We start from the raw sequence: 57,671 nt of genomic DNA, 5'->3' as shown, positions 1-57,671 counted from the left end.
CGCCCAGAGCGAGCTCTACATCATCTTTCTGAACCTTGCGACAATGATGGAATGCGGCATCACTATAAGCGATTCCCTCACAATCCTTGTGGAAATGACGCCCCACCCGATTTTCCGCGAGATGATCATTGAGACCATAGAGAGCCTCAATTCAGGGGAGACCTTCTCTGACGCCATCAAATCCCATCCCCTTGTTCCCCACTATGTGACTGACCTCTGCGGCGTGGGCGAATCAACGGGTGATCTCCCGTCCATGATTAGAAGGTCGGCGACCATGATGGAAGAGCATGTGAACGGCAGGCTCGAAACGTTCCTGAACCTCCTGGAGCCTGTAATCATCAGCATGCTGGCCTTCGCAGTGGCCTTCATCATGATTGCCATCTTCCTGCCACTCTACAACATCATCAATTCCTTTTCCTGAAGCCTCAGCTTCAGTAAAGAATGACGTTCCCGTCGCTGTCAACGGACACGCAGGCCGTTTCCTGGCCGCACTCGACAATGATGGTCAATGCCCTGTTTGCCACGGCGAATTTCCAGCTCCCGGTATCATCGGTGCGGGAGGGGGTGAATCTCAGATCGCTCGAGGGTGAAGGCGGATTGAAATAAAAACGGATCTCTTTGGAAAAGAGCCTGGATAAGTCAACTCTCTTGATCACGGTCTCCTCAAGATCGTCAGATTCCCAGAGAGTATAGACGGGGGGGGATGAGCCCGAGGGATCCGGAGGAGAAATGTCAATGCCGGTATCAAAAGAGATAGCCTGGGCACGCTGCCTCATGGCGAGCACATCCTGGTAAAGGATGAGGGCGGCATTGCGGCACGTCGCGGAAGCCGTGTAATTGTTGAAATTAGGGATTATAATGGCAATAATGACGCCAAGAATTCCAAGCGACACCATAAGCTCGACAATTGAGAAGCCTCTATGGCGGCGGTACCGTGCAATGCTCATGAATCAATTATAGCACAAAAATGGGGGCCCTAAAACCGGACGCCGTGAGTCTCCAGGTATTTTACTGCAAAGCCTTCCTTGGGCAGGGAGCGGTGGAAGTGCACAATCACCCACTTTCCCTCACGCTTTTCCAGCACTCCTGATATCCGGAGAGAAAGCTCATAGCTCTCATCCATGACTTCCACATGGGCATCCAGAGTTTCTGAAAACCATGCGGTATCGGCAGAGGCATTTAATTTCACCACTGAATCGTGACGGGCGGTCTGGTACTCTGTAATGACCTCGAACTGCCTTCGGTGGATCTTCTCTAATTCGCTCCACCCTGTCCACCGCTCGTCGGTGTCGGTGCCGAAGCTCACCATATCTTCATCTTGAGCCATTACCTCGCTCAGCAGCCCGATATTCCTTTCGCTGAGAGCCCTGTAATAGCGGTCCAGTGTCTCTTTTACCTTTCCCAGTTCTTCCGCAGTGTCGCTCATATGTACCTCCTTGATTCTGCAGTGCCTGATTAGATTTTATATTCACGAGGAGTGGAGTGTGCTCCTGCTTCGATGAAAATGAGGAGGGGCCACGGCGGCGAGCCCCGCCACGAGGAAAAAGAGGAAGCCCACGGGGGGATACCAGAGAGTGTAGTCAAAAAGGCTGTGGAAAAAATAAGCGGCGAGGCCCAGGAACAGGAACGGCGACCTTCTGCAGGAGCGCCTGAGGACCGCGAAAGCCCACCATGCAAAAGTGAGAACACCGAGGACGCCCGTCTCGACGAGGAGCTGAAGCGCCAGGCTGTGGGCATGAGGAAGGAAAAGATAGTAGGAGCCGGGGCCCTCAAGGGCATGGCGGGGATACTCAAACTGGAAATTCCCGGGGCCGATCCCGCAGAGTGGAGAGCCAAGCCACATGGAGAGAGAGCTCTTCCATGCGTCAAAACGCATGAGGGCATAGAGATCCCACCGGTAAGTGATTATATTGAGAAACCTCTCCTGGACCTCACTGGAGGGCAGGAGCAGAATGCCGCAGAAAAGGACAAGCAGCACAGAGAGAGCCAGCAGCACCTTTTCACTGTTCCTCCGCATCACTGCGTAATAAAAAAGCACTGCTGCCGTGATGCCCGCCAGGGAGCTCCGCGACATGGTGAGCACAAGGCCCGCACTCATGAGCGCCACCGGGACCCCGCCCGGGAAAGGCTTCCTTATGCCGGAAGCCGCGAGGGGGATGAGGAGCACTATCGCCGCACCCAGAAGGTTGGGGCTTGGAAACCACGCCATGGCCCTCACGGGTGATCCGTGCCCGGTAAATATATCAAAGCCATACCTGGCGACTGCCCCGAGAGAAAGGGCAGAAGCAGCCCAGACAAGGCCCTTCACCGCTCTCTCCTTGCACCAATCCTTGCTGCCGAGGACAAGGGCGCAGTAAAACGCCATGGTATAGAGGGCAAAAAGGGCCACCTCACGGAGAGCGGCAAGCATGTGAAGGGAGCTCACCGCCGAAACCGTTGACACCGCAAGAAAAAGAGCCAGGGGGGCAAGGACCGGGGCCGTATCCCTGCAGGGCAGATTCCTCATCATCAGCAGGTATCCCAGGACAATCACGACAAGGAGGGCGTAGAGAAGGAAGCCCGGGAAGGCGCCTTCGCCGGGAAAAGCGCAGGGCCAGAGCAGGGAAAGCATCAAAAGAAGAAGGGCAGGCGCGCGGATATTCATGGACCGAATCTTATCGTGGAATTGTCGAGAGCCCTTGTTCCCGAAGCTGCAGTGAGGGCAAAGGTCTTTGTCCGGGGATCATTGAGGTCCGTCGCCACTTCAATGCGGACCGCATCATTGCGGTAAGGCGTAAAGGAGGTGGTGGCATAGAAGGTAAGGTCCTTCACATTGTCGGCAATCACCTTGGTCTCCCAGTCATCGGTCCTGGTCACGGTGTGATCGCTCTCAAGACGGTATTCCACGCGGGTGTCGCCGCCGTGCGAAGGGGCCGCCGTGCTCCTTTTTAAATTGGTGATATGGATATTTATGGAATGATTGTCTGGAGTAGTCTCATAACGGCTCGCCTTGGAAAGGTCCGTGACGATAATGTCAAGGACTGCCATGGCCTTCTGGCGGAGCCGCGCCATCTCGATGCCCTGGCGGTGGACCCGGGAGCTCTGGAGGTAAATCGTCGCGGAAAGGGCCATCAGAATGGCGAACAATGCCAGAGTGACCATTGTCTCGACAATCGTCAAGCCTTTTTCACTTTTCAAGGCCATCTTTGACTCTCTCTTCATGGAGCTCCCGTATTTGGTGTCGGCGGCATCGCAATATGGATCATGGGCGTGGGCGGCGCCGGGTGAAGCTCTGCAGGCATTGCCGGGGCTATGGCTGTTTCACCCATATATTTATCGGCCGCCACAAGCGAGGCTGATGAAACCTTGCTGTAACCGTACTTGGCGGAGCCGTCGGGGTTCACCGGCCCCTCTATCGCCACCTGCACTGCCACAATATATTTTCTCCTGGCGGGGCACTCGCCCGTCCCGTCAGGTTGTGGAAAAGTCATGACCTGGTAGGTGTAATAATTGATCCTGTAACGGTACACCTCGTCGCTGCCGGAAAAGAACTGCCAGTCCGTATCGGGAAGAGGAGGGGGTAGGGAGTCGTCAAAGGTGAGAGCCACGAGCCTTGCCTGCTCCATCACTTTCTGCATGAGGGCCGCGAGTTTCGAGGAAGACCTGCTCCTCATCTGGTAGGTAGTGCCGGAGGTGAGTATCTGAAACACTGAAAAGAGGAGGAGAGCCATAATCAATATGGACACCACAAGCTCCAGCAGCGAGAGCCCCCTCATGAGGGCATTGAAAGGTGTTCTTGCCAAAGCGCTCCTTCGGCCTCCTTTACTTGTATTCATCGTAAAACCGCCACAGTATGGCGGGGTTGCCCGTTCCCACGGGGGTATAGTGCTTGTCGGGCTGGCCATCATGGCCTGGATTATAATCATTGGCGCACTGGATATAGGCTTTCACGCACCTTGAAGCGATAAGGCGCGGCGGGCTGTAGCTCACATCCACGACGACCCCCGTGGAGCGAACGTAGTAATTATTGTTTTTTGCAGGATCGGCGGGGATATACCCCAGGAACTGGCTCTGCACCATAAAGCCGCACTTGTAGGTCCCCTCCTGGTAGACCCACTCGGTGACGGGACCATTGTCAACAGCGGCATCGAAGCGATTCTGGCCCTGCCAGTTTATATCCCTGCATATCTTTCCCATGGCGAGCTGGATACCGGAGTCGGCCATGTAGAAAGCCTTCTGTGAGTTCACGTCATCCTGCGAGAGGCGCCTGTCGCTCACCTGGAAATTCACAAAGGCAGTGGCCATGCATGTAACAAGCAGCAGGATCATAAGGACGACTATCAGAATTGCCCCTCTCTCCCTTTTCATACTTATGATTATACCATAAAAACCGGTGCCATTGAACCCAAAAGTGCCCGGGAGAATATGCCCTCAGGGACGGCGGCAGTCCCTTGTTTTATGGCCTTTTCTCTGGTATACTACAGGAATGAGACAGGAGAGCCCGGGCTTTGAATGCAGCATAAAGGAAGAAGGCCGGCTTGCAAGGCTTGAGCCAAGGGGGCGTATTGACGGGCTCACCTCAAGAGACCTCGAGAAGTGCCTCGCTGAGGCCGTGGAAGGCGGCGAGAGAAATGTCGCCGTGAGCCTCGAGCACGTCACCTACCTGTCGAGCGCGGGAATGCGGGTCTTCATGGTCTTTCACAAGAAGCTGAGGCATGCCGGGGGGGAGATTGTCTTCTCCCAAGTGCCCGGGTTCCTGATGGAGCTTCTCAGGACGGGCGGCTTTGACAGGATTTTCCGCATCGTGGAGCATGAGGAGGGCATCGCCGCCGAAGAGGGAAGCGTTCAGAAAGCTCCCGGCGCTGCCCCGCAGAGCTTCCGGGAAATCACCTTCTCCCTGGTGAGGAGCACCGCAGGAAAAGGCACCTTTTGCACTCTGGGCTCACCGGGCAAACTGGGGGAAAGCGGCTATGAAGCCGGCGACATAGTCACCGTGAAGCAGGAATCGGTGCAGTTCGGCGCAGGGCTTGCCACACCGGGCGAACGCTTTGATGAGTTCTGTGACTATTTCGGCGAAGCCTGCATAGTGAGCCATAACTTCTTTGTGTACCCTGCCAGGGAGCACACTGCCGTGGACTTCGAGATGTACTCCAGGGGTGAGAGGGCCTGCCTCAATTTTCTCTACGGCTTTTCTTTCAAGGGCCCCTTCGCGCTGACCCTCTCATTTGAAGGCGAAGAAGGCCCCATAGAGCTCTCCAGGCTCATTGAGGGATTTTTGTCCCTCACCGATGCTCCCCTCATAGGGATGGTCTTCCTGGCGGAAAGCAAGGGGATCAGGGGGCTCACCCTGAGGAGAATCCCTCTTCTTTCCCGCAGGCCTGCCAACGGGAAGGATATCTTCCACCAGGAGAACTTTCCCGAGTGGTTTGACTTCTCCCTTGAGCCCGAAGCCCCTAACAGGCTCCTGCTCGCCGTGGGCATTGCCGCAAGGGAAAAGGAAAAAATCCCGGAAAAAACCAGGGAGCTCTTCCCTGAAAGAAGCTCTTTCCATCTCCATGGGTGCGAGTACCCTCCCGAGCTTCTCAGACGGGAGCCCGGGCACTTCGAACAGGAGATTGAGAGAATCATGGGGCGGTATGCTCCTTTGAAGCTCCGCCACCTGCTGGGGAAAAGCCTTTTCAGCTACGGGCTGGCGGGAATAGTGGAACTGGAAGGGTAATGCTTTGGAACTCTGGCTGGGAGCACTTAACCTCGGATTTCTCTACGCCTTCATGGCATGCGGCGTCTTTCTCACTTTCAGGGTCCTCAAAATCGCCGATATCACCGTGGATGGGAGCTTTACCACCGGGGCGGCCGTCTCTGCCGTCATACTCATGGCCGGTCATCCGCCCTTTATGGCCCTGCTTGCAGGCTTTGCCGCAGGCGCCCTTGCCGGCGCCCTCACCGGCATCATTTATACCCGCTACAGGATTCATAGCCTCCTTGCAGGGATCCTTGTGATGATAGGCCTTTACTCGGTGAACCTCCATATCATGGAAAAATCAAACATCCCCTTGAACACGGGCGAGAGCTTCATCACCTTCCTGCTGGCCCTGAATGCCGGCCTTCCAGGTGACCTGTGGATTCCGCTGTGCCTTTTTCTCTGCACGGTGATGCTCTGGTGCCTCTCCTCCCTCGGCCTCAAGACCGACATCGGCATCACCCTGAGGGCCGCGGGCGACAATCCCCGGATGGCGGCGGCGCAGGGCGTGAACGTGGACATGATGAGCATCGGGGGCCTGGCGCTTGCCAACGGCCTCGTGGGCATCTCGGGGGGCCTCGTGGCCCAGTACCAGGGCTTCGCCGACATCAGCATGGGAATTGGCACCATTATGACAGGACTGGCGTCAATCATCCTGGGAGAGCACCTCGTCAAGAGCCGCTCAATCGCCTGGGGAGTGGCAAGCGCCCTCATCGGATCACTGCTCTACCGCCTCATGGTTGCCCTTGTGCTTTACATGGGCCTCAATCCTATAGACCTCAAGCTCTTCACCTCAGTGCTGGTGCTTATCATATTGTCTCTTTCGGGCCTTTTCGGGGAAACCGAAGGGAAAAAGCCTGCCAAGACCTCGCCGGTGATGAAATATGCCCTCGCAGGGGGAGTCATTGCGCTGCTGCTTGTCATGGCATTGATGGAAAAGCAGCATTCGATGAAAGCCCACCGCGAAAATTACCGGATCGGAGTAGTGCAGCTCACGGAAAACGGCATGCTCGACACCACCCGCGAGAGCTTTCTGAGGGAAATGACGCGGCTCGGCTATGCCGGGGGAAAAAACTGCGAGTTCTTGATTCAGAATGCCCAGGGCGACATGGCCACCCTTAACACTATTCTTGATAAACTCGTGATGAGCCAGTGCGACGTCATCGTCACCATATCGAGCGCCGCCACGCAGGCCGCCACCTCGAGAGTGAAAAGGATCCCCGTGGTCTTTGCGACGGTGGCCGATCCCTTCGTCATCAAGGTCGGCTCCTCAGAGAAAGATCACCTCGCAAATATCACCGGTGTTTACGGCTCCGTGCCCATGGACGAAACGGTGAGAATCGTGGAGACTCTGTTCCCCCGGGGGGCGAAAATCGGCACGCTGTGGGACCCGGGCCAATTCAACTCGGTCTTCAACGTGGAAGCCCTCAGGAAAGCTCTTGAAGGCCACAGCAAGCTTGCCTTCCGCGGGGCCACCGTCACCAATACCTCCGAGGTTTATCAGGCAGCGCTCTCTCTCTCAAGGGAGGATATTGATGTCTATGTGCTGCCGCCCGACAACCTGATTTACTCGGCCTTCGACGCCGTCGTGAAGGCTTCCGGCTCCCGGAAGATTCCCATCATCATCAATGACATCACCAGGGTCCAGGAGGGCGCCCTCATCTGCTTCGGCTATGACTACGCGGTGAGCGGCGAGCAGGCAGCTCATCTGGTGAAGAGGATCCTGAAAGGCGAGAGCCCCGGGGACATCCCCTTTGAAAGATACCGTACAATTGAGCTCGCGGTGAACCTCAAAGTCGCCGACGGGCTGAAAATAAAGCTGCCCCTCGCGCTCCTGGACAGGGCGACGGTGATAATAGACGAGAGAGGCGTGGTAAGGAGAATTCATCCAGGTGATTGAGCTGAAGAATGTGAGCAAGACCTTTCAGGAAGGGACGGCCAACGAGGTGCGGGCCCTCGTGAATATAAGCCTCACGGTCCATCAGGGCGATTTCGTGACCGTCATAGGCACCAACGGGTCGGGAAAATCAACGCTGCTGGGGGCCATCGCGGGGGGCTTCAGGCCCGATGAGGGGTCTATCGTTATTGCAGGGAGCGATGTCACGGACCTGGCTGATTACCGGAGGGCCTCCTTCATTTCGCGCTGCTTTCAGGATCCCTTCACCGGCACGGCTGCCTCGATGACCGTGGCGGAGAACCTCCACATGGCCTTCATGAGAGGCGCTCCCAGGGGATTCAGTATCGGGCTCAGCGCAAAAAGGCTCCGCTACTATCGCGAGGCCCTCGGTGAGCTTGAGATGCAGCTTGAGGAGAGACTTCACACTGTGGTGGGGACCCTTTCGGGGGGGCAGAGGCAGGCCCTCACCCTCCTTATGGCAGTCATTGTCAGGCCCAAGGTCCTGCTCCTTGACGAGCATACCGCGGCACTTGACCCTAAATCGGCCTTTCAGGTGCTGAGACTTACGCAGCGCTTTGTGGAAAGAGACTCATTGACGGCCCTCATGGTGACCCATCATATGGATCAGGCCATCGAGCTGGGCAACAGAACCATCATGATGCACGACGGGAGAATAATAGAGGATTTTGCCGGGAAAGAAAGGGCGCACCTCACCTCAGGGGACCTCCATGAGCGGTTTGCCGGACTCAGAAAGAGAGAAAAGCTCACTCCCGAGATGAGAGAATACTTCCATGGAGAATACCGCTAGCGAGAAAGGGGGAACGATGGCTCCCACCGCGAAAAAGGCAACGGTGATTGTCCCGCACTGGAACGGGAGGGAGGTCCTCGCCGAGTGCCTCCATTCCCTCTCGAGGCAGCATTTCAGGGATTTCCAGACTATTGTCGTCGATAACGGGTCAACAGACGGCTCCTGTGATTTTATCGCGGAAAGATTCCCCCATGTGGAGGTCGTGGCCCTTCCTGAAAACAGGGGCTTCGGAGGTGCTGTCAATGAAGGGATCAGGCGCTCCCGAACCTCCTATGTGGCGCTCCTCAACAATGACTGCCTTGCCGCCCCCGGGTGGCTCGGGTCCCTGGTGGACGCCCTCGAGAGCGGGAGCGAGTGGAGCTTCTGCTCGTGCAAGATTCTGAATTATTTCAACAGGACATCCATAGCCGAGCTTGGCCATGCTTACTGCCGGGACGGCTCAGTGGTGCAGATCGGGGCCGGCATGAAAGACACCGGCACTCTTGACATGCTGGTGAACGAGGTCTTCGGCCCCTCTGGCGCCGCGGCACTTTACCGCAAGAGCCTTTTTGATGATACAGGCCTCTTTGACGACGATCTTTTCCTCTATTTTGAAGATGTGGATCTGAGCATCAGGGCAAGGCTCTCAGGGCACCGATGCCGTTATGTGCCGTCAGGCGTGGTATATCACCGCGGCGGCTATTCCACGGGCCGGATCGCAGGTATCCAGAAATATTTCGTCGCCAACAAGGTGCGGGTTTTCATCAAAAACATGCCCCGGGAACTTCTTTCCCCTTATCTTCCGAGGCTCATTGAAAGCCTGGGCGAGGATTTCAGGTGGTTGGAGAGCCGGGGGGCAGCAGGACTCTATCGCGAGGGAATTGCCCTGGCTCTCAGCGATTTGGAGCACTTCATAAAAAAAGCGAGCTTACAGGAAATAAAGGTACCGGCCGGTGAATTTGAGAATATGCTGGGAGAGAGAGAGGACTATAGCCATCTCACCCTCCAGCAGAGAATTCCCTTTTTACCCTCTCAATCAAGTGACGGCGTGACATTCCATGGCACAGGAAAAGCATAGGACCAAAGACATGAATCACCAGCCCTCGGCCATTGACATGGCAGAATCGGCGCCAGCTCCCCGGGCGCCCGGGCCCGTGATTCCCCGCGAGCTGGTCTTTTCCCTGCTGGTGCTCCTCTTCTTCGGGGGCCTCATAACGGCCATAGTCTGCTTTTATTACAGCTCAATGGCTTCATCGCTCGTCAGGAAAGGGAGCAGGCTGAGGAGCGAGGGGAAAAGCGACGAAGCGTTGGCAGCATACCGGCAGTCTCTTTATTTCAATGGAAAAAATTCCATGGCCTTCACCCTCCTCGGCGAAGAGTATCTCAGGAGGGGCGACATGGCAAGGGCCTTCTTCTACCTTCAGAAAGGGGCTGCCTGCAGGCCCGTGAGCGGGATGGGACTTTATTACCTGGGAGCCTTCGAGGCCTCCAGGGGGAACTACAGGGCTCTCGACAGGATCCTTGGAGAAGTGCCCGATCTTTCTCCGCAGGACAGGGCATACGGCGACCTCCTGAGGCTCTATTGCGCCGTCATGGTGCCGGGAGAGTCTTCCTGCGTCATGGCACCGGAAGAATGGAAAAGCCTTTTAAATAAGCTCATTGCCGGCGCTGACTCCCCGTTCATGAGAACCCATCTCGGCCTTATTGCCATTTACGGGGGAAGCCCTGAAAAGGCCGAGAGGATTTTCAAGAGCCTTGTGGCGGAGAACCCTGACAGACCCTGTTTCCAGACCTACCTCGCCATGGCCTTCATGGCCTCGGGAAAGACACCTCAGGCCCTCACCATGCTCAACGGGGCCCTCCAGCAGGATAAGGAGAACTACCTGGCCCTCTGTTACCTGGGCTCCCTGTACTGCGGGGAAAAGCTCTACGATGAGGCCTATTCCTCTCTTTCCAGGGCCATCGCCATTGGAAAAGATCGGGCGCCCGGCTACTTTTTCATGGGTGAGCTCTTCTACCGGAGAGGAGAAACGGCAAAAGCAAGAACATACCTGGAGAAAAGCGTGCTGTACCAGCCCAACCTCGGCCCCGCCTACAGCCGGCTCCACGAGACATACAAAAAGCTCAAAATCAGCGATAGAGCCGACGCCTCCTATAAAAACGCCGCGATTTACCGGGGGCCTCTCACTATCCCCGCGCCCTCTTACTAGCAGCAGGTGAACCCGGCAGAGGACCCCAGTTTTTCCCTGAAGCGCTCAAGGAAGAGGTCACGGGAGAAACGGAGGGCATTGTCCCTGAGAGCATCGGTTTGAAAATGCAGCTCCTCCATCTCGGCAAGGCCCCTCCCCAGAGCTTCAGGGGTCTGTTCATGGAAGAAATGGCCCGTGATCCCGGGAATGACTGTTTCCAGGGCCCCTCCCTTCCCGTAGGCCAGCACCGGCATGCCGCAGGCCTGGGCTTCAAGCGCTGCAAGGCCGAAGTCCTCCACCTGGGGCATGACCAATGCCTTCCCGCGGCGGTAAAGCTCCAGGAGCTCACTGTCACTCACCGATCCGGCAAATTCCACATTTGGCGGCGCATTGCGCCTGAGCATGGGCGACTCGGGGCCTTCGCCAACGATCACAAGGCGCCTCTCCGACAGGCGGAAGGCATTTACTGCACAATCTACACGCTTGTAAGGGACAAGCCTTGAGACCAGCAGGGAGAAGGGCTCACGGCGGCACCCCGGCAGGGGGGTGAAAAAACCCGTGTCCACGGGGGGATATACCACTTCGGAAGCACTGCCGTAATGGCGCGCGATTCTCTTCTTTACCTCCTCCGATATGGCCAGATAACGGGTCTGCGGGCTCCCTCGCCTTTTCTCCCAGGAAGTGAGCCTCCTTACCATCACCCGGAAGGCAAGCTTTGTCACGGCCGGCTTTCCTGCCATGTACTCGTCAAAAAATCCTGCGGCAAAGCGCATAGGAGTATAACAGTAACAGATATGGAGGGCCCCCGCAGGCACGGTGATGTTCCGCGACCATGCCCATGAACTGCTGATGATGAGGTCAAAGCCCGAAAAATCAAGGGAGCTTACGGCCGCCGGATAGAGGGGGAGATAGTGGTAGTGGTTCCTGGTGATAAAGGGGAGCCTGTCCAGGAATGACGTCCTCACGTCCCCGCCGCGGTATTCGGGAAGGCGCGCCCGGTCCCAGAAGAGGGTGAAGAGAGGGGCGCCGGGAAAAAGCTCCCGCAGGGCTTCCAGGCAGCGTTCGGCGCCGCCTCTCCAGTAAAGAAAGTCATGGACCAGCGCTACTTTTGCCTTCTTCATGGAATGAGCCGCCTCACTGCATGGGGAATCTCACGGAGATCCCCGCCTGGAGAAAAGGCCACGGAGCGCGTTTCCCTCACAAGCTCCGCCATGAGCGAAAAGGACTCCCTTGCGGCGCTCCTGTTCAGGCCCACGATACCTGACTGGGCGATTATCCCCTCAAAGGCTTCCCGGGAAGAAATGGCAACAGCACTTGAAGAGCCCGTGCGGGGCGGCGTAAGAAAGAGAAGGAGCGAGGGCCTTACCTGCCTCAGGGGAGCCTTGCCGAAAAACTCCTCGACAGGGAAAAAATGCTTGTCGGCGCCCCTTTCAAAGGGCCGGGAGCAGAGGGGCCTGAGCTCTTTGAAAAATGAGAGGGTGGCGGGAAGAGCCTTGACTTTTTCACAGAAAGGCACAATCTCGGGAGCCCCTCCCCTGGCGCGGAGAAAGACCGTGTCATCAGAAAGGAACTCAAAGCCTCCCTTTACCAGGGAGAGGGTCGTCGTGGTCTTTCCCGCACCGGAGGGGGCAATGATCAGGACCCCCTTCCCCTCAGAAGCGGCACATGCAGCGTGAAGCGGCGTGAAGCCTGCATGCTTCATCAGCTCCTGGAGGATGACAAGGAAGAGCTGCCTGAATCCCCACCCGCGGGCCTCAACCCCAGGAGCGATGACTGCCCGGGCGCTCAGCGAGGAGGGAGTTATCTCGGCCCAGAGAGCCGGCTCATTGATGCCCCTCATGAAAAAGAGCCTTTCATCGCTGCGGTAAAGCTGGAAAAAGGCCTCTTCATCAACTGCCTGTGAGGGCGGGGCAAAAAAGCCCGCCAGGGGAGTCATTCCCGGGACGAAAGAGACCACCTGCTCCCTTATTTTTCCGGGGGGCTCCCTCTCCAGGGAGACTTTAAAGTGAAAAGCCCCCGGGAGCAGGGCGGTCTCCCGGTAATATGAGAGGTACGACGAGAGAACCTCCCTGAGATCGGGGCAGGATACCCTGAAATGAAAGGCCGCCTGCTCTATGGCAAAGAGCTGCTCGCAGGGATGAGATTCCACTATGCCTCTATCACCATTTTGAACTTCGCGGGGAGCCTGTTGTTGATGGCGAGGGCTTTCCCGCAGCGGCTGCAGAAGTTATCCTTCAAGGTATATTTCTTGCCGCAGCAGAGGTCTCTCATCAGGACCTCAGGCACCTTTTTCACTGCAAGCGCCTGGAAGTGGAGCTTCTTTATGAATCTCCCCTCGGGATCGGTGCCGATAAGGAAAGCGGCAATCTTGGCCGGCGTTCCCTCGTAACAGCCAAGCACAGAGCCCGATTCGTAGCTTACCTGCCAGATGGCCTTCCTGTTCGCTGCCTCCTCAGGAGGGGCCTGCTCTTCCTGCTTTTCCTTTTCCATGGCGCTGTCCTCTCATTTCCGAGATATGCTCTCAGCTATTTCCACCCTCAAGGGAGAAAGCGGTCCTGACGAGCCGGCGGAGCTCTTCATCATCGACAAGCTCAAGGGCCTCATCAAGGGAGACCCACTTTTTCTGCCGCTCATTCTCTTCGGGCCAATGATCCCTCTCTGCCGTGACATGCATCAGGTACACCTCTACATTCCACTCATTACCCTTTCTTTGGTAGAGGAAGGTCCCCAGGGGCCCTCCGGTTGCTTCGCCCTCAAGGCCTGCCTCTTCCCAGGCCTCCTTCAGTGCCGATTCCTGCGGTGAAAGCTCGTGCTCAATGAAGCCCTTGGGGATGATCCAGCGCCCCGTGCGCCTGGAGGTGATAAGAAGAACTTCCAGGCAACCATCTTTCCGCCTCAGCGGGATCACTGCCGAATGGGTCGCTTTCATAGGATATCCTCGGAGGGAACTGAGTCCGGTTCTTCAGTGAAAATATTCAATGCCCCGCAGTCCCCTTCCTTTTCATCTCCAGCAAATCGTTGAAACCAGAGCACTCTGCAGGGAATCTCCCCGCCATTGCAGGCATCCCCTGGGAAAAAGCGAAATACTTAGCCAGGAATTCACAAACAAGAATAGAGCCGAGGACATGTGATGACCCTGCTGGGCGGAACTTACCTTTTTCTCATCTCCCTCTCAATAATAATCTCGGGGGTCCTCTCATACATTGCCTGGAAAAGGCAGAAACAGCCCGGCGCTTTTGCCCTCTTCATACTGGCGGCCCTTGTCGTGATCTGGTCGGCTTCGAGCGCCCTGGAGGCATTGGCCCCCGATCTCGAATTGAAGGAGTTCTGGGTGAATGTCCAGTATTTCGGCTACGCCCTTCTCCCCGCCATATCATTTGTCATGATCCTTGATTTCGTCGGCCTCGGGTACTGGCTCACCAGGCAGAGAATCGGGGCCCTGCTGATGATCCCCATACTCACCATCGCCGCCGTATGGACCAATGATTTCCATCACCTCATGAGAAGCGGCATCCACTTTGAATATATCGACGGCCTCACGTTCATGGGGAAAACCTACGGGTCATGGAACTGGGTGAACATCGCCTATTCATATCTCGCTCTGATGGCAAGCCTCGCAGTCCTTCTGCGCACCATGCTCCATTCAAAAGGATTCTTCAGGATCCAGGCAGCCATGCTCTCTGGCGCCCTTGCCCTCCCGCTCATCTGGACCACCATGTTTGTATTCACCAGCCACGACTCGCACGGAATGGATTATTCCCCTGCCGTTTCATGCTTCGGCCTCATTTTCATGGCAATTGCCATCCTCAGGTTCCGCCTCCTTGACGTGGCGCCCCTCGCAAGGGATATTGTCGTTGAGCGCCTCGACCAGGGAATGCTGGTAATAGACAGAATGGAGCGTATCGTTGACATGAACGCCTATGCGGAAAGGATAATACCCGCCAGGGCCCCTGATGTGCTTGGAAGGCCTGCTGCTGAAGCCCTCGGCGAATGGCCCGCCATCGTGGAGAAGATAAAGGATGCCGAGTGCTCCTCGGTGCTTGAGATAATGAAGGAAGCGGGAGAAGTCCGCCGTTACTGGGAAGTACGCCTCTCCCCCATCTCGGTCCCCAATAAACCGCCCCTTGGAACCCTTATCATGTTCCGCGACATCACCGAGCGGAAAAATATCGAGGAAAAGCTCAGGCAAGCCAACAGGGCCCTGGAGGATTCGAACAGGCAGCTCAATGAGGCCATTGAGAAAACAAGGGAGCTTGCCCGGGAGGCCCAGGCGGCAAATGTCTCAAAAAGCCAGTTCGTCGCGAACATAAGCCACGAGATAAGAACCCCTCTCAACGGTGTCATAGGGATGACCGAGCTGCTGCTGGAATCACCGCTCTCCCGGGAGCAGCGCGAATGGGCTGAGATGATTCACACCAGCGGGAAAAGCCTCCTCTCGGTGATAAATGAGGTCCTGGACTTCTCAAAGATCGAGGCCGGGAAGCTGGAGATCGAGGAATCGGCCTTTGACATAAGGTCTGTGATGGAGGAGATCTCCGACATCCTTGCGCTTAAGGCGCAGGAGAAAGGCCTGAGATTTCTCTGGATTGCCGGAAAAGAGGTACCCCCGGTGCTCTCAGGAGACAGGGGCCTCTTGAAGCAGGTGCTCCTTAACCTCGCGGGCAACGCCATGAAATTCACCGATCATGGGGAAGTCTGCATAAGGACTGCCGTTGAGAGCGACGACGGTGACAGGCTGACTCTCCGCTTTTCTGTCAGCGACACGGGAATCGGCATCCCCCGGGGGAAACTGCCTCATCTCTTCACCCCCTTCACGCAGATTGACACCACAGCCTCCCGGCGCTACAGCGGCACAGGCCTGGGGCTGGCCATCTCCAGGGAGATTGTCGAGCAGCTGGGGGGAGCCATCAGAGTGGAGAGCGAGGAAGGGAAAGGCTCGACTTTCTTCTTCACTGTTGCCCTCAGGAAAAGTCCCGAAGGATCTCCCGACACCCCTGAAGGGATACCCCCCGGCATCCCTGTCCTTGTTGCCGACGGGAACAGTGCTGCCAGGGAAATGGCCCTCTCCCTCCTTGACCTCTGGAAATGCCAGCCAGGGGAGGCAGCCACCGCGGAGGAAATGATTGAGCGAATCAATGCTTCCGCCAGGCAGGGCCAGCCATTCAGGCTTGCCCTCATCGCGGAAACACTGCCCGGACTCGAGGCACCGGCTGTTCAGAAAGCCTTGCAGGAGCACACAGAGCTCCATGGAATGCAGCAGGTCGTCATCTCAACGATATTTCGGTTTCACAATGAAGGCCCGCGCCTGCTCGTCACTCTTCCGAGGCCCCTGAAAAGGGCCAGCCTCAGGAAATGCCTCATGGCGCTCCTTACTGCCGGGGAACAGGGAAAAGAGGAAAAGGCAGAGAAACAGAAAGAGCCTGCGGCTTTCCACCGGGATCCGCCATACCGCATCCTTCTCGTCGAGGATAATGTCGTGAACAGGAAAGTGGCCGAAGCAGTCCTTCTCAAGCTGGACCTCGACGTCACCACTGCCCAGGATGGCAGGGAGGCCATACAGGCGCTTGAAAAGGATCTCTTTGACGCAGTGCTGATGGACTGCCAGATGCCGGAGATGGACGGTTACGAAGCCACAGCGATAATACGCAACAGATCTTCGGCAGTGAGAAACCATGACGTGCCGGTAATAGCCCTTACCGCCCATGCCATGAAAGGCGACAGGGAAGGATTCATTGCCGCAGGGATGGATGACTATATAGCCAAGCCCCTGGACAGGGCCGTGCTGCGGGAGGTTCTCACCAGATGGCTCACAGGGGAAAAAGCGCGGCAAGGCACTGCCGGCATGTAAAAAAGGCATTGGGAAGCCTTCAGCATATCACTTTGAAAGGAGACCGATCATGAAAAGACTTCAGGGGAAAGTATGCATAATCACGGGATCTTCCGGAGGAATCGGCAAGGGAATCGCAGAGCTGCTCGCCGGCGAGGGGGCGAAAGTCATCATTGCTGATATTCTTGAGGAAAAGGGCCACGAGGCCGTGAAAGAGATCACTGCACAAGGCGGGACGGCATCTTTCCGGAAGCTGGACGTGAGTGACGGGGAATCGTGGCAGGGCGCCGTTGACCACGCCATCGCCGCGTACGGGAGGCTTGACATCCTCGTCAACAACGCGGGGATCGCGTTTTCAAAGCCCATCATTGACATGAGCCTCCAGGAATGGCGCAGGGTGATGGCGGTCAATCTCGACGGCGTATTCCTGGGCATAAAGCATTCCGTGCCTGCCATGAAGAGAAACGGGGCCCAGGGAGGCGCTATCGTCAACATCTCGTCAAACTACGTCTTCGTACCCGGCAAGGGACAGGCTGCCTACTGCGCAAGCAAGAGCGGCGTGAACGCCGTCACCAAGGTTGCCGCCATAGAATACGCACATGATCATATCAGGGTGAACACCATCTATCCCGGTTTCGTGGACACTCCCATGTTTGACCAGGTCTGCTCCCAGTTTGGGAAAAGCAAGGAAGAGATGCTGAGCATCATGGCACGAACTGTGCTTCTGAACCGCGTGGGGAAGCCGATCGATATCGCGAGAGCGGTGCTTTTCCTCGCCTCGGAAGACTCGGATTTTGTCACAGGGGCGGAGCTCACCGTGGACGGTGGCGAGGTCATCAAAAGAACCTTTTACGACGACATGGAAAAGCTCGCGAAAGAGGCGGCAGGCGCCCACTGAGCACTCCAGCCTGGTTTCGGCTGCAGGGACAAAGGGAGCCCCGGGGGCTCCCTTTTACTTCTCCTCAAGCTTTATGATGATCTCCATCTTTCCCCACCACTGCGACGTTCTTTTCGCATCGGTATAAAAGACGGAGGGTGTGAAAAACGACGGAACCACGAAGAGGATTCTCCCCTGCACGGTCCCTCCGGGAGTGGTGATGGCGTCTTCAGGGAAGCCTCCCTCAATGAAGGGAGGGAGTTTTTTCCCTTCATTGACTGCATCAACAATGCTGTGATTCCCGATTGTGGAGAAAATATTGGAGGAGCCCTGCACGGTGCCTTCGTCGCCGCGGAGGAAGAAATTGCAGTAACCCCGGGCGTTCCATCCGATATTCACGTCCCTGGCGCCTGCATTTTTCACCTGGGCTGTCACAAGGACCACCTTGGCCTTCCCCTCCTGCAGAGACCTCTGAAGACGATTGAACTGGCCTTCCCGGGCGCTCGATATGCGCTTGTTCAGGGGGATCTTCTCCCAGGTATCGGCCTCTTCCACTTTCACCACCTTTATTTTGAGCACGTCATTTTCAGCCCACTTGCCGAGAGGGGCTTTGTTCTTGTCCGTGAGGGGGACTTTTTTTCTGGCGGGCGCGGCAGAGCCCGGAACGGCAGCAGGGGCCGGACAGGCGCAGCAGAATGCCGCCAGGAGCAGCAGAACCGTAAGGAGCATTTGAAGACTCTTTTTCATCACGCCACCACCTTTTCCTGATAATCTTAGCTGAATTCAGCACCCCGGGCCACCATGCCGCTCTTCTGCAAAGCCTGCCCGTCGAAGTCTCCATCAGGCGCTCCTATCTCTTCATCAGCGCCTTCGCCACCATGACCGCCACCTCGCAGGGACATCCGTCATGGGAATCGCATTTCACGCCATTGCCGCATGGGGAGAACCCCGTGCCGGCAGTGGCATCTTTCAAAGAAGAGGCCGGCCGGCCGGCCCCGGCGGGAACAGGGAAAGCCTTGCCTTCAAAGACAGTGCCCCATATGGGGATCCTGTTCAGCTTCATAGGCTCGACGGCAAGGGGATTCTGCTCAAGAACCGTGAAGTTGGCGATTTTGCCGGGAGCAATGCTCCCCAGCTCATTCTCTTTCTGCCATGAATAGGCCGACTCAATAGTGACGGCCCTGAGGGCATCCTCGACGCCGATACGCTGCTCCGGGGCAGCCACCCTGCCTGACGGCGTCTCACGGTTGACGGCGCACCATACGAAGTTGAGGGGGGCGCTGGGTCCCATCGGGAGGTCTGAGTGGAATGAGAGCGGTATGCGGTGCTTTGTCACCGAGGCGGAGCGCACCATGGAATCGGCGCGCTTCGGGCCAAGACCATACCTGCTGTACATATCTGCAAAGCCCACGGTGTAATATGGATTTGCGCTCACTATGGCGCCGAGCCTGGCAATGCGGGCCACCTGGTCTTCCGTTGAGCAGGCGAAGTGGACAATGACTGTGCGGTGGTTTGCCCGGGGGTTCTCGCGCATCCTCCCCTCGAGGATATCGAGGACCGTCTCAAGGCCCAGGTCCCCGTTCACATGGATGTGAAGCTGGTAGCCGGCATCCCAGTAAAGCCGCGCGCGCTCCTCCAGGTGCTCAGGCGTCATCATCCATTCCCCATGGTGGCCGTCAAGGTAGCCCTCCTTCATCTGCATGAGCTGGGAGATAATGGCGCCGTCGGCGAAGAGCTTGATCTGCATCGGGAAAAACGACACCTTGCCCTGGGGGGCCCAGGCCACTTCCTTCTCGGTGGCAGCGAGCGATTCCGCAAGCCCCAGGCCTGAATCCACCTGGCTTCTGCCGTCAACAACAAAATAGCTGTAAAATGGGGTGTCATCGGCGCCGAGGATTGACTGGTAGAGCCTCATGAGATCCGGCGAGATGAGGGCGCCGGGCTCCATGTAGGCCGTGACGCCGTTCTGATGGAGATAGGTGACCATCTGTTTAAGGCCGAATGTCATGCGCTGCGGTGTTGCAAAGACTCTGATGAGGGGATCCATTATGAGGTTCAGCCCTGTCTCCCACCAGTGGCCTTCCGCCCAGTTGTACATCCTGCTCGCATCGCCCCTGCCCTTCATCGCTTCATCGGTGAGGCCCAGGGCTTTGATGGCTGCAGTGTTGAGGTAGAACTCATGGCACGAGCGCTGCCATATTACAATGGGCCTCGCGGCGCTTATGGAGTCGAGGATCGAGCGGTCAATTTTTCCATGCCACAGTGCGTGGTAGCCCCATGAAAAGAGCCACTCACTCTTATCTTTCATTGTCCCGTCGGCAGCCTTGAGGCGAGAGAGGTAATCCCTGGAGCCGGAGGCCGCCTTGAACGTGCGACCCGGCAGTTCCCAGTCCTCGGTGGCAATCACCTCCGTGGAAAGGGTGAGGGCGCCAAGGAGGGGATGGAGATGCTGGTCGATGAGGCCGGGAAGGAGCACCTTCGATTGAAAGGTAGTGTCAACCGTGGAGGGCATATCGCCGAGAGCCGCCTTCACTTCCTCAAGGGTTCCCACGGCCAGGATGCGCTTCCCCCGCACTGCCACCGCCGTGGCCTGGGGATTGCAGCGCTCCATGGTGAGGATGTGCTTTGCAGGATAAATAATCACCTTATCGGGAGGGCGCGGAGGAGAAATGATCCTGGTGGCATCGCACTGGGCTGCCACAGGCCCGGCACCTGCAACAATCAATAGAATGGCCATGAGATACAGGGCCTCTGCGGTAAAGATGGCTTTATGTTTCATAAAATGAGCTCCTTTATCATTGCTGCCCGCTCAGATTCACTCTCCCTCTTCTGTCATTTATTCCTTCAATGACATTCGTGTCAAAGCCATTTTATTCCTGTGCTCAAGAAATGCGAAGAGCTCACTTTCGCTCAACAATATGCTCATAACGGGCACTGAGAGCTTAATATTTCCAATAGTAAATATTTCCAAAATGGAAGGTTTTCTTCTCCCTCTCTTGAATAAGCCGTATGGAGAGGATTTCTTATTTCCAGAGAGATAGTCCTTGGGCTCCGGATTTTTCAGCAGTCAAGGCAACGGAGCTCTTTCCATAGTATCCTGAACAGGAGGGCCACTGGATGAGAAGCGGGCGAGAGGTCCTTTTTCCTGCATTATTGATTCCTTTCCTCATCTTCTCCCTGGCGGGCTGCCCCGGCAGGGAAAAAGCGGAACAACCCGCTCCCCCGGTGAAACCGGTGAAAGTCATCGCTGTCAGGGAAGGGATCCTGGAGAAGGTTCTTTCTTTCACGGGAACGATAGAGCCTGTGGAGAAGGCAGAGATATATTCCAAGATTCCCGGAAAAGTGGAGCAGGTCTCCTGCCGTGAAGGCGACCGGGTTGAAGCCGGCGAGATCCTTATCCGGCTGGAAGATGCCGATCTCAGAGCAACAGTTGCCCAGGCGGAAGCGGGCCTCAGAATGGCACAGGCACGACTCTCGCAGGCGCGGGCAGGAATCAGCCTCCAGGCCACAAAGACGCGCACCGATATCAACAATGCAAACCATGCCCTGAACCAGGCCGAGGCGAATTATGATCTCGCAAAGACAGACCTGGGACGCACAAATGACCTCTATAATGATTCTGCCATAGCTCACCAGCAGCTCGACGTGGCGGAAAACAGGGAAAAAGTTTCAAGGAAGGCTCTTGAGTCGGCCAGGGAGAATGTGAAGCTCGCAGAAGCCTCCGTTGCCCGGGACAGGATTCATGAAGAGGATGTCCGCGTAGCCCTCGCAGGCGTCTCTCAGGCTGAAGCTGCGCTCCGCATCGCCCGGACGCAGCTCAGCTATGCACGCATTACCTCGCCCATCACCGGTATTGTCACCTCCCGGGGCGTGGAGCCCGGTGAGCTTGTCACGGGATCCACAATGAGCCGCATGGCACCGCTCCTGAAAATTATAGATAACCGCGAGGTCCTTGTTGATACAAAGATTCCCCAGAAGGATATCTCGATCTTCCAGACCGGCAGAATGGTCGGGGTCGCCGTTGATGGAATAAAGGGGCGCGAGTACCGGGGAAAGGTCACTGCCATCCTGCCTGCCGCTGACCAGCTGGACCGGTCCTTCAGGATAAAAATCTCGATTCCCAACCCCGGCACCATGCTCAAGTCAGGCATGTTCGCCCGCGTGCATGTGACCACCTACAGGAAAGCCCATGCTCTGCTGGTGCCGCGCGAATCCCTGCAGGAGCGCGGGCAGAAAAAGGTCCTCTTTATCGTGAGCCAGGACAAGGCAGAGATGAGGGAAGTAAAGCCGGGAGCGAATGACGAGGCGCGCCTGGAAATACTCTCGGGTCTTCGGGAGGGAGAGAAAGTAGTCACGGCAGGGCAGACCATTCTCAATGACGGCGACATGGTGCGTGTTGAGAAGGGAGAAGGCTCTTGAACATCTCGGAGTTCTCAGTCAGGCGCCCCGTAGCCATCACCATGTTCTTTCTCATAGTCATGCTCCTGGGAGTGATGGCCTTTACGAAGCTCAAGATCGATTATTTCCCCGACATGACCTTCCCCCTCATTGCCGTCTTCACCGCATACCCCGGCGCAGGCCCCGTGGAAGTGGAAAACGAGATCACCAGGAAAATCGAGGAGGGCGTGAGCACTGTCCGGCATCTCAAGCATGTGCGCTCCACCTCCAAGGAGAATCTTTCTGTCGTCATGGTGGAATTCGAGTGGGGAGTCAACATGGATTACGCGGCCCAGGAGGTGAGAGACAAGATCGATCCCGTCATAGAGGATCTGCCCGATGACGCGAAACGCCCCACGCTTCTGAAATTTGATCCCAACGTTGTGCTCCCTTTCCTCATGATCACCGTCGAGGGGCCCCAGAATATGAGGGATCTGAAATACCTCACCGATACCATCGTCAAGAAACAGCTTGAAAAGATAAATGGTGTCGGGGCCGTGAGCTCCATGGGAGGGCTCACGAGAGAGATCCTTGTGGAAGTCGATGAGAATAAGCTGCGATCCTATCACATTCCTGTCCAGGAGGTCTCGCGGGCCCTCAAGGCGGAGAACATCCGCCTCACCGGAGGGCGCCTTGACGAGGGGGAATCGGAGCTCCAGATCCGCACCCAGGGAGAATTCCGGAATCCCGAAGAGATAGAGAATATTGCCGTAGCCATCAGGAACGGCCAGGCCATCCGCATGCGCGACGTGGCCCGCGTGCTGGACACGACAAAAGACGCAAGGAACCGCATACGCATGGATGGGAAGGAAATAGTTGCCTGCCAGATGACCAAGCAGTCAGTGGCAAATACGGTGGAAGTTGCGGAGCGCGTCAGGAAAGCAATCCCGGAAATTGAGAAGATGCTCCCGGCAGGGACAAAGCTCGAGATTGCCTTTGACCAGTCCCGCTTCATCCGCTACGCCATAGACAATACTCAGGCTGTCGCCGTTGAAGGAGGGCTCCTCGCAGTCCTGATAATATTTCTTTTCCTTTCAAGCGGACGCTCGACGATCATCATCGCCATCTCCATACCTATCTCAATCATAGCCACCTTCGTGCTGATGCACTTCAAGGGAATGACGATCAATGTCATCACCCTCGGGGGACTCACGCTGGGCATAGGGAGAATTGTTGACGATTCCATAGTCGTCCTTGAGAATATCCACCGCCATATTGAGCGCGGCCTTCCCCCCATGAAGGCCGCCATCGAGGGAGCCCGGGAAGTGGGGCTCGCCGTGATGGCCTCAACATTCACCACCATTGCGGTCTTTGTGCCCATCCTCTATGCGGGAGGGCTCGCGCAGCAGCTGTTTTCCCCCATGGCCATGAGCATCTCCTTCGCCCTCTTTGCCTCTCTTGCCGTGGCGCTTACTCTGATTCCCATGATGTCCTCACGCCTGATGAAACATGGCCTGATAGAGACGAATCTCACCATGATGCCCTCATTGAGCGAGCTAGAGAATGCGGAAGCGAAGCAGCAGGAGACAACAAAGGGCTTTACACGAATCATTGACCTGTGGCAGGGGCTCTTCAGGCGCATTGAAGCCCTGTACCGCCGGATGCTTTACTGGTGCCTCTCTCACCGCCCTGCCGTGCTTGCGCTTGCCGCGATAAGCCTCATAGCGGGATTTATCCTGCAGTCAATGGTGGGAATCGAGTTCGTCAAGAATGAAGATCAGTCTCAGGTCATCATCATGACGGAATGCCCGCCCGGTACGGCGCTCCATGTAATGGACCGCAAAATGAAGCGTATTTATGATGAAGCGCGCACCTATCCTGAGGCCCGGAGGGTCATGGGACTCTCGGGGGAAGATGAGGTTGCCCTGGGAAAAATGATGAGCAAGGGCTCCCGTACTGGAACGCTCTTTATGATCCTGAAGCCTCCCGGGGAAAGAAAGAAAAGCCAGGCCGAGCTCGAGGATCAGATGAGGAAGCTGCTTGCCACCATTCCAGGCCTCAAAGCCAAGGTGATGCAGATCTCCACGGCCCAGCAGGGAGGCGGCGCCGACCTGGAGCTCAAGATCTTCGGCAATGACCTGGAAACACTGAGCAGGCTCGCCGAGGAGCTCAAGGCAAAGTTCGGGAAGGTCCCGGGAGTCACCCAGGCAGACCTTTCATGGGAGGCGGGAAACCCGGAGTACCAGATCATGCTGGACCGCGAAAAAGCCGGGGCCTACGGCATCCCCGTCGCCCAGGTGGCATCGACGGTGCGCACCCTCGTCAAGGGTGAAGATGTCACGAAATACCGCGAGAAGGGGGAGGAGTTTGACATCACCGTGCGGGCCCGCAAATCTGATCGCAGATGGGTTGAGAGCGTGGAAGAGACTGAGCTTTTGAGCCCCACGGGCGCTATCGTCCCTTTGAAGGAAATTGCCTCGGTGGTGAAATCCCGGGGGCCCTCGGAGCTCACCAGGGAGGATCGCCAGCGGAACATCTCTGTCACCGCCGGAAAAACCAGCCGCCCCCTCGGTGATATCACCAGGGATTTGAAAAAGATTCTCTCTGGGACCATCTTCCCTCCCGGCTATACCTGGAAGTTCGGCGGCCAGGAAGAGCAGCTGCAGGAAGCCTTTCTCTCGCTCGCCATGGCGCTCATCGCCGGCATCCTCCTTATCTATTTCATCCTCGCGGCGCAATTTGAGTCACTTGTTCACCCTTTCACCATCATGCTTGCCATTCCCCTCGAGGTAGTGGGAGTATTCCTGGCACTCTTCATCACCAGGGAGCCTTTCAGCGTGTCAGCCTTCCTTGGAGTGCTCATGCTGACGGGGATTGTGGTCTCCAACTCCATCCTCCTTGTAAACTATATCAATATCCTTAGGGAGCGGGGCATTGCGAGGCGCCAGGCGATTCTCGAGGCAGGCCCCGTGAGGCTCAGGCCCATCCTGATGACTGCCATCGCGACGGTCTTCGCCATGATCCCCATGGCCATGGCGATCCGGGAAGGATCGGAGACCTTCCGCCCCCTGGCCATCGCAGTCATCGGCGGTCTTCTCGCGTCCACCTTCCTCACCCTGCTGGTGGTGCCTGTGGCCTACAGCCTCGTTGATGACATTGGCATAAAGCTTGGACTGATAAAGAAAGGTGCGGACGGCAATGCACAATGAGAGCGGCCATGGAAGGGGACAGAACCTTAAGGGAGGGACTGCTTTGAAAAAGAAGAGAGAATCGTCTCAGGCAGAAGAGCCCGAACAGCTCGATGCATTTATCCGGGAGTTGCTCTTTTTCGACAGGCAGTTGAGTTCTCTCAAGCATCACTCTGTCACTGACGAATTGACAGAGGAGCTTCACGAGTACCGGAATCACCTGGATACCATATGTCGAACAGGAGGCTCAGCAAGGCGGATTGAGAATATCAATATTTTCTTTGATATCTGCCATATTCTCTCAAGCCGTCAGGATCCGCTCACCATGGGAGAGATAAGCCACCTCATGAATGTGCCCCTCAGCACAGCGACCCGCCTCATTGACTGGATCGTGGAGAACGGTTTTGCGAAGAGGCTCTCTGATCCCGATGACCGCAGGGTGGTGAGGGTTTCACTGACAAAAGAGGGCATTGAGCTCTACCATGCCCTCTTTCACTTCATGAGACAGTGGGCAGTTCGAATCCTGGTGCACTTCACGGAAGAGGAAAAGTCCCTCCTGATAACCCTTATGAATAAATTTTCAGGGATACTGGCCAGGGAGAATATCGGGAGCAGGAAGCAGGCGCAGCGGTCAGCCCCATGATTCTCCGGTATGGTGCAGGAATTTTCCTGCCTCGCTGGAAAATGGAGTCCCATGAGGCTTCAAGGGCGAGTGAAGAAATGCCTGAGACTTAACGGAGAGAGGAATGCTTGAATCAAAGCCCGGCAGAATATCCTTTGAAGGCCCTCCCTGCCTTGATTACCGCACCATCTCGTGCCGGCTTATATTTCTCACCGGCATTACAGTTGTGGCTTTTACTCTTTCCATAGATCGCCTTATCCCCCAGAAGCTTTGCATGGCTGCCCTCTTTCTCTATCTTTCCGCCATCCTGGCGGCATTTCTGCTCCTCTACATGGCGCGGTCAAAATATGTCATCGATGCCCATTCAGGCACTATTACCCAGTACCTCTTCAAGATCCTCCCGAAGGCAGTGGCACGGACCGCCGAAGTGAAGCGGGTGCTTCTTGAGACCCTGCAGGGCGGGATGGGAGATATGAAGGTGATGCTTCAGCCTGCCCTCGACGAGGCCCGGGCCGCAAAGGAAAAGGACGCGGCAGTGGCGGAAGAAAGCGGCATTCCCGGGGAAGAAGAGGGAGCACCCGGCGGGGAGGGACCGAAAAAGCCTGCCGACATTGTTGAAGTGCACCGAATCGTCTCTCTTGAGCTTGCCGGCGGGAGGCTTCTGAAGGTCTGCGACACTGCCTCGCTCTCCGGCGCGAACTCAGTGGCAGAGTCTATCTGCCGGCTCCTCAAGGTGGGGCTCTTTGATGCCTCAGCCAGGCTGATGGACCTCCAGGATGGCGGCGAGGAAGGTGCTCCCCGGGAAGGACGGGAGTTTCACCATTCGGAAGTCCAGGTGCCCTTTTACCGGAGGCCTCTGTTCAATCAGCCATACGGCGAGACACTGTCCAGGGCAGGCAGGATTCCCTATGAGATCTCACGGGAGGAGATCGAGCTTACGACAGTGTTCAAGGTCCGGCCTGTATACAAAAATAACGCGGAAGCGGCGCTCTACGGGGTGGTGATAAAAATGCTGAGGGGATGGCCCGGGGAGGTCCTGGGCCGGCTTGAAGAAATCGTGCCGTTACTGGTAGGCTTCAGCTTCGCGCTCATGGCAGGTGTCCTGATGGTGGGAGGCAGCCTCGGACTCGTGGGCAAAAAGGATTTCTGGCCTTTTTTCATTATCCTCATCCCTATCGTCTGCCTGTTTTCAGTCGCATGGCTCAGCCAGGTCATCAAGACCCGCCCCTTTTCCCTCAGTGTCTCCCGTGATGCCATCACCATCAAGGCCGAGGGAAAAGAACCGGTGACCTTTGCCCTTGACGAGGTCCTCGATCTCGAGGTGACGCCCTCGTGGGAGACCTCCCGCCTCACCGTGAGGACTGCCACCGGGGAATACAGCCTGGAGACGGCCCTGCCTTATACAAAGCTCACCTCGATGTGTGATGAGATATGGCGCATCGCTGTCTCCTGGAAAGTTGATGAAGAGCAGTGCCGGGAAAGCCAGTGAGGGCGGCGGCTCATCAGGCGATTCTGCGCGGAATCAGCGGGGGAAGGAGATTGCCTTAAATTAGAGAAAGAGTTATGAGAGAACTGATCGGGGGGTGGGGTCCGTGACAGTAAAAAGATTGTATTTCTCATGTTTCATTCTGTTTCTCCTCCTTTATCCTCTCTGCCCGGCACCTGCAGGAGCAGCAGAAAAAGCGAGGATTCTCTTTCTTCCCTTCAACGGCAATGCAAATGATACCTGCGGCGGCAAACACCACGGGAAGGTAAACGGCGCCACTCTCACCACCGGACACGATGGAAAGCCCGACAGCGCTTACTACTTTGACGGGAAATCCTCCATTGACGTGGGAGCGCTTGGCCCTCTCTCCTCATTCACCGTGATATTCTGGGTATACCCCGAGGCTTATGAGAATCACCGCAACGTCTTCACCCTGGGAGGCCTCTCTGAAAAGAACGAAAGGTTCAGGGCGGAGCTCCACAATAACTGGCAGGGCCAGAAATTCACCGCATTTTTCGGCACAGGCCACGGAGAAAAGCAGTATAAGACCATCGGGGTCAATGACACGTGGCATCTGCCTCTCAACAAGTGGAGCCTCGTGGCCATGGTCCATGACAGCAGCACAAAAGAGAACAGCCTCTATATCAACAACCAGCTCATCGGGACTGTCACCGGGGAGGTCAAGCTGCCGTCTCCATGGCTTTCCCTGGGAGTGGGCTACCAGAAGACGCCTGAGCGTTACTTCAAGGGCAGGATTGATGACTTTTCCGTGTTCAGCGGTGTCCTCAGCGCCTCGCAGATAGAGAGTGTCGCGGGAGCGGCCGTCGCCTACGACAATCCACAGGGAACATCTGCAGGGACTTCTGCCGGTACCTCCACAGGAACAACCACAGGAACAACCACAGGTACTTCCGCAGGATCGGGAACAGGGCAGCCGCCCCAAAATGCTACGCCTCTTGTTGACAGCGATAACGACAAAGTATATGACAACTACGAGACGGTCTTCCGGACCGATAAGAACAATCCAGACACCGACGGCGACGGCATCATCGACGGCGAGGACCTTTCCCCCACCGTCAATCCCCAGGAGCCCACCGACTGGAAGGACCTCCAGGAAATCGGCATGATGAGACTCACCTTTCCCATCAAGGCCTACGGCCTCGACGGCTGGGTGGAGGAGTACCTGCAGTCCCGCTCGACAGGATTCGCGCTGACCTTCATAGGGAAATACACCAACACCGGCGTGAAAAAAAGCACCATGTCAAAAGACAAGGTCAAGAAGGCGGTGAACAGGGTATTCGGCGCTTCCGATTTCACCTGTTATGACCTGAAGAATATCTCGCCCGATGACATAAACGTGCTGGACACCAAGAAAACCGCCGAGCATGTTCCGAATAAATCTGAGTACTCCCACACCTATCCTGCCAACCCCGTCTGGGGGAAGATCAAGGAATACCGTTTCTATTACGACTACGTGACGGATTACTGGATGGCCTCATTCAAGAACAAGAAAAAAATGAAGTTTCCCGGGGAGGATTCCCCCTATCGCTACCTGCTGTACTCCGTGAAGCTCAAGAAGAACTGCGAGAATTCCATCGCCATGCAGTTCAAATCTTCCACGCTTGCTGATGCGGTGAGCACCGGTGCCGTGACCCCGGTGTTCACCTATTCATTGTACGGCAGCAGCAATTATGATACGCCCCCCCTTTATGAAGGCACTGCGGCAGTGCTCAATGAAAAAGGAACCGTCTATTCTGTCAACCTGCGGCTCCCCCGTGAGAGCTGCACCGCCTCGCCGGCATACCTGAAAATCACCCCTCTCTCTGTCACAAAAGGAACAGGGCAGGCGGTCTGTGCCCCCCTGCCGCTCTCATGGGATCTCACCGGCATCACCAGGACTGTGGTCCATTCCAGTGACGGCAAAGGGAACAGCACTGTCCAGAGTGAGGACATGGGCTCTTTTTCCGGCCTCACCATCGACGTGGTTGACAAGTCGAAATTCAAGAACCAGCCGCCCTCAGAGGATGTCAGGACCGAGGCCTCCTGGATCGGCATGCTTGTCAAGGACCCCAGCCTCCCCGGGGAAACGACCGTTACCGATGAGATGATCACTATCTCCTCCCGGGGGTTCGAGAGCTCCGGGAATACTCAAGCGGGCGTCACCCTCATTATCGAGAGCTCAGTGCTCAAGACAAATAAAGTCAGTGAAATCACGGAGCTTCCAGCGAATCACTGGGCCCGCGACCCTTATTATACCCCTGTGATGACCTGGGTCAACGCATGGCAGGGCGCAGCTTCAGTGGTGACAAACGGGCTGTATGCATGGAAGTCCTATAAGGAGGGAGATACCATAAAAACAGTCTATTACGGCACAAGGGCAGGCACAGCAGGTGTGCAGACCACGGCCGAGCTCGTCGAGCTGATCGAGAGAACCGATGGATTCAGCGGCTCCACGGGGAAATTGAAGTGCCTTGCCTCAAAGAAAGCCTGCATGTATATCGCAATCGCTGCAGGTGTCGTAGAGGTGGGCAGTAACATAGTCCTTTACAAAACGACAAGTGATCCCCTCTCGAAGGATCTTTACGCGGAGAACATAATGAGCAGCATAGCCGATACAGAGCTCTCGGTGGCGGCAGTATATTCTCCCCACGCGCTGGCCTTCCAGGCGACCTGGACGATAGAGGTGGAGATCTATGCTGCCATTTTCGGCGAGAATTTCGCCTACAAGTGCGCAAAAACGCCGGGCACCGCCCTGGTATTCCTGGCAAAATATTTCTGTTACGGCTCTGTCCCCACGCAGATGGCAGAGGCGGAATATAAGGCGGTCCGCACAAAGCTTGTGGACATGCTGAAGAACATGTATGTCCTGGAACAGAGCAAAAAGCTTCCCTACTCATGCATCTTCGTGGACCCCGACCTGTAAGGGAGTGCTTTGCCTGACTTTGCTATGCTCCGAGCGCCTTCCCCACAAGCCAGAAGACCAGGATGGCCGTGATGCCGTGAAAGGCCACGGCTCCCCAGAAATCCCCGGCCTTAGGCCCCCGGGGCCCTGTCTTCCCGGTTTTCATTTCCGCAATCGTGCTTATGATGCAGGCAGCAGACATAATCCAGACTAAAACCGCACCGAGCCACCAGTACCACATACTATTCCCCCCCCGCTTTCTCTGCACCGGGGCCGGCAAGCAGAAAAGAAGCAATAATCATGCATACCCCGTGGAATGCTGACGCGCCGAGCACATCAGAGGACCAGACACCCTGTGCGCCCTTTGTCCTGATGAACTGAAAAAGAGTGTCGCCCACGCATATGAGCGCACACAGGACAAGAATGCAGGCGATTATTTTTTTTATCACCAGTCTTCACCCCCCCTTTATAAGGCTCTGTCTCAGAGAAAGCTTCCCCGCTTTTCATGCATGGCTTTTCTTCAGGTCCAGGAAGCACTCAAGGGGCTGGCCCTTCAAAAGGAGCTCCGTGGTGCACTTGTTGCATGAGATGCAGGTGGCGCGGTGCGTATCGCCGCTCTTCCAGCGGTCTACCAGGCCGGGCTCCCGCAGCAAAGCCCTGCACATGCTCACCATATCTGCATCGCCTGAGCCGATGACACTCTCCACCGTCTCAATGCTGAATATCCCCCCCGTTACTATCACCGGCTTCTTCACTTCGGCTTTCACAGCCCTGCTCCAGCTCCTGAAGTAGGCCTCCTGCTCAGGCTTCCTGATATCGGGGCGAAGGGGCGTTCCTTCAAAGCCGAGACTGCTGTTCATAAGCCCCTGGCTCACCTCTATGGCATCGAATCCCGCTTCCGAGAGAATCCGCGCCGCCTCCCTGCCCTCTTCAAGCCTGAATCCCCCGGGAATGGCGTCCTCCACTCCCAGCTTGAGCATGACGGGGAACTCCGCGCCCACCCTGGCGCGGACAGCCGAGAGCAGCTCCCTGTGAAACCTGAGCCTGTTTTCAAGGGGCCCGCCCCAGCGGTCGTCACGCCTGTTGGTGAGAGGGGAAAGAAAGCACATGGGGATGGCATGATGGGCGCCATGGATTTCCACGCCATCGGCCCCGAGAGACTTTGCGATTTCCGCCCGGGCGGCATACTGGCTGATGAACCCGAGAATCTCTTCCTCCGTGTAAGGACGGTGCTCGCGGTAGGGATAGAGGGCGGGACCGAAAAAAGGGCACTCAGGGGGCACTACCGAGGGGAGAGCGTCCTTTATCTTGTCGGGGATGATCTGCGGTGCAATTTTTCCCCCGTTTTTATGCACTGCTTCAATGGCGCCGCGCCATCCCTCAATGTCGGCGAAATCAGTCGCCCCTGAGATGACAAGCCCCACGCCGCCGGAGGCGAGACTGCCGAACCTCCCGGCACGGCGGCCGGGATCGCTGTCCAGGTGATCCTGCGCCGCCGCGAAGACGAACCTGTTCTTCACGGCCATTGAGCCTATGGTGATTTCCCTGAACATGATCCCGCTGTTTTCCATTTCATGCTCCTTTTCTGCCGGCTTTTCCCTATTCTTCAGTTCTCCCGCTCCCGCAGGCCCTCTTTCCCCTGTTCAATGCCAGCGCCTGGTCCTTGTTCCTACCTGGGTTTTTCCACGGTGAACCGCACCGCCGGCGATGCCATAGCCTCAACAAAACACGCTTCTTTGAAAAGCTTCTGCCACTCTTCTCCGGAGCCGGTGGCGCCCTGTGGAGCCGGTCCCCTCGCTGCACTGATCATAGAGGGGCTGAAAGTGTAAGAGATTGATGCCGTATAGCTTCCCGCGGTTGCCCCCAGACTGCTATGGCTGCTCCTGTTCCCGGAGTAACACAGGGCGGAGGAGACAGCGTACCGCTTGGAATATGATTTGCCGGGCTTCAGCACGATACAGTGCTCGGGCCTGAGGGGCATGACGACGCCGGGAGGGGGAGGAGTGGCATAGTCGCCTCCCGGTCCCGTTATCTTCAATTTCCAGCCGTGCTGGGGGATAAACTCATAATGGGAAATAAAGGCGATGGTCCTGCCGGAGGTATTGGTCACCGTGGCGACAAGCACATGGGAGTCACCCTGGACATGGAGCTCTCCCTTGGCAGGAGACTCCCCCGGAGAGCTCCTGTAATACTTGAGGTCCAGCTTCGCCGTTTTCACCGTCCTTAATTCCTCTCCATAGGCACCGGCGGAAAGGAGAGAGAGGAAAAGGGCCAGGGCTGCCGTAAAGCTTTTCATGGGCTTACCCTCCTTGAAAGAATAGTACCTGCGATTATGGCTCTCAAGAAAGTGTAGCAGAAATTGCCTCCCCTGACAAGAACGCCCCGGGGTTGGACCAAGGTCTGATAGACAGGCTCATATAATTATATTATAATTGAATAGCCTTGCACAAGGGCAGCCACCACCGCAGCGAACCTCCTTCTGCCGATGATAAAGTGGTGTCCGGGTGAAATACAAATAAGAGAGCATTATGGAAAAGGAGCAATGAAATGTCAGAACTCAAGACCTACAAAGATGGAACACCCTTCACCGGCGTCATCGGGCGCACCACCGAGGAGTCCTCGCCGGCCTGGCCGGAGCCCGGGCGCCCGCCGGAAGGCGCGCCCAACATCATCTTCCTCGTCCTGGACGACGTGGGCTTCGGGCAGCTCTCCTGCTTCGGCGGGCTGGTAGAGACGCCCGTGATAGACAGCCTGGCTCACCACGGCCTTCGCTACACCAACATGCACACAACGGCGCTCTGCTCGCCTTCACGCGGCTGCATCCTGACAGGGCGGAACCACCACTCGCTGGGGCTGGCCTCCATTACCGAGACATCGACAGGGTATCCAGGTTACAACGGTATCCTGCCCTTCGACAAGGGAATGCTCAGTGAGATGCTCCTGATGAAGGGTTACAATACCTTCTGCGTAGGGAAATGGCATCTGTCGCCCCCCGAGCACCAGACTCCGGCGGGACCCTACGACCGGTGGCCCCTCGGGCGCGGGTTCGAGCGTTACTACGGCTTCCTGGGCGGCGACACCAACCAGTGGTATCCTGAGCTCGTCTATGACAATCACACGGTTGAGCAGCCCTCGCAGCCGGAGGAGGGCTACCACCTGAGCATCGACTTGGCCGACAGGGCCATCAGGTTCATCAAGGATGCCCATATGAATGCCCCCGAGAAGCCCTTCTTCCTCTATTACGCGCCGGGTGCAGGGCACGCGCCTCACCATGTCCCGAAAGAGTGGGCCGATAAATACAAGGGCAGGTTCGATATGGGCTGGGACGACTACCGCACGACAGTCCACATGCGCCAGCTTGAGATGGGCATACTCCCGAAGGGCACGGAGCTGTCAGCGCACGATCCCGATGTGCCCGTGTGGAGCGCGCTGTCCGCCGACGAGAAGCGGCTCTATGCGCGGATGATGGAGGTTTACGCCGGCTTTGTCTCCCACTGTGACCATCATTTCGGGCGCGTGATGAGCTTCCTCGAAGATATCGGCGAGAAGGACAACACCCTGGTTATCGTCATATCCGACAACGGCGCCAGCTCTGAAGGCGGCCCCGTCGGCTCGGTCAACGAGATGTTCTTCTTCAACAACGTGGCGGAGCTCCTCGAGGACAATCTCAAAATGATCGACGAGCTGGGCGGAGTGAATGTATTCAACCACTATGCCTGGGGCTGGACGAATGCCGGCAACACGCCCTTCCGGCGCTGGAAGCGCGAGACCTACCGCGGCGGCTGCACCGACCCCTGCATAGTATCGTGGCCGAAGGTGATAAAGTCCCGCGGAGAGCTGCGCCCGCAGTACGCGCATATCATCGACTTCGTGCCCACGGTCCTGGAGGCCCTGGGCCTGGAGGCACCGGACAGTATCCGGGGAGTCACGCAGGCTCCCCTCGACGGGGTGAGCTTCGCCCATACTTTCAACAATGGCGCCGCGCCAAGCCGCCGCCACACGCAGTACTTCGAGATGTTCGGGCACCGCTCCCTCTATCATGACGGCTGGCGCGCCGTCTGCCCATGGCCCGGCCCCAGCTTTACAGAAGCCGCCGTGAAGGGGCGCAGGTTCGGCTCTCCCATCACCTCAACGATTCTCAACGATATCGAGGCACATGACTGGGAGCTCTATCATATCGATGAGGACTGTTCCGAATGCCACAACGTGGCAGCCCAGCATCCCGACAAGCTCATGGAGATGGTAGGCCGCTGGTGGGCCGAAGCGGGCAAGTACAATGTGCTGCCCATTGACGGGGATGTCTTCGGGCGCTTGAACGTGGAGCGTCCCACCATCTCCGTGCCAAGGAACAGGTATGTCTTTTATCCCGATGGATCACCGGTTCCCTTTGCCGCCGCGCCCAAGACCTACAACCGGCCCTGGACCATCACCGCTGACGTGGATATCCCGAAGGGCGGCGCGGAGGGGGTGCTGATCTCCCAGGGCGGCCGGACCGGCGGCTACACCTTCTATGTCAAGGACCAGAAGCTCCACTTCCTCTATAACTATCTCGGCCGCGACAAGTTCTTCGTGAAATCCGACGAGGCGGTTCCCGAGGGCACCGTGGAGCTCCGCTACGAGTTCGAGCCGATGGGAAAAGCCGACCTTGCGAAGGGAAAAGGGGTGCCGGCCCGAAGCCAGCTCTATATCAACAGGAAGCTTGTGGGCAGCATCGACATGCCGCACTCAGTCCCCACGATGTTCGGCACGGAGGGGCTGACATGCGGCTATGACGGCGGAGACTGCGTGGCGCCCGAGATATACAGCGATGCCTTCCCCTTCACCGGGAACATCAAGCGCGTCACTCTCGATCTTTCCGGCGAGCTGATCCCTGACTCGGCCGCAGATCTGAAGGTGGCGATGGCGCGCCAGTAAGCGGAAGATTCAATCAGAAGGGCATCACCAGGTGATTGATATGGCTTCCCCGGCAGACACTCTGTCCACCGGGGAAGCCTTTTCATCACGATGGGTAATCGCCGCTCAATGGTCCTTACTGCTCGATGCTTCCTGCAGATTCTGCAGAACCGCGTCCAGGTTGAAAGAGGCCGGCTCCTTTAATTTTTACAGGTCACTCTCACCTCTATCGACAGTTATTGGATATTAATGCGCTGCCCCGGACACAGGATTCGTTGCCGTTTTCACTGGATCGCCATGGCAACGTGCAGGCGTTCCTCGGGCGTGATGAGGTGGTCGAGATTTACAGTATCTTTGCCGAGGTCGATCTCAACCCAGTTCACCTCGCCGCTGAATTTCCCGCCGCGTGTCGGATAGTCACAGGTCACCGGCGAGCCTGCTTCGAAGCCGATGTCGCAGGTTTCGTCTGCGGAGAAGCCCAGGGGCTCCGTCTTATCCACGCGGCCTTCACCGACTTTCTGCCCATCCACGTAAAGTGTGACCGTGCCGCCCTTCGCCAGGCCTCCGCCGTCGTAGGTGAACTCCATCCGCACCTGGTGTGTTCCCGCGGGGATCTTCGACGTACCTTCGACTGTGTAACGGTTCAGTCCATAGAAGTTATAGCAATACTTCGGCCTGCCCTCCCTGGTGTAGAGGCTCCAGCCGCCAGTGACTCCGCCCTGGGCGATGATGACCCCTTCGGCACCCGATGGGGGCACGACCACCTCGGCCGTCACCGCGTGAGACTTGTTCTTGATATTGACGATTGAGCTTTCGGTCAGCCGCCCCATGCCGCCGAACAAGAGCTGGCGCGTGCCCTTGATCAGCTGCGGCCTGCCGGCGAGATCAGGGTCTACGCGCTCGACAAAGCGGTCGTCCAGGGGCAGCACGTTGTACTTGACCGCTTCGATGAGCCACAGCCGCTGCAATTCATGGAGCTTCTTCGGATTTTCTTTCGCCAGGTCGTGTGCCTGGCTCCAGTCGGTGGTGGTGTCGTACAGCTCCCATATATCGTCATCGAAGGCTGCCAGCCTGGCGGCGGCAGGAATCCACGGGATGCGATGCTGGGTGACGGCCGTCCAGCCCTTGTGGTAAATGCCGCGGTTGCCCGACATTTCGAAGTACTGGGTCTCGTGCCGCTCGGCCGCTTTTGCGTCATTGAAAGAATAGAGCATGCTGACACCTTCGATTGGGCGCTGCTGCACACCGTTGACAAAGACCGGCTCGGGCAGGCCCGCTGCTTCAAGAATGGTGGGCGCGACGTCGATCACGTGATGGAACTGGCTGCGGATCTCGCCCCTGGCCTTGATACGCTTCGGCCAGTGCACAATCGTCCCGTTACGGGTACCACCCCAGTGCGAAGCCACCTGCTTGGTCCACTGGTAAGGCGTGTCCATGGCGTGCGCCCAGCCCACTGCATAGTGGTTGTAAGCCTCCACCCCGCCGAACTTGTCAATGTGCGTTTTAAGGAACTCCGGCGTCTCGAGGTGGCCGAACCCCGTGATAGTTACCATTTCGTTGTACGTGCCCTGGAGCGATCCCTCGGCCGAGGCGCCGTTGTCGCCGATGATCAGGTAGATCAGCGTGTCATCAAGGATCTCGAGATCCTTGAGCGCGTCGATGAGCCTCCCGACGTGATGGTCGGTGTGCTCGAGGAAGCCCGCATACACCTCCATCTGGCGGGCCAGAACCGGCTTCATCTCGGCCGAGATGCTTTCCCAGGCCGGGATGGCCTCGTGGCGCCTGGTAAGCTGACAGTCCTGCGGGATGACGCCGAGCTTCTTCTGCCGGGCGAAAGTCTCCTCGCGCAGCCTGTCCCAGCCCTGGTCGAACCTGCCATTGTACTTGTCGGCCCATTCCCTGGGCACGTGGTGCGGAGCGTGCGTTGCACCCGGCGCAAAGTAGGTAAAAAAGGGTTTGTCGGGCATGAGCGCCTTCTGCTGGCGGATCCACTTGATCGCCTTGGTGGTCAGATCATCGGTAAGGTGATAGCCCTCTTCGGGCGTCTTCTCGGGCTCGACAGGCGTCGTGCCTTGATAAAGCGCCGGATACCACTGGTTGGTCTCGCCGCCGATGAAGCCGTAGAAGTACTCGAACCCGCCGCCGCCGGTGGGCCAGGAATCAAAGGGACCCATGGGGCTCGTCTGCCAGAGCGGCACCTCATGGCACTTGCCGAACTGCGCCGTCGAGTAGCCATTGAGCTTCAGCGTCCGCGCGAGCGGTGAGATGGTGTTTGGCAGGACGGTGTTTGCGCCCGGCGCCGACGTCGCAAACTCGGTGATGGAGCCCATGCCGCACGAATGATGGTTGCGGCCTGTCAGGAGCGCCTGCCGTGTCGGCGAGCACAGCGCCGTCGTGTGGAAGCGGTTGTACCGGAGGCCATCGGCGGCGAGCTTCTCGAAGTTCGGTGTGTGGCACGGGCCGCCAAAGGCGCTGGACGCCCCGAATCCGACGTCATCGAGCAGAACGATCAGAACATTAGGCGCACCACCGGGCGGCCGCAGCTCCCTGATCGGCGGGTACCTGGTGTCCGGGTCCTTCGCGTCGTAGGTCGTCAAACCCACATGCGGCTGATCCGGTATGGGAAGAATATTGCGCTGAATCCTGTCTTGTTCCATGCTAATCCTCCTGATAACTATAAATCAGTGCTTATCGGCTCTCATTATCTCCATGACTTCCTCGGCCATCCTGCCTCTCCGGAGCAGTCCCGCCATAATCTTCATAGGGCGGTCGGCATGCGTGAAGAATGCTTTATACCCTTCACAGAGGTAGTTGAGGCCCGGCTGCCCGTCGGGTGTTTCGATGAAGCGGTTCTTGGGACACTCTCCGTTGCAGATATGGATGAATTCACAGGCGCGGCAATACCGCGGCAGCGTGTCCCGCTTATCCTGCCCGAATTTTTGCTGCTGCCCGGATGCGGCAAGCTCGGCCAGATGCTTCTCCATTATATTGCCCAGCAGATGCCCCGGCTCGACAAAATGGTCACAGCAGTAAAGATCACCATTATGCTCCAGGGCCACGCCCTCGCCGCATGTGGGACCGAAGATGCACACGGTCCCCGCCATCCCCAGCCAGCCGGCCAGGGCGCCGTCGAAGAGGAGGATAAAGCTCCTGCCGACATCGCGCCGTACCCATTCATCGAATATCTCTATAAGGAAGCGTCCGAACTGATCGGCACGGACCGACCTGTCGGTAACCTTGCTTCCTTCCTGAAGTCCCGACTGGCTGTCACGCTCCACAATGGGAATGAGCTGTATATACCGGGCCCCGAGCTCATCCCTGAAGAAGCGGTACACCTCCAGCGGATGATCGGCATTTTTCGAGTTGACGGTGCAGAGGATATTGAACTCCACCTTATGCTTCTGGAGAAGCCTGAGCGAGCGCACAACCCTTTCGAAGGTTCCCTGGCCTCCTTTGTCTTTCCGGTAGAAGTCATGAAGGGCGGCAGGCCCGTCGAGGCTCAGGCCGACAAGGAAATTATTCTCATGAAAAAAACTGCACCACTCGTCGTCAATGAGAATGCCGTTGGTCTGGAAAGAGTTTTCAATATGGGTGCCTGGTTTCTGGTACTTTTTCTGGAGCTCCACGGAGCGCCGGTAGAAATCCAGCCCCCTCAGCGTCGGCTCGCCGCCCTGCCACGCCACGGTCACCTGCGGCACATGGTGGGCTTCCATGAGCTGCCGGATGTAGGCTTCGTGAACCTTGTCCGCCATGCGGAAATCGCTGCCGGGATAAAGCCCTGCTTTTTTCAGAAAGAAACAGTAAGCGCAGTTCAGGTTGCACTCTGAACCCGTGGGCTTAGCCATGACGTGAAAGGCTTGAAGGGGACCATGTAAAGTCATATAATGCTCAATCCTGGAGTCTATATCTGAAGAGCGTTTATGAACAGACTATTAAATATTTGGACAATTTCCGGGGCATTCCCTTCCTATTGGGCTTCATTGGGGAGATTCTCCCATGGGACCTTGGTCCCATAGCCTGTCCAGTGGATGACCAGACTTTTTTCATTGACAATGAAAATATTTTATGCTATATTTTCATTATTAATGACAATTTTTGGTGGACTATGGAAAAAGGCTTGCTCAAAGAAGTAGTGCTTGATCAAAAGCAATGGCTTCTTTCCATGCAGTCTGGCACGCTGCGTGACAAGCTGTCGGAAATCACCGGACACAGCTCCCTTCCTCACTGCATTATCCTCTCGGGGATACGGCGATCGGGAAAATCAACACTTCTCACCCAGACTATTGACCACGCCTATTCCAGAGATGAGGTCTATTTCCTGAACTTCGATGATGAGAGGCTCCTCACATTCACGGTTGAGGATTTTCCAGTACTCCATGAAATCTTCATGGAGCTTTTCGGGGAACGGAAGGTCATTTTTTTCGATGAGATCCAGAATGTCGAGAAGTGGGAACTCTTTGTGCGAAGGATGCAGGACAGAGGGCATAAATTCTTTATTACCGGCTCGAATGCGTCACTTCTGAGCAGCGAGCTGGGCACACGGCTTACAGGGAGGAATCTCTCACTGGAAGTCTTCCCTTTCTCTTTCAGTGAGTTCCTCCAGTTCAGAGGTGAAAAGCTGCCAGTTCCTGACAGCCTTCTGCCTGCCGAACGAGCACGGCTGAAAGCCCGTTTTAATGAATATCTTCTTCAGGGAGGCATGCCCGAGTTCCTGAAATACGGAGACCCGGCAGCACTGAAAAGGCTCTATGAGGATATTATCTACAGGGACATCGCAGCACGTCATGAAATCAGAGATATAAGGGCGCTCCGCGAACTGGGCCTTTACTTTTTCAGCACTATGGGAAATCTTTTTAATTTCAACAGATTGAAGGGCTTCCTTGGAGTGGGAAGTGTGAATACCGTCAAGAGCTATACCCAGCATTTTGAGGATGCCTTTCTGCTGTTCACCGTAAAAGGCTTTTCCTCTTCCCTTAAACACCAGTTCATAACTCCGAGAAAAATATACTGCGTGGATAACGGAATCAATAATGCCGTTTCCTTCAGGTTCTCGAAAGACAGGGGAAGATTTGTGGAGAACATTGTTGCAGTAGAACTCAAGAGGAGAGGCAAGGAGATTTACTATTACAGAACGGCCAAAAACCGCGAAGTGGATTTTGCCATCCGGGAAGCGGAGAGAATAACAGCCCTCATCCAGGTAAGTACTGATATGAGCAAATCGACCACAAGGGAACGTGAAATCCTAGCCCTCTCTGATGCGATGGATGAAATCAAGCTCAAGCACGCTTTATTGTTGACCGAAGATGAGGAAACCACTCTTACACTTGACCGCAAGCTGGTGACAGTGAAGCCTCTCTATCGATGGCTTCTGGAAAAGGAGAAAAGATCATGAATAGAGAGGGGGCATTGTGAAGGAAAGCCCGCCGCCTGTTCCCTTTGAAGAGCCCGAAGTCCGGCTGCGCTTCGAGGCGCTGCTCGCCGATCTTTCTGCGCATTTCATCAATCTGCCCCCCGACCGGGTGGACGGCGAGATAGGAGAAGCACAGCGCCGCGTCTGCGAATTCCTGAGGGTCGATCTCTCCGCTGTCTGGCAGTGGAGCGATGACCCGCAGTCTCTCACGCTGACCCACCTCTATCGCCCCCTTGGAGGCCCGCCTCTTCCCGAGCCTGCCGATTCCCGGGAGATGTTCCCCTGGTGCATGCAGCGATTGCGGGCCGGCAAGATTATTGCCGTTTCAGTGGAGAATCTGCCGCCTGAGGCTGCCATCGATCAGGCGCAATGGCGCCAATTCGGTATTAAGACCTCCCTGACCTTCCCGCTCGCGCCGGGGGGAGGCCCGCTCATTGGCGCCCTGTCCTTCAATGACATGCAGACAGATCGTAACTGGTCCGAGGTGCTCATGCGACGGCTCGAGCTCGTGGCGCAGATCTTCGCCAACGCCCTGGCCAGGAAACGCTCCGACGAGCTGCTGCGGGAGAGCCAGGAGCGCCTGAGCCTTGCGACCGAGTCGGCGGGAGTGGGCCTGTGGAGCATGGAGCTGTTGACCAGCCGGGTGTGGGTCACCTCAAAGACCCGCCGGCTTTTCAATTTCACTCCCGATGAAGAGCTGAGCTATGAGAGCTTCTTCAGAGTGATTCATCCCGATGATCATGATGCAGTCCACCGTTCTATACAGCAGGCCATGGACACAAATACGGGGCTCTTCATTGAATACCGCATCATAGTCCCTGACGGGAGCATCCGCTGGGTCTCCTCCCGGGGGCATCCGCGGAGCATCGGTGAGGGAAAGCCTGACCGGCTGATGGGCGTTTCTGTTGACATCACCGGGCGAAGGCGGGCGGAAATGGAAGCGCAGGCCCTCAGAGAGGAGCTTTTCCATGTCACCCGTGTCACGACGCTGGGACTGCTGACCGCCTCCATCGCCCACGAGGTCAATCAGCCTCTGGCCGCTATCCTCATTAACGCCGAAGCGGCGCTGCGGCTGCTGGCCAGGGAGACGCCCGATCTGCCGGAGGTCCGTGATGCCCTCCGTGACATTGTCGATGACGACAGGCGGGCCGTTGAAGTAATTCTCCGGCTCCGGGGGATGCTGAAGAAAGAGGAGCCGAAAAGGGAGCCCCTGGACCTGAACAGCACCATCCACCAGGTCGTCACGATTGTGTCCGGCGAGGCAGCAATGCAGGGATTCTCCATCCGGCTTGAACTGGAGGACCGGCTCCCGGAACTGATGGGTGATTCCATCCAGATCCAGCAGATTATCCTGAACCTGCTCCACAACGCCACTGAAGCAATGACCGGCATCCAGGTCGGCCCGAAGGAGATCGTCATCCGGACCGGGGTCAGCAACCCCGGCTTTGCCGCCATCTCCGTTTCCGATTCAGGAGCAGGGATTGCTGAGGCCGATCTTGAGCGCATCTTCGGGTCATTCTATACCACCAAGCCTCATGGCATGGGAATGGGGCTCGCCGTCAGCCGCTCCATCGCCGAGGCACACGGCGGCCGCCTGTGGGCCTCGCGAAATCCCGGCAGGGGAGCAACCTTTCATCTCAGCCTTCCCACCGCGTAATCTCTGGCGGGTCACAAGAGCTCGTGATGAGGGTCATGAGCTCTTGTTCTGAAAAGGGCTTGTGGAGAAATCCATGGGCACCATTTTTGAGGGCACGCTCACCATCCCCGGGCTTCTGGAAAGCGCTTATGAAGATGATGCGCAGAGGCGATCCCGATGCCAGAAGCTTTCCCTGTAGCTCAAAGCCACTCATCTCCGGCATGCATATATCCAGAATAAGGCATCCTTCACTTTCAAGCGGGACTGCCTCGAGGAACTGCTCGGCCGAAGCAAAGGCATGGGGAGTCATATCCGCCGATCGGATGAGCCGTGAAAGTGACCGGCGGACAGAGTCATCGTCATCAACAATGAATATCGGGTGCGAAGCGTCTTTCATTCACCATCCTTCGATCCGGCAGGGAGAGACAGTAACAGGCACCTGCCCGATCATACAGGTATATTCTAATTGAATAACGCGAATCTGTATAGTGGGACCTTGGTCCAATAGACAGGCGCCCCATGGTGCCGGACAGGCCTTACGAGATGCTCCGTAAAAGTCTGGAGCCTCTTGACATGATGCTCCCTGATAAGGTTTTCAGGCTTGACGGCAGAGTGCTTCTCACGGTTCTCTTACTGGTGATGATCTGTTTTGTGATCGGGTGGTAGAAGGATAGAGCGTGACAGCATGCCTCCTGAGATGTTTCGGGCTTTGAACCCGTTTTGCAGCAGGATGCGCGTCGCATAGTAGGCCCGCTGCGCGGAGCGGCAGATAACCAGGATCTCGCGGTCACGGGGGAGCTCTTCCAGGCGCGAGCGGAGCTCCGGCAGCGGGATGCTGAGGGAGCCCGGAACAGACTCTACGGCGAGCTCCTCGGGATTGCGCACATCGAGGAGAAACCCGCCGTCCACAGAGCTCCAGTGACAGAGGGGCATGTCGCCCCGGAGGACGTCGGCTGCGATCATCCCCGCAAAGTTGACGGGATCCTTGGCGCTTCCGAAGGGGGGAGCATAGCAAAGCTCCGCTTCTTCAAGGTCGTACACGGTGCAGCCCATCTGGATCATCATGGCAATGGCATCTATACGCTTCTCAACGCCATCCTCTCCGAGCGCCTGCGCCCCGAGGAGACGGCCGTCGGATTTCCGGAATATGACTTTCATCGCGATCATCCTGGCGCCCGGGTAATACCCCGCGTGGGAATTCGGGAAGAGGTAGATTTTTTCGTAATCCTTGTCGCCAAGCTTTTTGAGGAGCTTTTCGCTGGCGCCCGTCGAGGCGACGGTGGCCCCGAAGACCCCGATGACCGAGGTGCCCTGGGTGCCGCGGAAGCGGGAATCGCGGCCGCATATCACATCTGCGGCAATCCGGCCCTGCCGGTTCGCGGGCCCTGCGAGGGCGATGAGAGACCATTGGCCGGTGACGAAATCTTTCACTTCCACCGCGTCGCCTACGCCGAAAATATCAGGGTTGCTCGTGCACATGTGCTCGTCCACGCGGATCCCCCCGCGCTCACCGAGCCTGATCCCGGCCATCTTCGCAAGCGCGGTCTCGGGACGCACGCCGATTGCAAGGATCACGATATCGGCCGGATAGACCTTGCCGGATTTCGTCAGAACTTCGAGGGAGCCGTCTGCAGTCTGCCTGAATCCTGCCACCCCGTCATTGAGTGCGACGCGGACACCGTGCTTCTCCACATGGCGCTCGACGAGGCGGGCGCATTCAGGATCGAGGGGGGCCATGACCTGGTCGAGCATCTCGACCAGCGTCACTTCGAGGCCGCGATGGACCAGGTTTTCCGCCATCTCGAGGCCGATGTAGCCGCCGCCTACGACCACCGCGCGCTTCGCTTTGTCCAGGGGCTTGAATCCTGACTGCGAGCTCGACTCAGTGAGATCACCTGAGCCTCGCTCAATCCACTCACGGATCTCCCTCGCATCGGGCACGGTCCTCACCGAAAAGATCCCCGGAAGATCAATTCCGGGCAGGGGCGGGCGGATCGGAGCCGCCCCGGGTGACAGCACGAGCTTGTCGTAGTGCTCGGTGGTCACCGCACCGGTCATATGATTCTTCAGCTCCACGGTTTTCTTTTCAGCCGAGATACCGACGACCTCACAGCGCGTCCGCACATCGATGGCAAATTGATCGCGAAACTTCTTTTCATCGGCGACGAGGAGGCTCGACTCTTTTTCAATCACCCCGCCCACATGGTAGGGAAGCCCGCAGTTCGCATACGACACATAGGGGCCGCGCTCCACCATGAGGATTTCCGCTTTTTCATCGAGCCTGCGCAGGCGCGCCGCGCACGACGCGCCGCCGGCCACCCCGCCCACAATGATTACCTTCATTTTTTCAGCCTTGCCTTTCTGCAGTGTCAACCATCACCGGTCATGGAACGGCTTTCAGCCTCCTATTCTTCTTCCACGAGCTTCCAGGTACTGTCAGGATTATACTTCTCCATGGCGCCTGCTGTCCCTGCAGTGTCGGCCCCCAGGTCTTTCTGATAGACCCTGCCGTTGGAGTTGACCATGAAGGTCATCACTCCCGAGGAGCGATAAGCGGCAGGATAGGCCAGCAGGGCAAAGCCGGCCAGCATATGGCCGTTTATGAGATAATCATAGGCACCGCCGGCAGCCTTGTCGCCCTGGCCGTTGAGTATCCTGAAATAATAACCATAGTAGGGATCACCCTGCTTCCTTGCCTTCCCGTAATCTCCAGCTTCCGCAACCAGGGGGCCAAGGGGGCTCAGCTCCGCGTCCTTTTCATCGGGCCAGTAAAGGCCGTCCTTTTTGCCGGGAGAGCTCCCTATTTTCTGGGCATACTCAAGGACGTCGTCGCCGTTTCGGTCTTTGTCGGCATACTGTTTCTGGGCTTTCACATAGGCGCGGCAGGCGCTGATTGCCTTCAGTTCATCCATTCCCACACGGCGGTTGAGGATCTCAACCCTTCCCGACGCGGTATCAAAACACCAGCCCTGCCCATCCTTGATAAGCGGTATGGGGAAGGGCCATTCTTTCACTCCCACGATTACCACAATCTTTCCATCCTGCTTTTTTTCCAGTTTCTGCGCCTCCAGCGCCCAGTCATAGAACTCCCTGCGCCATGCTTTCTCCAGAGCCTCGTCGGAGGTGATGACCATATCCCTGGCGCTGTCGCCGAATAGTTCCATGAGAGCGGCCCGGTCATTCACCTTGCAGGCCTCGATGAGGGCTTTTGCCGCCTCTTCAGGGGTGCCGAAGACCTTCTGGCCCGCGGCATATGCCGCTTCGGAAGAGAGATACCCCAGGGCCCCGCAGAGTGCCACAGTAATCACCAGTGCCGTCAAGAGGTGTAAGCTTCCTTTGTTATTCATAATGTCATTCTCCTTTCTCTACCTTCTTCCGCCGCCGAAGCCGCCCATGCTGGCTGCACCGCGGCTGCTCTGGGCCTGCGTGCGGGCACCGCTGTTCATGGCTCCAAAAGAGCCCGGGGGGGGAGGAACATTGCCATTCAATTGCGCGGTAGCCCTCAGGCGGTCGCCGGTTCGGTAATCATAGCCGCCAGAGGCATAATTATTATAGCCCCCCCCACCGGAAGACTGCGGCCTGCCCCCTGCCCTGGCAGGGGCCGGGATATTACTCTGCGGTCTTATCTGGGACCGGGAAGCGACATGTTTCTCATACTGAACCTTTGCAGCCGGACTGGGCGTCCATGCGGCACCGGGAGTTTTTGCCTGCAGGGCGCGGTAACTGGCGCTGCCTGCAGGGTAGTTGTAAGCTCCGAGATACTGAGAATTGACGGCGATAGAGCCATTGTTCCAGTTGCAGCTCCTGTAGCGCAGCCAATCACCGGTGACCGCACCTGCCGTAAAGGTGAGGAGCGTTCTTCCGGCGGCACCGGCTGCAATCACATCGCTGCAATCATAAGTGGGAACATAGACTACCTCGGGATCGGTAGATTCTATCCTGATAATCCCGTTCTCAATGACCACGTCCTGCTCCTCGCATGATTTCAGATTTTTGGCGTCATAGGCTTTCTTTCGATAGTTCTGCACGGCCTTGATGACGTCACCGAGCTGGCTGACCACTGCAGCTCCCAGATCCATGGTCCAGTAAATGTTCTTGTCCATATAGTAGAGCACCTGGGGAAAGTAGAGAAGCGCCTTGACACTGGGATCCCATTCGGACCCGGGCATTTCCTTGACTACTCCCCCTTTGTTCTTCAGGTTCATCGAGGCTTCCACTATCTCGGTGGAGAGTGGTGACGCCGCCAGCACGTTGGAAAGGACATCGTCGGGAAAGAGCGCAACGGGCGCCACCAGTACCTCCAGCTGCTCCACTGAATACCTTCCCTTTGGCTGGTCCTGGGCGTATGCCGCGCTCCATCCCAGGATTATCAGCAGCAGGCAGAGAAGCGCCGCTCCTGGCAGTCTCCTTTTCACTGTAAATTTTTCATAGACTTTCAAAGTACACCTCCTGAGTTTTATAGTTATTTCTGATGCGGCCGGTGTTAAATATATCAGCTCTGCTATTATATCGCAATTCGGTGTATCTGTATATCTGGACCTTGGTCCCATAAGTGCTTCCCTGCACTCAGTGCTCATGCTCTTGCAGGCTCGCAGCCATTGGCGAAATCCTCCGAGAGGATCACCCGGGACAGCATTCCACCGGAGAGGTTCCTGGCTTTGAAGCCATGCTGCAGCAGCAGGCGCGTCGCCGAGTAGGCGCGCTGGCCGGAACTTTGACGAGGTCAATTTGGACCTTGGAACCAATTGACATGAAGGTCACTCAAGAAGTATTCTTGACTTTGAAGCAAATTTTACAGAATGGAAGAAATGCTCTCTGAAAGTTTCTCATCAGCTCTGGAAGTGAGGAAAAAGTATGGTATATGTAGTAATGGGAGTTTCAGGATCAGGGAAAAGCACAATAGCCTCATTATTGGGTGCTGCGCTTGGACTTCCCTGCTATGACGCAGATAAATATCATTCCCCCTCCAATATTGAGAAGATGGAGCGTGGCGAGTCCCTCAGCGATGAGGACCGCCAGCCATGGCTTGAGATTCTTGCCAGGAATATTGAGGCCTGGGAGAAAGAAGGCGGTGCCGTAATGGCGTGCTCAGCCCTGAAGGAATGGTACCGGCAGATACTGAAAGGGAGCGCAGGGAGCAATGTTCGCTTTATCTACCTGAAAGGGACCAGAGAGATGCTTCAGGAGCGGATAACATCCCGTGACAATCACTTCTTCCCTTCCAGCCTCCTTGACAGCCAGCTTGAGACACTTGAGGATCCCAATGATGCCATAACGGTATCAATCAACGGAACACCTGAAGAGATCTGCAGGGAGATAGTGAAAGAGATCGCCTTCATTTCATAGGTATCTCCGTGCAGGATCCTATACTGGACTTGGTCCAAATAGACACTCCCCGATTCTCCATGCCATGATAAGCTGACCTGATTTCCAAAAGTATAAAGGATTTGCCAATGCCGTGAAGCGCCTCGTTTCACGGCGGATCCAATCTGGAAAGGAGAAATGACACTTATGAAAGTGGCACAGATGCTGTATAACCTCGGGCAGAGCCTCTGGCTCGACAACATTACGCGCGAGCTTCACGATACCGGGACGCTCGAACAGTACATCAATGACCTGTCGGTCACCGGCCTGACCTCGAATCCTACGATTTTCAACAACGCCATCAAGAAATGTCACTGATCGGCCGGTATGAGGCTCTCAATACATAAACTTATCAAGGCGCTGCCTTCGCTCATCTTCCTTCTTGAACTCCGTTGCTTCAAGAGCGGGAGCGAGCATGTTGCATATGCCGATGAGAAAGTTCTTCTGATCCGCCGTGAATGCATTTTCTTTTTCTGTTGAAAAAAGGGTAATGAATCCCATCAGCTTCTCTCCGGAGAGTATGGGGTAGCAGAGGACCGCCAGGGCCTGGACAAAGGCATTATCCCATATGGCCTGGTCCCTTGAGGGATTACCCTCGAGAAACCTGCCCTCCGAGATGAGCTGCTTCACAAGAGCTTCATCGTGGGAAAAGGTTGTTTTTGTAAAAGGATACCCTTTACTGTCACGCCCGGCTCTGATCTCAAACTCATCGTTAAAATAATTATAGATGGCAATGAAGCCTGAGTCTGCTGACGGCGCCCCGCGGGTAATAATGGGAACGATATCCCTGATTAACTCATCCTGGCTCCTGCCCGAGGCAATAAGCCTGCCTGTTTCATAAAGGGCGATCTGCTCAGCAGTGAGAAAGCGCACAATATCAAAAAGATACTGGATGAATTCCAGCAAAAACCTTGTTGCCATCTCCCTGTCTTCTTCCATGAATTTCACGAGTTCTTCCTGGGAGACCTTCATGGTAACAAGAGAACCCTTTGCCTTGAGGGTAATAAAGCGAACACTCCCCTGCCTCTCGCCAATCTGACCGAAAATATCTCCCTGACTGAGAATGCCTATCGATTTATACTCCTGTTTTTCACGGCCGATTTCTTTGAGGGCAAAGGCTTCTCCCTCGAGAATCATATAGAAGGAGTCGGCCGGATCCCCTTCACGAAAAACGATATCACCGTCGTTAAAGCGCTCGAAAGCGGCTATGCCGCAGAATTTTTCAACCACTTCATCAGGCATGGATTGCAAAAAGGGAATTTCTTTCACTTGAGCACTGAATCCCTCGGTTTTCACCTTCACTCCCCCTTACTATAGTGAGCTATGAACATAAAAGCTTCTATGCGGTCCTGTTTCTCTCAATAGGACCAATCTTACCATCCGCTCGTAGCCATCCCCAGGTAGGATTCCATGGTTCGGGTATCATGAGCTTTGGCAAGGGCTTCTTCCCTGGTGATAACGGCCTCTTTTACGAGGTTTGCAAGCGACCTGTCCATGGATATCATACCCTGTTTCATCCCGGTCTCAATGGCGCCGTATATCTGGTGCGTCTTCCCTTCACGGATGAGATTGCTCACCGCGGGGGTGGTCACAAGGATCTCCCTCGCTGCGACGCGGCCGCTGTGGTCTGCTTTAGGGAGCAGGGTCTGCGCAATGACCGCTCTCAGGCATGTCGAGAGCTGCACTTTTATCTGCTGCTGCTGGTACGGCGGGAAAACATCCACTATGCGGTCTATGGTCTTGGGCGCATCGCTGGTGTGCAGCGTGCCGAAGACCAGATGCCCTGTTTCTGCCGCCGTAAGGGCCAGGGAGATTGTTTCCAGGTCGCGCATCTCTCCCACGAGTATGATATCGGGATCCTGGCGCAGGGCCGATTTGAGGGCGTTGGCAAAGGAATGAGTCTGGTTGCCCACCTCGCGCTGGGTAATGACGCACTGCTTCTGCTCATAGACGAACTCGATGGGATCCTCGATGGTGATGATATGATCGCTTCTTTCACGGTTGATGATATCTATCATGCATGCCAGTGTCGTGGACTTTCCGCTTCCCGTGGTCCCGGTAACGAGCACAATTCCGCTTTTCAGCCTGGTGAACTCCCGTATCAATTCCGGAAGTCCAATCTCCTCGGGCGCGGGTATGCGGGAAGAGATTACGCGAAGCGCAGCGCCGACTCCATCTTTGTGCCTGTGCACATTGGTCCTGAAACGGGAGATATCGGGAATCTGAAAGGAGCAGTCCAGTTCAAGATCCCGCTCAAAAGCCACGATCTGCTCATCGGTGAGCACGCCGTAAATCATTCCCTTCGTCATATCAGGCTCAAGCACGGGGAACTCCTTGAGCGGAACAAGTGTCCCCGTAAGTCTCACCATGGGATGGCGGCCGATCACCAGGTGGATATCCGAAGCTTTTGCCTCCACCGCGTTTTTCAGGATGGGGAGCAGGGCTTCTTTTGAAGCAGTGGTCTGACTTGCCATAGCACACCTCTTTCTTTTCAGTTCCTTAAACAGGTTCACCTTTTCATCTTTTTGAAAAAAAGCCTTTAATTTTCACCCGGACTTCCTTTACTCTCTTATGAGGCGCAGGTGCGGAAACCATCTCTATTATCATGCAAAAGCATCATTACTGTCAACTGGACCTTGGTCCTAATGGACAGCATCTCATTCTCTGCTGGAATGTATGAAATTTCAGCACAACAGGAGCTCATGATCCTTATCAGGGCCTCTCTTGATCCGCAGGCAAAAAGATCACGCAGCGGGAAGGTTGAGAGCGCGGTGGGGGTGAATTAGACCAAGGTCCAAATAGACAAAATGCTCTCATCTTGCTAAAATATGGTCAATATGTCTGTTGCGAGCGCTTTATCAGACAGGTCTGCATGGATATTATCATTATAATATACAGGAGGTATGAATGGCTATGAAACAGGGGGAAGAGACTGCAGAAGGGAAAAGGCTTGAAGAGGAACAGAAAAAGAAGGCGCCATGGAAGTTCTGGGGGCCTTACCTGAGTGATCGCCAGTGGGGCACCGTCCGCGAGGACTACAGCCAGTCGGGGAACGCATGGGACTATTTCACCCATGACCAGGCGCGCTCGAGGGCATACCGCTGGGGAGAAGACGGCCTGGGAGGAATATCCGACGAGAAGCAGCGCCTCTGTTTCGCGCTGGCCCTGTGGAACGGGAACGATCCCATCATCAAGGAGAGGCTCTTCGGCCTCTCCAACAGTGAGGGTAACCACGGCGAGGACGTGAAGGAATATTACTACTACCTGGACAGCACGCCTACCCACTCCTATATGAAATACCTTTACAAGTATCCCCAGGAGGAGTTTCCTTACGGCAAGATTGTAAAGACCAACGCAAAACTCTCACGCCGCGACTTTGAATATGAGCTTATCCATACCGGCGTCTTCGACCATGACCGCTATTTCGACGTCTTTGCAGAGTTTGCCAAGGAGGCTCCCGATGAGATCCTGATAAAAATAACGGCCTGCAACCGCGGCGACAGTGAGGCGCCCCTTCACATCCTGCCTACTCTCTGGTTCAGGAACACCTGGTCCTGGGCGCGCGAGGGAGAAGAAAAGCCGCCAAAGCCTGTGCTTGAGGCCATAAATGGCCCCAAGGGCTCCACGGCATTGAAAGCCTCCCACCATGAGCTGGGCAACTATTATTTTATCTGCGAAGGTGAGGTCCCTCTTCTCTTTACCGAAAATGAGACCAACAATGAGCGCATTTTCGGGACAAGAAACCAGAGTCCTTACGTGAAGGACGGCATCAACAACTACCTTGTCAACGGCAGGAAGGACGCCGTGAATCCTCATGAGAGAGGGACAAAAGCTTCACCTCATTATGTGCTTTCCGTGGGCCCGGGGAAAGAAGCCGTCGTGAGGCTCCGGATCACGACGGAGGCTCCTGCCTCTTCAAAAAGCCCCTCGGCACCCTTTGCCGCCCGCTTCGATAAAATAATGAAAGAGCGCCAGGAAGAGGCCGATGCCTTCTATCATTCCATCACCCCCCCCAAAGTGAGTGGCGATGAGCGCCTCGTGATGCGCCAGGCCCTGGCGGGCATGCTCTGGACCAAGCAATACTTTTACTACGACGTGGACCGCTGGCTCGTTGAGCGTGGTATCGATCCCTATGTGCCAGGCAGCCAAGGGTCGGCCAGGAACAGGGAATGGTACCACATGGTGAATCACGACATCGTTTCCATGCCCGACAAGTGGGAATACCCATGGTACGCCGCATGGGACCTGGCCTTCCACACAGTGGCTCTCGGGATTGTGGACCTTGATTTTGCCAAGGAGCAGCTCAGGCTGCTGCTCCACCAGACCTATCTCCATCCCAACGGCCAGATACCGGCCTACGAGTGGAACTTCAGCGATGTAAATCCCCCTGTGCATCCCTGGGCCACTTTCTATATCTACCAGATGGAAAAAGAGCTCAGCGGCAAGGGAGACCTGGAGTTCCTGAAAGCCATGTTCAGCAAGCTGCTGATGAATTTCACCTGGTGGGTCAACAGGAAAGACCGCGCGGGAAACAACATCTTCGAGGGAGGCTTCCTGGGCCTCGACAACATCGGTGTCTTTGACCGCAGCTCTCCCCTTCCCACGGGGGGGCACCTGGAGCAGGCTGACGGCACCGCCTGGATGGCCCTCTATACCCAGAACATGATGCAGATCTCCCTCGAGCTTGCCACCCATGATCCCACCTATGAGCCGCTGGCCCTTAAATTTGTCGATCATTTCCTCTGGATTGCCAATTCCATCTACCGGATGGGCGGAGAGGGCATGTGGGATGACAAGGACGGCTTCTTCTATGATGTGCTCCGCCTCCCCGACGGGCGGTCGAAGCGCCTGAAGGTGCGCTCCCTGGTGGGCCTCCTTCCTCTCTGTGCCTCTACAGTCCTGACAAACGAAGTCCTCGAGAAATTCCCCGGCCTCGTTGAGATGGCACTGAAGCGCCTGGACAGGCTTCCCGTCCTGAAGGAGCATTTCAAATCCCAGATGGCCTGGCAGGCAAAGTACAAGAGGGGCCGGCTCCTCTCCCTCGTGGACGAGCCGAAGATCCGCCGGATTCTCTCCATCATGCTCGACGAGAATGAGTTCCTGGGAGACTATGGTATTCGGGGCATCTCGCGGCGTCACCTCAAAGACCCCTATGTCCTGAATATCCAGGGCCAGGAATACCGCGTGGACTATGAGCCGGCTGAGTCCTCGACAGGGATGTTCGGCGGCAACTCAAACTGGCGGGGACCCGTGTGGCTCCCCATGAATGTCCTCATCCTGAGATCCCTTCTCCAGCTCTATCAATTCTACGGTGATGAATTGCAGGTCGAGTGCCCCACGGGCTCGGGGAACATGATGAGCCTCTTCGAGGTGAGCAGGGAGATAGCGAGGCGCCTCGAATCAATCTTTACCCGCAACAGAGAGGGAAAGCGCCCCGTCTTCGGCGGCGACCGGAAGTTCCAGGAAGATCCGCATTTCCGGGACCACTTGCTCTTCTACGAGTATTTCCATGGCGACAACGGCGCCGGCCTGGGCGCAAGCCACCAGACGGGGTGGACCGGCCTCGTGGCCCGTCTGATCCATCTTTATTCTTACCTTGATTCCAGGGAGCTCCTGGAAGGGAAAGCCGCGTTCGTCTATAAGGAGCCTGTCGGCGCGAAACGCTAGGAACGATTGACAGTCACTGTGCACCAGGGGAGGATCCCTGGTGCACAGGCTTTTCTCTCGGAGGTACTGCCAATGCTCCACAGGAAGATAGGCAAAACAGGGTGCAGTGTTTCAATCCTCGGGTTCGGCTGCATGCGTCTCCCCGTTATCGACGGGAATTACGGAGCGATAGACGAAGCGGAGTCAACCAGGCTCATCCACGCGGCTGTTGATCATGGCGTAAACTATATTGACACTGCCTATCCCTACCACCAGGGAATGAGTGAGCCTTTCACAGGAAGAGCGCTGAAGGGTGCGCACAGGGACAAGGTCAATCTTGCCACGAAGCTCCCCTCCTGGGCCATTGAGACTCCCGGCGATTTTGACAAATATCTCAACGAGCAGCTTCGGCGCCTCGCCACGGATCATATAGACTTTTATCTGGTCCATGCCCTGAAGCGCATCTGGTGGGACAAGCTCAGGGATCTCGGCCTCGAGGAGTTCCTGGGGAGGGCCGTAAAGGATGGCCGTATCAGGTATAGGGGCTTTTCATTCCACGACGAGCTCCCCGTCTTCAAGGAGATCATAGACAGCATGGACTGGGACTGCTGCCAGATTCAATATAATTTCATGGACCGGGAGTTCCAGGCGGGGGAGGAAGGAATGAGCCACGCCGCATCAAGGGGCATTGGAGTCATCGTGATGGAGCCCCTCAGGGGAGGAAGGCTCGCAGCCGGTGTCCCCGATGATATCATGGAGCTCTGGAACAGCGCCCCGCTGAAGCGCTCCCCGGCCGAGTGGGCATTCCGCTGGCTCTGGAACCAGCCGGAAGTGTCGCTTGTCCTCAGCGGCATGAACGGCATGGAGCAGGTCACCGAAAATTGCCGCATCGCGGGCGAGGCGGCCCCCGGGAATCTCACGGCCGCTGAGCTGGAGCTCGTGGAGAAGGTGAGAGCCCTCTACCGCCGGAAGATCAGGATTCCCTGCACCGCATGCGCGTACTGCCTGCCCTGCCCCCGGGAAGTGGCCATTCCCAGGATCTTTTCCCTCTACAATGACCTCTACCTTTACCATGATGTCATGTGGGCCAAAATGATGTATATGGTCCATGACAACCGGGCCACGGAGTGCGTGGAGTGCGGCCTGTGCGAGGAATCCTGCCCCCAGAAAATCCCTATAAGAAGCCTTCTCAAGGAATGCCATCACGATCTGTATATGGAGGTACCTTTCCCGCCAGGCAGGAAGAAATAGGCATCTCCCCCGTTGATTATAAAGGTGAGAGAAGAGCTCTGTAGAAATACCTTGCAGTGAAAACACTCAGCCCGGGATCCTCCGGGCCTTCTCAGAGGGGGAACTATGGCTCGATCTTCTCTATGCTCATTTATCTGTCTAATTGCACTTGCAGTTTCTCTTGCACTTTTAGCGCCGTTGTTTTCTGCCGATAGCTCTCATTGCATGGCCTCCTCCCCCGCCCCTTACGACACGGCTGAGCCTTCGTCCCCGGAGGTGACAAAATCCCCGCCTGCCATTACCGCACCGGCAAGTGAGACACCTGCCCCGCAGGCAACTCCGTTGCGACCGGCAAAACCTCTCCCTTCCGCTGCCGCGCCTGATGCTGATGATCCGGTGCCGGAAGATCTGGTCATACCTGAAAAACCGGGAGGCCGGTATGTCACCGTGAACGGCGTCAACCTCTTCAAGCTCTACGTATCCTCAAGTCTGCTCCCGCTTGAGAAGAGGGTCCAGTTCGTATCCCAGAGGCTCAGCGCCATAATCAATGATCCCGAATCCATCCCGGAAGAATTTCAGGCGCAGTACGACGAGAGCACTGGGGTCTGCAGGATTTATTACGGCAAGAGCTATATTTTCCGAATCGATATCAATGATGTGCCTCTCAAGGGAGCGAGAACCCTCACCGTCGGCGAGCGCTATATCGACTTCATACGTGAGCTCCAGCGGCAGACCGCCGCAAAAAAATGGGAGGAGAGGAAAAAAGAGGGCGCAAGAACTGGCGTAACCGGCGCAGTGATCTTCATCCTTGCCCTCGTACTTGCCATCATAGCGATAAGGTGGCTCGAGCGGCGTCTCGTGGCAATGGAGGGGAAGCGCATCAGGCCTCTCAAGATACATAACGCCGTGATACTCTCAGAGGGGAAAATCGTATCGGGCATCATTTCAGCGGTTTCAGTGCTCAGCGCTGCCGTATTCATCATATCATTCGCCTTCTTCATGGAGTACCTTCTCGCCCACTTTCCCGGCACCCGGGACCTGCGCACCGCCCTCTTCGAAACCCCCCTCTCCTATGTGAGGAAGGCGGGGTATTCAATACTTCTTTATCTTCCCAAGCTGCTCTTTCTTATTATCTTCGTCCTCTTGACCAGGATGTTCCTGGGGCTCTGCGATACGGTGTTTCAGGCCATACAGAACGGCGCGATAACGATTCGCAGCGTCTATAAGCCCTTCGCGAGCATATACCATAAAATTGCAAGGGTCATGATCTATTTTTTCGGCCTTATTCTGATTATACCCAACCTGCCCGGCTATGATCTGCCTGTATTCAAGGGCATCTCGATTTTTGCGGGCATCGTGATCTCGCTGGGCTCAAGCACTTTTGTAGGGAGCATCTTTGCCGGCTTTATAATTCTCATATCCCGCACCTTCAAGATGGGAGACCGGATAATTGCAGGCAGCTACACCGGTGATGTGGTGGAAATGTCCATCGTTAGCACGAGGCTCCGCACCCCGGCGAGGCAGGACATTATCATTCCCAATTCCTACTTCCTTCAGAATCCCGTGACCAACCTGACCAGTCCCGTGGAGGAGGTGGGGAGCACCATTGTCTTCTCCGAGGTAACCCTTGGCTATGATGCCCATGGCGAAGTCGTGGCCGACCTCTTTGTCAAGGCCGGCGAAGCGACGGAAGGGGTATTGAAGGATCCGAAGCCCTTCGTATGGCAGAAAAATCTAAGCGATTTCTATGTGACCTACACGGTGGGAGTTCATATTGACAATCCTCAGCAATACCTCGTGATTTCTTCCGACCTCCATCACAACATACGCAAATTCTTCGACGAGGCCGGCGTTGAAATAATGTCGCCCCACTACACATCACTTCGCGACGGCAACAGGGTGACCATTCCCGGGCGCTACCTTGCAAAAGATTACAGGGCCCCCTCGTTCAGGGTGGACTCCGGCGGGGAAGAAAAAGAATAGGATCAATTCGCGGGAGGGCGGCTCCTTTTCTCCTTAAGTGTGTGGTACACCATAAAGAGCATATTCGGCGGCACCATGAGCGCCATGAATGCGAGGATGACCAGGTCAACATCCCTCTCCGGCAGGCCCGTCACGGCGAGCATCAGGCACAACACCGCATTCCGCATGCTTGTATTTGTGGCTGCAATCCTGCGCACTCCTCTCTCAGGCCCTCCAAGAAACCAGCCGATAAGCATTGAGCCCACAATAAGGATAAGCAGGGCTGCCACCAGGTGCCAGCCGATCTCCTTTATTGCCTCTTTCTTTACCGCCATTGTCAGCACTATCACGGCGACAAACAGCACGTTGGAGATAATCACCACGGGCATGGCGATGCGCTCCGAGAGACGGGGAAACTGCCTGTGGAGGGAGAACCCCGCCAGGAGGGGCACAAGAAGGAGGGCGATAAGAAGCCCTATGATCCGGAAGTAAGGAAACGATACCTTTATTTGCGAGGGCAGAATGACATTCGCCAAGAGGGGAGTGAATAAGATGGCAATGATATTAAGAAGGAAGAGCATGCCGGCGGCGAAGGCCATATGGCTCTTTACCTTGCCGGTGAACTGGATGGCGTTCACTCCCCCGGGAGCGAGGGCCAGCAGAAGAACTCCCGCCCGGACATCGGCAGGCAGATTAAAAACCTTCACAATCAGCAGGCCCAGCAGGGGAACAAAAACAAGATTCGCCAGGAATATTCGCGCGATTCGCTTCTTATCATTAAGCGCTGCCATGATCTCCCCGCCGGTCACCATGAGACCGATGGAGAGCATCGTGACGATAACGAAGAGATGATTCAGCACCTTGCAGGGAATTTCCACAATACTGTCCTTTCCACCACTGTGGCACATAGGGCTCGCCACTGGAAAAACCTGGAAGCTTTATCCCTCGTTTAAAGGGGGCCGATGTTGAACAAAAGGTTCATTATTGCAAGGAGGCCCAGAATCGAGAGAAGAAAGGCGGCAAGAAGGGCTGTGGATACTGGAAACTTCTGGTGGGCCTCTTTGCTGATGCGCCTTAAAAACAGCAGGTATTCCACGGTGGCGGGGATGAGGAGGCATGTGCCCAGCAGGGTCATCAGCATGCCCAGGTTCCTGGCCCCATGGTGCCCCTTCACAAGCTCAAAAGACTTTGATTCCTGGAGGTACTGGAAGAACTTGAATATCGTGAACCCGAAACTGATCATGGAGAGGGAGGTGCGTATCCAGGCCATCAGCGTGCGATCAGCCGCGAAGCGCGTGCGCTCATAGGCGAGATCGGTTCGCTTCGCTGCAGGCTCATTGGGATTCACTGCAACCTTTTCTTCAGATGGTGGCGTGCTCATAGATCACCTCCCCCTTTCTGCCTTCCCTTTTCTTCACTCTCGATCTCCCTTACCTCGCGCCCCAGGAAGTAATTGAGAAAAGTCCTGATGACCGCGATGGCTCCAAGCTTTCCAAGCTGCTCCCACGTGGGAGCGACGGTAGTCCCGAGAATATCGGCCCTTCTTTACTCTCCCCATTTCCACGTCATCTTCCTCTCACCCTTTTTCACCCGGCGGGGAATGCCTCTTACATGAGAAGGCTACTTTTTGTCAAGACCAACGTGGTGGTCGCTACAAGC

47 protein-coding genes and 2 pseudogenes (1 of these 49 running past the window's edge) are annotated in these 57,671 nt (G+C 56.3%); 21 read left to right on the top strand and 28 right to left on the bottom strand.

What is annotated here, in order from left to right; genetic code table 11:
- A protein-coding gene (locus RDV48_13010) for a type II secretion system F family protein (GenBank protein MDQ7823711.1) crosses the window boundary here: on the top strand, nucleotides 1-421 show its end. 869 nt of this gene lie to the left of the window's left edge; the window shows 421 of its 1,290 coding nt (coding positions 870-1,290); its start codon lies off the left edge, out of view; it ends in the stop codon at nucleotides 419-421.
- 10 nt (nucleotides 422-431) lie between these two features.
- On the opposite strand, the gene RDV48_13005 is transcribed toward RDV48_13010, so the two are convergent.
- Genes RDV48_13005 through RDV48_12980 form a run of 6 tightly spaced genes read right to left on the bottom strand, consistent with a single transcriptional unit; the run spans nucleotide 432 to nucleotide 4,347 of the window.
- Complete coding sequence (locus tag RDV48_13005; GenBank protein MDQ7823710.1) at nucleotides 432-947, bottom strand: prepilin-type N-terminal cleavage/methylation domain-containing protein; 516 nt, start codon at nucleotides 945-947, stop codon at nucleotides 432-434.
- Nucleotides 948-976: 29 nt separating this feature from the next.
- A complete protein-coding gene (locus RDV48_13000) occupies nucleotides 977-1,426 on the bottom strand; it encodes a nuclear transport factor 2 family protein (protein ID MDQ7823709.1) in 450 nt (149 codons plus the stop codon).
- Nucleotides 1,427-1,468: 42 nt separating this feature from the next.
- Complete coding sequence (locus tag RDV48_12995) at nucleotides 1,469-2,644, bottom strand: O-antigen ligase family protein (protein MDQ7823708.1); 1,176 nt, start codon at nucleotides 2,642-2,644, stop codon at nucleotides 1,469-1,471.
- Nucleotides 2,641-3,201, bottom strand: coding sequence for a prepilin-type N-terminal cleavage/methylation domain-containing protein (locus RDV48_12990; GenBank protein ID MDQ7823707.1), 561 nt, complete (start codon nucleotides 3,199-3,201; stop codon nucleotides 2,641-2,643). The genes RDV48_12995 and RDV48_12990 overlap by 4 nt, the downstream gene beginning before the upstream one ends.
- Nucleotides 3,198-3,782, bottom strand: a complete 585-nt coding sequence (locus RDV48_12985; GenBank protein MDQ7823706.1) for a hypothetical protein — start codon at nucleotides 3,780-3,782, stop codon at nucleotides 3,198-3,200. Before RDV48_12985 ends, RDV48_12990 begins: the two co-directional genes overlap by 4 nt.
- Nucleotides 3,783-3,801: 19 nt before the next feature.
- Nucleotides 3,802-4,347: a PilX N-terminal domain-containing pilus assembly protein gene (locus RDV48_12980; protein ID MDQ7823705.1), complete on the bottom strand. Its 546-nt coding sequence runs from the start codon at nucleotides 4,345-4,347 to the stop codon at nucleotides 3,802-3,804.
- Between the two features lie 118 nt (nucleotides 4,348-4,465).
- Here RDV48_12980 and RDV48_12975 point away from each other — a divergent pair, with 118 nt between their 5' ends.
- Genes RDV48_12975 through RDV48_12955 form a run of 5 tightly spaced genes read left to right on the top strand, consistent with a single transcriptional unit; the run spans nucleotide 4,466 to nucleotide 10,613 of the window.
- Nucleotides 4,466-5,698 (top strand): STAS domain-containing protein, encoded by a 1,233-nt coding sequence (locus RDV48_12975; protein ID MDQ7823704.1) that lies wholly within the window; start codon nucleotides 4,466-4,468, stop codon nucleotides 5,696-5,698.
- 4 nt (nucleotides 5,699-5,702) lie between these two features.
- Complete coding sequence (locus RDV48_12970) at nucleotides 5,703-7,619, top strand: ABC transporter substrate binding protein (protein ID MDQ7823703.1); 1,917 nt, start codon at nucleotides 5,703-5,705, stop codon at nucleotides 7,617-7,619.
- Nucleotides 7,612-8,424, top strand: a complete 813-nt coding sequence (locus RDV48_12965) for an ATP-binding cassette domain-containing protein (GenBank protein MDQ7823702.1) — start codon at nucleotides 7,612-7,614, stop codon at nucleotides 8,422-8,424. The genes RDV48_12970 and RDV48_12965 overlap by 8 nt, the downstream gene beginning before the upstream one ends.
- Complete coding sequence (locus RDV48_12960; GenBank protein ID MDQ7823701.1) at nucleotides 8,408-9,481, top strand: glycosyltransferase family 2 protein; 1,074 nt, start codon at nucleotides 8,408-8,410, stop codon at nucleotides 9,479-9,481. Before RDV48_12965 ends, RDV48_12960 begins: the two co-directional genes overlap by 17 nt.
- 10 nt (nucleotides 9,482-9,491) lie before the next feature.
- Nucleotides 9,492-10,613, top strand: a complete 1,122-nt coding sequence (locus RDV48_12955; GenBank protein ID MDQ7823700.1) for a tetratricopeptide repeat protein — start codon at nucleotides 9,492-9,494, stop codon at nucleotides 10,611-10,613.
- On the opposite strand, the gene RDV48_12950 is transcribed toward RDV48_12955, so the two are convergent.
- From RDV48_12950 to RDV48_12935, 4 genes are read right to left on the bottom strand one after another with little or no spacing between them, the layout of a single operon-like run.
- The gene (locus RDV48_12950) at nucleotides 10,610-11,713 is read right to left on the bottom strand and encodes a glycosyltransferase (protein ID MDQ7823699.1); all 1,104 of its coding nucleotides are present in this window, start codon (nucleotides 11,711-11,713) and stop codon (nucleotides 10,610-10,612) included. The genes RDV48_12955 and RDV48_12950 overlap by 4 nt on opposite strands.
- A complete protein-coding gene (locus tag RDV48_12945) occupies nucleotides 11,710-12,741 on the bottom strand; it encodes a hypothetical protein (GenBank protein ID MDQ7823698.1) in 1,032 nt (343 codons plus the stop codon). The genes RDV48_12950 and RDV48_12945 overlap by 4 nt, the downstream gene beginning before the upstream one ends.
- Entirely contained in the window at nucleotides 12,741-13,082 is a 342-nt protein-coding gene (locus RDV48_12940; protein ID MDQ7823697.1) for a hypothetical protein, read from the bottom strand. The genes RDV48_12945 and RDV48_12940 overlap by 1 nt, the downstream gene beginning before the upstream one ends.
- 31 nt (nucleotides 13,083-13,113) lie before the next feature.
- Complete coding sequence (locus RDV48_12935; GenBank protein ID MDQ7823696.1) at nucleotides 13,114-13,521, bottom strand: NUDIX hydrolase; 408 nt, start codon at nucleotides 13,519-13,521, stop codon at nucleotides 13,114-13,116.
- Between the two features lie 201 nt (nucleotides 13,522-13,722).
- On the opposite strand from RDV48_12935, the gene RDV48_12930 reads away from it, so the two are divergent.
- A complete protein-coding gene (locus tag RDV48_12930; GenBank protein MDQ7823695.1) occupies nucleotides 13,723-16,440 on the top strand; it encodes a histidine kinase N-terminal 7TM domain-containing protein in 2,718 nt (905 codons plus the stop codon).
- Between the two features lie 49 nt (nucleotides 16,441-16,489).
- Nucleotides 16,490-17,317, top strand: coding sequence for a glucose 1-dehydrogenase (locus RDV48_12925; protein MDQ7823694.1), 828 nt, complete (start codon nucleotides 16,490-16,492; stop codon nucleotides 17,315-17,317).
- 54 nt (nucleotides 17,318-17,371) lie between these two features.
- Here RDV48_12925 and RDV48_12920 read toward each other — a convergent pair whose 3' ends face one another.
- Nucleotides 17,372-18,043, bottom strand: coding sequence for a hypothetical protein (locus RDV48_12920; GenBank protein ID MDQ7823693.1), 672 nt, complete (start codon nucleotides 18,041-18,043; stop codon nucleotides 17,372-17,374).
- A 103-nt stretch (nucleotides 18,044-18,146) separates the two neighbouring features.
- Entirely contained in the window at nucleotides 18,147-20,075 is a 1,929-nt protein-coding gene (locus RDV48_12915; protein ID MDQ7823692.1) for an amidohydrolase, read from the bottom strand.
- A gap of 338 nt (nucleotides 20,076-20,413) precedes the next feature.
- On the opposite strand from RDV48_12915, the gene RDV48_12910 reads away from it, so the two are divergent.
- The 5 genes from RDV48_12910 to RDV48_12890 all read left to right on the top strand — a co-directional run bounded on the left by RDV48_12910 (nucleotide 20,414) and on the right by RDV48_12890 (nucleotide 29,892).
- On the top strand, nucleotides 20,414-21,715 hold the full coding sequence (locus RDV48_12910; GenBank protein ID MDQ7823691.1) for an efflux RND transporter periplasmic adaptor subunit: 1,302 nt from the start codon (nucleotides 20,414-20,416) through the stop codon (nucleotides 21,713-21,715).
- Entirely contained in the window at nucleotides 21,712-24,882 is a 3,171-nt protein-coding gene (locus RDV48_12905) for an efflux RND transporter permease subunit (GenBank protein ID MDQ7823690.1), read from the top strand. The genes RDV48_12910 and RDV48_12905 overlap by 4 nt, the downstream gene beginning before the upstream one ends.
- Nucleotides 24,883-24,925: 43 nt before the next feature.
- Nucleotides 24,926-25,504, top strand: a complete 579-nt coding sequence (locus RDV48_12900; GenBank protein ID MDQ7823689.1) for a MarR family transcriptional regulator — start codon at nucleotides 24,926-24,928, stop codon at nucleotides 25,502-25,504.
- Between the two features lie 103 nt (nucleotides 25,505-25,607).
- A complete protein-coding gene (locus RDV48_12895) occupies nucleotides 25,608-26,972 on the top strand; it encodes a hypothetical protein (protein ID MDQ7823688.1) in 1,365 nt (454 codons plus the stop codon).
- 103 nt (nucleotides 26,973-27,075) lie between these two features.
- Nucleotides 27,076-29,892 carry a LamG domain-containing protein gene (locus tag RDV48_12890; GenBank protein ID MDQ7823687.1) on the top strand — a complete coding sequence of 939 codons (2,817 nt, stop codon included), beginning with the start codon at nucleotides 27,076-27,078 and terminating at the stop codon, nucleotides 29,890-29,892.
- Nucleotides 29,893-29,914: 22 nt separating this feature from the next.
- Here RDV48_12890 and RDV48_12885 read toward each other — a convergent pair whose 3' ends face one another.
- From RDV48_12885 to RDV48_12870, 4 genes are all read right to left on the bottom strand, one after another.
- Nucleotides 29,915-30,112, bottom strand: coding sequence for a hypothetical protein (locus tag RDV48_12885; protein MDQ7823686.1), 198 nt, complete (start codon nucleotides 30,110-30,112; stop codon nucleotides 29,915-29,917).
- A gap of 1 nt (nucleotide 30,113) precedes the next feature.
- A complete protein-coding gene (locus RDV48_12880; GenBank protein MDQ7823685.1) occupies nucleotides 30,114-30,320 on the bottom strand; it encodes a hypothetical protein in 207 nt (68 codons plus the stop codon).
- 54 nt (nucleotides 30,321-30,374) lie between these two features.
- Nucleotides 30,375-31,442 carry an NADH:flavin oxidoreductase gene (locus RDV48_12875; GenBank protein ID MDQ7823684.1) on the bottom strand — a complete coding sequence of 356 codons (1,068 nt, stop codon included), beginning with the start codon at nucleotides 31,440-31,442 and terminating at the stop codon, nucleotides 30,375-30,377.
- A gap of 98 nt (nucleotides 31,443-31,540) precedes the next feature.
- Nucleotides 31,541-32,167 (bottom strand): hypothetical protein, encoded by a 627-nt coding sequence (locus tag RDV48_12870; GenBank protein MDQ7823683.1) that lies wholly within the window; start codon nucleotides 32,165-32,167, stop codon nucleotides 31,541-31,543.
- Nucleotides 32,168-32,418: 251 nt separating this feature from the next.
- Here RDV48_12870 and RDV48_12865 point away from each other — a divergent pair, with 251 nt between their 5' ends.
- Complete coding sequence (locus RDV48_12865) at nucleotides 32,419-34,785, top strand: arylsulfatase (GenBank protein ID MDQ7823682.1); 2,367 nt, start codon at nucleotides 32,419-32,421, stop codon at nucleotides 34,783-34,785.
- Nucleotides 34,786-35,048: 263 nt separating this feature from the next.
- Here RDV48_12865 and RDV48_12860 read toward each other — a convergent pair whose 3' ends face one another.
- The 3 genes from RDV48_12860 to RDV48_12850 form a co-directional block, all read right to left on the bottom strand.
- Entirely contained in the window at nucleotides 35,049-37,421 is a 2,373-nt protein-coding gene (locus tag RDV48_12860; GenBank protein MDQ7823681.1) for an arylsulfatase, read from the bottom strand.
- Nucleotides 37,422-37,445: 24 nt separating this feature from the next.
- Nucleotides 37,446-38,609 (bottom strand): anaerobic sulfatase maturase, encoded by a 1,164-nt coding sequence (locus RDV48_12855; GenBank protein ID MDQ7823680.1) that lies wholly within the window; start codon nucleotides 38,607-38,609, stop codon nucleotides 37,446-37,448.
- A 416-nt stretch (nucleotides 38,610-39,025) separates the two neighbouring features.
- Nucleotides 39,026-39,250 (bottom strand): hypothetical protein, encoded by a 225-nt coding sequence (locus RDV48_12850; protein MDQ7823679.1) that lies wholly within the window; start codon nucleotides 39,248-39,250, stop codon nucleotides 39,026-39,028.
- A 213-nt stretch (nucleotides 39,251-39,463) separates the two neighbouring features.
- Here RDV48_12850 and RDV48_12845 point away from each other — a divergent pair, with 213 nt between their 5' ends.
- The gene (locus tag RDV48_12845) at nucleotides 39,464-40,156 is read left to right on the top strand and encodes an ATP-binding protein (GenBank protein ID MDQ7823678.1); all 693 of its coding nucleotides are present in this window, start codon (nucleotides 39,464-39,466) and stop codon (nucleotides 40,154-40,156) included.
- A 16-nt stretch (nucleotides 40,157-40,172) separates the two neighbouring features.
- A complete protein-coding gene (locus RDV48_12840) occupies nucleotides 40,173-41,831 on the top strand; it encodes an ATP-binding protein (protein ID MDQ7823677.1) in 1,659 nt (552 codons plus the stop codon).
- Here the strand turns inward: RDV48_12840 and RDV48_12835 are convergent.
- The 4 genes from RDV48_12835 to RDV48_12820 all read right to left on the bottom strand — a co-directional run bounded on the left by RDV48_12835 (nucleotide 41,812) and on the right by RDV48_12820 (nucleotide 46,249).
- Nucleotides 41,812-42,207 (bottom strand): response regulator, encoded by a 396-nt coding sequence (locus RDV48_12835; GenBank protein MDQ7823676.1) that lies wholly within the window; start codon nucleotides 42,205-42,207, stop codon nucleotides 41,812-41,814. The two genes, RDV48_12840 and RDV48_12835, sit on opposite strands and share 20 nt — an antisense overlap.
- 233 nt (nucleotides 42,208-42,440) lie before the next feature.
- A complete protein-coding gene (locus RDV48_12830; protein ID MDQ7823675.1) occupies nucleotides 42,441-44,153 on the bottom strand; it encodes an FAD-dependent oxidoreductase in 1,713 nt (570 codons plus the stop codon).
- 62 nt (nucleotides 44,154-44,215) lie between these two features.
- On the bottom strand, nucleotides 44,216-45,157 hold the full coding sequence (locus RDV48_12825; GenBank protein ID MDQ7823674.1) for a DUF2950 domain-containing protein: 942 nt from the start codon (nucleotides 45,155-45,157) through the stop codon (nucleotides 44,216-44,218).
- An 18-nt stretch (nucleotides 45,158-45,175) separates the two neighbouring features.
- Complete coding sequence (locus RDV48_12820; protein ID MDQ7823673.1) at nucleotides 45,176-46,249, bottom strand: DUF3300 domain-containing protein; 1,074 nt, start codon at nucleotides 46,247-46,249, stop codon at nucleotides 45,176-45,178.
- 415 nt (nucleotides 46,250-46,664) lie between these two features.
- Here RDV48_12820 and RDV48_12815 point away from each other — a divergent pair, with 415 nt between their 5' ends.
- Together RDV48_12815 and RDV48_12810 are read left to right on the top strand one after the other, a co-directional pair.
- Nucleotides 46,665-47,156: a gluconokinase gene (locus RDV48_12815; GenBank protein MDQ7823672.1), complete on the top strand. Its 492-nt coding sequence runs from the start codon at nucleotides 46,665-46,667 to the stop codon at nucleotides 47,154-47,156.
- Nucleotides 47,157-47,321: 165 nt separating this feature from the next.
- Nucleotides 47,322-47,480 (top strand): annotated as a pseudogene (locus tag RDV48_12810) (transaldolase).
- Between the two features lie 30 nt (nucleotides 47,481-47,510).
- On the opposite strand, the gene RDV48_12805 reads toward RDV48_12810, so the two are convergent.
- On the bottom strand, nucleotides 47,511-48,470 hold the full coding sequence (locus RDV48_12805; protein MDQ7823671.1) for a cyclic nucleotide-binding domain-containing protein: 960 nt from the start codon (nucleotides 48,468-48,470) through the stop codon (nucleotides 47,511-47,513).
- Nucleotides 48,471-48,547: 77 nt separating this feature from the next.
- A complete protein-coding gene (locus RDV48_12800) occupies nucleotides 48,548-49,648 on the bottom strand; it encodes a type IV pilus twitching motility protein PilT (protein MDQ7823670.1) in 1,101 nt (366 codons plus the stop codon).
- A gap of 433 nt (nucleotides 49,649-50,081) precedes the next feature.
- Here RDV48_12800 and RDV48_12795 point away from each other — a divergent pair, with 433 nt between their 5' ends.
- The 3 genes from RDV48_12795 (at nucleotide 50,082) to RDV48_12785 (ending at nucleotide 56,033) form a co-directional block, all read left to right on the top strand.
- On the top strand, nucleotides 50,082-52,841 hold the full coding sequence (locus tag RDV48_12795; GenBank protein ID MDQ7823669.1) for a glucosidase: 2,760 nt from the start codon (nucleotides 50,082-50,084) through the stop codon (nucleotides 52,839-52,841).
- Nucleotides 52,842-52,913: 72 nt separating this feature from the next.
- The gene (locus tag RDV48_12790; GenBank protein ID MDQ7823668.1) at nucleotides 52,914-54,071 is read left to right on the top strand and encodes an aldo/keto reductase; all 1,158 of its coding nucleotides are present in this window, start codon (nucleotides 52,914-52,916) and stop codon (nucleotides 54,069-54,071) included.
- Between the two features lie 375 nt (nucleotides 54,072-54,446).
- Nucleotides 54,447-56,033, top strand: coding sequence for a mechanosensitive ion channel family protein (locus RDV48_12785; GenBank protein ID MDQ7823667.1), 1,587 nt, complete (start codon nucleotides 54,447-54,449; stop codon nucleotides 56,031-56,033).
- Nucleotides 56,034-56,035: 2 nt separating this feature from the next.
- On the opposite strand, the gene RDV48_12780 is transcribed toward RDV48_12785, so the two are convergent.
- The 3 genes and pseudogenes from RDV48_12780 to RDV48_12770 all read right to left on the bottom strand — a co-directional run bounded on the left by RDV48_12780 (nucleotide 56,036) and on the right by RDV48_12770 (nucleotide 57,551).
- Nucleotides 56,036-56,890 carry a bile acid:sodium symporter gene (locus RDV48_12780; GenBank protein MDQ7823666.1) on the bottom strand — a complete coding sequence of 285 codons (855 nt, stop codon included), beginning with the start codon at nucleotides 56,888-56,890 and terminating at the stop codon, nucleotides 56,036-56,038.
- Nucleotides 56,891-56,961: 71 nt separating this feature from the next.
- On the bottom strand, nucleotides 56,962-57,393 hold the full coding sequence (locus tag RDV48_12775) for a DUF202 domain-containing protein (protein ID MDQ7823665.1): 432 nt from the start codon (nucleotides 57,391-57,393) through the stop codon (nucleotides 56,962-56,964).
- A pseudogene (locus tag RDV48_12770) lies at nucleotides 57,390-57,551 on the bottom strand (DUF1622 domain-containing protein). The gene RDV48_12775 and the pseudogene RDV48_12770 overlap by 4 nt, the downstream one beginning before the upstream one ends.
- Between the last annotated feature and the right edge of the window lie 120 nt (nucleotides 57,552-57,671).

This window comes from Candidatus Eremiobacterota bacterium (assembly GCA_031082125.1).
Taxonomy (GTDB): domain Bacteria; phylum Vulcanimicrobiota; class CADAWZ01; order CADAWZ01; family Ess09-12; genus Ess09-12.
The sequence above is the reverse complement of the archived record's forward strand: the minus strand, read 5'-3'. Positions and strand labels throughout refer to the sequence as shown.

Excerpts from the sequence above, each read along its gene's own strand:
- RDV48_13005 (MDQ7823710.1), bottom strand. The coding sequence starts at position 947 with ATGAGCATTGCACGGTACCGCCGCCATAGAGGCTTCTCAATTGTCGAG.
- RDV48_13000 (MDQ7823709.1), bottom strand. The coding sequence starts at position 1,426 with ATGAGCGACACTGCGGAAGAACTGGGAAAGGTAAAAGAGACACTGGAC.
- RDV48_12995 (MDQ7823708.1), bottom strand. The coding sequence starts at position 2,644 with ATGAATATCCGCGCGCCTGCCCTTCTTCTTTTGATGCTTTCCCTGCTC.
- RDV48_12990 (MDQ7823707.1), bottom strand. The coding sequence starts at position 3,201 with ATGAAGAGAGAGTCAAAGATGGCCTTGAAAAGTGAAAAAGGCTTGACG.
- RDV48_12980 (MDQ7823705.1), bottom strand. The coding sequence starts at position 4,347 with ATGAAAAGGGAGAGAGGGGCAATTCTGATAGTCGTCCTTATGATCCTG.
- RDV48_12975 (MDQ7823704.1), top strand. The coding sequence starts at position 4,466 with ATGAGACAGGAGAGCCCGGGCTTTGAATGCAGCATAAAGGAAGAAGGC.
- RDV48_12960 (MDQ7823701.1), top strand. The coding sequence starts at position 8,408 with ATGGAGAATACCGCTAGCGAGAAAGGGGGAACGATGGCTCCCACCGCG.
- RDV48_12955 (MDQ7823700.1), top strand. The coding sequence starts at position 9,492 with ATGAATCACCAGCCCTCGGCCATTGACATGGCAGAATCGGCGCCAGCT.
- RDV48_12950 (MDQ7823699.1), bottom strand. The coding sequence starts at position 11,713 with ATGAAGAAGGCAAAAGTAGCGCTGGTCCATGACTTTCTTTACTGGAGA.
- RDV48_12940 (MDQ7823697.1), bottom strand. The coding sequence starts at position 13,082 with ATGGAAAAGGAAAAGCAGGAAGAGCAGGCCCCTCCTGAGGAGGCAGCG.
- RDV48_12935 (MDQ7823696.1), bottom strand. The coding sequence starts at position 13,521 with ATGAAAGCGACCCATTCGGCAGTGATCCCGCTGAGGCGGAAAGATGGT.
- RDV48_12930 (MDQ7823695.1), top strand. The coding sequence starts at position 13,723 with ATGACCCTGCTGGGCGGAACTTACCTTTTTCTCATCTCCCTCTCAATA.
- RDV48_12925 (MDQ7823694.1), top strand. The coding sequence starts at position 16,490 with ATGAAAAGACTTCAGGGGAAAGTATGCATAATCACGGGATCTTCCGGA.
- RDV48_12920 (MDQ7823693.1), bottom strand. The coding sequence starts at position 18,043 with ATGAAAAAGAGTCTTCAAATGCTCCTTACGGTTCTGCTGCTCCTGGCG.
- RDV48_12915 (MDQ7823692.1), bottom strand. The coding sequence starts at position 20,075 with ATGAAACATAAAGCCATCTTTACCGCAGAGGCCCTGTATCTCATGGCC.
- RDV48_12910 (MDQ7823691.1), top strand. The coding sequence starts at position 20,414 with ATGAGAAGCGGGCGAGAGGTCCTTTTTCCTGCATTATTGATTCCTTTC.
- RDV48_12895 (MDQ7823688.1), top strand. The coding sequence starts at position 25,608 with ATGCTTGAATCAAAGCCCGGCAGAATATCCTTTGAAGGCCCTCCCTGC.
- RDV48_12885 (MDQ7823686.1), bottom strand. The coding sequence starts at position 30,112 with ATGTGGTACTGGTGGCTCGGTGCGGTTTTAGTCTGGATTATGTCTGCT.
- RDV48_12875 (MDQ7823684.1), bottom strand. The coding sequence starts at position 31,442 with ATGGAAAACAGCGGGATCATGTTCAGGGAAATCACCATAGGCTCAATG.
- RDV48_12870 (MDQ7823683.1), bottom strand. The coding sequence starts at position 32,167 with ATGAAAAGCTTTACGGCAGCCCTGGCCCTTTTCCTCTCTCTCCTTTCC.
- RDV48_12865 (MDQ7823682.1), top strand. The coding sequence starts at position 32,419 with ATGTCAGAACTCAAGACCTACAAAGATGGAACACCCTTCACCGGCGTC.
- RDV48_12860 (MDQ7823681.1), bottom strand. The coding sequence starts at position 37,421 with ATGGAACAAGACAGGATTCAGCGCAATATTCTTCCCATACCGGATCAG.
- RDV48_12855 (MDQ7823680.1), bottom strand. The coding sequence starts at position 38,609 with ATGGCTAAGCCCACGGGTTCAGAGTGCAACCTGAACTGCGCTTACTGT.
- RDV48_12850 (MDQ7823679.1), bottom strand. The coding sequence starts at position 39,250 with ATGCCCTCTGTCCTGCATCCTTCGCACAAAGAGTTCCCACTTCTCGAC.
- RDV48_12845 (MDQ7823678.1), top strand. The coding sequence starts at position 39,464 with ATGCCCGAGTTCCTGAAATACGGAGACCCGGCAGCACTGAAAAGGCTC.
- RDV48_12835 (MDQ7823676.1), bottom strand. The coding sequence starts at position 42,207 with ATGAAAGACGCTTCGCACCCGATATTCATTGTTGATGACGATGACTCT.
- RDV48_12830 (MDQ7823675.1), bottom strand. The coding sequence starts at position 44,153 with ATGAAGGTAATCATTGTGGGCGGGGTGGCCGGCGGCGCGTCGTGCGCG.
- RDV48_12825 (MDQ7823674.1), bottom strand. The coding sequence starts at position 45,157 with ATGAATAACAAAGGAAGCTTACACCTCTTGACGGCACTGGTGATTACT.
- RDV48_12815 (MDQ7823672.1), top strand. The coding sequence starts at position 46,665 with ATGGTATATGTAGTAATGGGAGTTTCAGGATCAGGGAAAAGCACAATA.
- RDV48_12800 (MDQ7823670.1), bottom strand. The coding sequence starts at position 49,648 with ATGGCAAGTCAGACCACTGCTTCAAAAGAAGCCCTGCTCCCCATCCTG.
- RDV48_12795 (MDQ7823669.1), top strand. The coding sequence starts at position 50,082 with ATGGCTATGAAACAGGGGGAAGAGACTGCAGAAGGGAAAAGGCTTGAA.
- RDV48_12790 (MDQ7823668.1), top strand. The coding sequence starts at position 52,914 with ATGCTCCACAGGAAGATAGGCAAAACAGGGTGCAGTGTTTCAATCCTC.
- RDV48_12775 (MDQ7823665.1), bottom strand. The coding sequence starts at position 57,393 with ATGAGCACGCCACCATCTGAAGAAAAGGTTGCAGTGAATCCCAATGAG.